The following is a 57671-nucleotide window of genomic DNA, read 5'->3' on the forward strand; positions in this document are numbered from 1 at the left end:
GTCGCGGTTAAACGCGTCATCGATTACAACGTCAAGATTCGCGTCAAGGCGGATCACTCCGACGTTGACCTTACCAACGTCAAAATGGCCATGAACCCCTTCTGCGAAATCGCCGTGGAAGAAGCGGTGCGCTTGAAAGAGAAAGGTGTGGCCACCGAAGTAGTAGCGGTCACCATCGGCCCCAAGGCGTCTCAGGAGCAGCTGCGCACCGCGTTGGCGCTGGGCGCCGACCGCGCCATCCAGATCGAAACCGACGAGCGGGCAGAATCGCTGGCGGTCGCCAAGCTCTTGGCCAAAGTGGTCGAGCAAGAGCAGCCGGGTCTCGTGATCCTGGGCAAACAGGCCATCGACACCGACAACAACCAGACCGGCCAGATGCTCGCCGCGCTCACCAACCTGCCGCAGGGAACCTTCGCCTCGGAAGTGGTCGTGGAAGGCGACCAGGTCCATGTCACGCGTGAAATCGACGGTGGCCTGCAGACAATCGCACTGACTTTACCCGCCATCGTGACCACCGATCTGCGCCTGAACGAGCCCCGCTACGCCAAGCTGCCGGACATCATGAAGGCCAAGAAAAAGCCGCTGGACGTCAAAACCCCCGCCGATTTCGGGGTGGACGTGGCGTCCAAGGTCAGCCTGCTCAAGGTGGAGTCCCCGGCCGAGCGTAAAGGTGGCATCAAAGTCGCCTCCGTGGACGAACTAATCGATAAACTCAAAAACGAAGCCAAGGTGCTTTAAGAGGAGTGGAACGCATGAGCATTCTGGTACTTGCCGACCTCCATGAAGGCCAGCTGGCGGGCGCGACCGCCCACGTTGTCGCTGCTGCACAAGCGATTGGGGGCGATATTGACGTACTGGTCGCCGGTGAAGGCGTCCAGGCGGCAGCGGATGCGGCCGCCAAGCTTGAAGGCGTACGCACGGTGCGCGTTGCGGACAACGCGGTCTACGCCCACCAGCTCGCCGAGCCCCTGGGCGCCTTGCTGGTGGAGCTGGCAGGCGATTACACCCACGTGCTGGCCAGCGCCTCCACGACGGGTAAAAACGTGCTGCCACGTCTGGCGGCGCTGAAAGATGTCAGCCAGCTGTCTGACGTTATCGGGGTGGAAAGCGCGGATACCTTCCAGCGCTCCATCTATGCGGGCAACGCCATTGCCACGGTGAAAAGCGACGACACCCTCAAGGTGCTGACGGTCCGTACCACCGCGTTTGATGCCGTCAGCGACACGGGCAGCGCCACGGTGGAAGCCGTGGACGTGGTGGTCGAGAACACCCAGTCGCGCTTTGTGAAGGAAGAGCTGGCGCAGTCTGACCGCCCCGAACTCGGCGGTGCCAAGGTGGTGATTTCCGGTGGCCGCGGCATGGGCAACGGTGACAATTTCAAGCTGCTCAACGGGATTGCCGACAAGCTGGGCGCGGCGGTAGGTGCCTCGCGCGCCGCGGTGGATGCAGGCTTTGTGCCCAACGATATGCAGGTCGGTCAGACGGGCAAGATCGTCGCGCCGGATCTGTACATCGCGGTGGGGATCTCCGGTGCCATCCAGCACCTGGCGGGCATGAAGGACTCCAAGGTGATCGTGGCGATCAACAAGGACGACGAGGCGCCGATCTTCCAGGTAGCCGACTACGGTCTGGTGGGCGATCTGTTCGAGATTCTGCCCGAGCTTGAGAGCAAGCTGTAAATCGACTTGCCTGATGACACTGTAGGGCAGTGATTTTAAGCCGGCTCGCTTGTGGGCTGGCTTTTTCATGTGTGGGCATTAGATAAACACGCTGTTGTTAGCTAAAGTACGGGCACGATATGAGAAAAAGCCGCTTAGGCGGTTGAAAAGGGTGTTGGCTGGCCGCACCTAATGTAGTGAACGCAACAAAAGCCACTCAAGGAGATGATCAAATGGCACATACACTTCCCGAGCTGCCGTACGCATATGACGCTCTCGAACCGAATATCGATGCGATGACGATGGAAATTCACCATTCACGTCACCATCAGACGTATGTCAACAATCTCAATGCAGCACTTGAAGGCACCGGCCTTGAAGATGTAAGTATTGAAGAGTTGGTTTCCAATCTGGATCGCGTTCCAGAAGCCAAGCGTCAGGCGGTTATCAACAACGGCGGCGGCCATGCCAACCACTCCATGTTCTGGCAGATGATGTCGCCAAACGGCGGTGGCAAGCCTCAGGGCGATGTGGCAAACGCCATCGAAAGCGAACTGGGCGGCTTGGAAGCCTTCCAGGAAGAATTCAAGAAAGCGGCTGTTGGCCGTTTTGGCAGCGGCTGGGCGTGGCTAAGCGTCACACCCGAGAAAAAGCTAGTGGTTGAAAATACCCTCAACCAGGACAGCCCACTGATGCACGGCAATACGCCGCTGCTGGGTCTGGACGTGTGGGAGCACGCTTACTACCTGAAGTATCAGAATAAGCGTCCTGATTACATTTCAGCATTTTTCAACGTTGTAAACTGGGAAGACGTAGAGCGTCGTTACCAGGCAGCTATCGCTTAATCACGCATTATATAAGGCAAGATGCCGCCCTGCGGCGTCTGCATAAAAGCCGCCCCCATTGTGGGGCGGTTTTTTTATTTTCAGGAGTAATGCTGGGTATGAGTTGTCAATAACCTGTGGATGAAAAAATACCACATATGCTTGAATTGATTTTCTCATGGGCTATATATAGTATGCGTGGTGTCTTCAGAGGGGGTAGGGTACTAGATATCCACTACCTCAAAAATGCTGCTATGGAAAGGGGAAAATAGCCATGGAAATTCAAATTTATAGCAAGCCCGCCTGTGTTCAGTGCACCGCTACCTACCGTGCCTTGGATAAGCAAGGTTTAGAGTATACCGTTATTGATATCACCGCCGAATCGGGTGCCCAACAAGAAGTAGAAGCCCTGGGCTACCGTCAGCTTCCAGTTGTGGTGGCAGGCGACGATCACTGGTCAGGTTTTCGTCCAGACCGCATTCAAGCGCTGGCGTAAGACACATTTATGTTGGTGGACGCCGCCGCTGAAACATTAATCACTGGCAGCATTATCTATTTTTCCACCAAATCAGGTAACACTCATCGTTTTGTACAAAAGCTTGGCCTGACTGCCCAACGCCTTCCGCTTGGGCGCGATGAGCCGACGCTGCAAGCCACTACGCCCTATATATTGATTACGCCCACTTATGGGGGCGGTGAAGCAAAGGGCGCAGTGCCAGCACAGGTCATTCGGTTTCTGAACGATGAGCACAATCGACGCCTTATTCGTGGCGTCATTGCTGCTGGTAACACCAATTTTGGTGATGCGTATGGCCTCGCTGGTCGCGTCATTTCAGAAAAGTGTCGTGTGCCACTGCTATATCGATTTGAATTATTTGGCACCGACGATGACGTGGCCAAGGTCCGCAAAGGAGTAGAAGAGTTTTGGAAACGACAAATCTAGTCACGAAAAACTTGGCTGAAGCAAAACGACCTGCTTCGGGGGCGACCGAGACGCGCACGCTGGACTACCATGCACTGAACGCCATGCTTAACCTGTACGGTGCCAATGGTGAGCTACAGCTGGACAAAGACCGCGAAGCAGCACGTCAGTACTTCCTGCAGCACGTCAACCAGAACACGGTTTTCTTCCATTCGCTGGAAGAGAAACTCGACTATCTGGTTGAAGAGAGCTACTACGAAGCAAAAGTGCTGGATCAGTACAGCTTTGCCTTTGTGAAGGCGCTGTTTGAGCAGGCCTACGCTTACAAGTTTCGCTTTCCAAGCTTTCTGGGCGCTTTCAAGTACTACACCAGCTATACGCTGAAAACGTTTGATGGCAAACGCTATCTGGAACGCTACGAAGACCGTGTGTGCATGGTAGCGCTGACCCTGGCGCGCGGTGACGAAGCGCTTGCCAAATCGTTGGTTGATGAAATCATTAGCGGCCGGTTCCAGCCTGCAACACCAACCTTTCTTAACTGCGGCAAGCAGCAGCGCGGTGAGTTGGTTTCGTGCTTCTTGCTACGTATTGAAGACAACATGGAATCGATTGGTCGCTCGATCAACTCAGCGCTCCAGCTTTCCAAGCGTGGCGGTGGCGTTGCCTTCCTGTTGACTAATATTCGTGAGTCCGGCGCGCCTATCAAGCGTATAGAGAACCAGTCATCGGGCATTATCCCGATCATGAAATTGCTGGAAGACGCTTTCTCCTATGCCAACCAGCTGGGTGCTCGTCAGGGCGCAGGTGCGGTGTATCTCAACGCGCACCACCCGGATATTCTGAGCTTCCTGGATACCAAGCGCGAAAATGCGGACGAGAAAATCCGCATCAAGACGCTTTCGCTGGGCGTTACCATTCCGGATATCACGTTTGAGCTTGCCAAGCGTAACGATGATATGTACCTGTTCTCGCCCTACGATGTCGAGCGCGTATATGGCGTGCCGTTTGGCGATATCAGCGTGACCGAGAAGTACCACGAAATGGTTGCGGATGCGCGCATTCGCAAGCAGAAGATCAACGCGCGTGCCTTCTTCCAGACGCTTGCTGAGCTGCAGTTTGAATCGGGCTACCCGTACATCATGTTTGAAGATACGGTCAACCGGGCGAACCCGATTGCCGGACGTATCAACATGAGCAACCTCTGCTCGGAAATTCTGCAGGTCAACACGCCGACAGAATACGACGATGATCTTGGCTACCGTGAGATGGGGCAGGATATTTCCTGTAACCTGGGCTCAATGAATATCGCCAAGGTAATGGATGCGGGCAATATCGGTACCAGCGTCGAGATTGCCATTCGCGGCCTGACTGCGGTTTCCGAGATGAGCAATCTGAGCAGCGTACCTTCTATTGCCGAAGGTAACGCCAAGTCGCGGGCCATTGGCCTAGGGCAGATGAACCTGCACGGTTACCTGGCACGTGAGCATATCTACTACGGCTCTGAGGAAGGGTTGGACTTCACCAACCTCTATTTCTACTGTGTCGCGTTTCATGCGCTTCGCGCCTCCAATCGTCTGGCAATTGAGAACAACAACACCTTTGCGGGCTTTGAAGACTCCAAGTACGCAACGGGTGAATTTTTCGATAAGTACCTTGAGCAAGAGTGGCTGCCGCGTACCGAGAAAGTGCGTGGACTGTTTGAGCGTAGCGGTATTGAACTGCCTACCCAGCAGGATTGGCAGGAACTCAAGGCGTCGGTAATGGAACACGGGCTTTACAACCGTAACCTGCAGGCCGTGCCGCCTACAGGGTCCATTTCCTACATTAACCACTCGACGTCGAGCATCCACCCGGTAGCGGCCAGGATCGAGATTCGTAAAGAAGGCAAACTGGGTCGCGTTTACTACCCGGCGCCGTTTTTGAACGAAGAGAATTTTGACTACTTCCAGGATGCCTACGAAATTGGCCCTGAGAAGATTATCGATACCTACGCCGAGGCGTCCAAACACGTTGACCAGGGCTTGTCATTAACCCTGTTCTTCCCGGATACCGCTACCACGCGTGATATCAATAAGGCGCAAATTTATGCCTGGCGTAAAGGTATTAAAACGCTCTATTACATTCGCCTGCGCCAAAGCGCGCTGGAAGGTACGGAAATTGAAGGTTGCGTTTCCTGCACGCTTTGATTCTTGTGCCTGAGATAACTGCCAACCTCTAAGATCCCGTATTTTATGCGCCGTAGATAATACGGCGCTTTTTGATGAGAATTATGTCATGACCACCACGCAACGCTTATCGCGGGTTAATGCGATTAACTGGAACCGTCTTCAGGATGACAAGGATCTTGAAGTATGGAACCGCTTGACCAGCAACTTCTGGCTGCCGGAAAAGGTGCCGCTGTCCAACGATATCCAATCGTGGAATACGCTCACTCAGCAGGAAAAACAGCTGACTATCCGCGTGTTTACAGGACTGACGCTGCTGGATACCATTCAAAGTAGCGTGGGCGCGCCGGTACTGATGGAAGATGCCCGTACGCCCCATGAAGAAGCGGTATATACCAATATTGCCTTCATGGAGTCGGTGCATGCACGTTCGTACAGCTCGATTTTCTCAACGCTGTGCGCCACGCGCGATGTGGACGATGCGTTTCGCTGGAGTGAAGAAAACCCCACGCTCCAGGCCAAGTCAGAGCTGATTCTGGAGCGCTACCGCTCTGATGATCCGCTGATGCGTAAAGTGGCCAGCGTTTTCCTGGAATCGTTCCTGTTCTACTCGGGCTTCTATCTGCCCATGTATTGGTCAAGCCATGCTAAGCTGACCAACACCGCTGACCTTATTCGTTTGATCATTCGCGATGAAGCGGTACACGGCTATTACATTGGTTATAAATTCCAGCAGGCCCTGGCGGAGGCCACGCCCGAGCGCCAGCAGGAAGTCAAAGATTATGCGTATGAGCTGCTGCTTGAGCTCTACGATAACGAAGTGCGCTACACTGAGTCCTTGTATGACGAAGTGGGCCTGTCTGAAGATGTGAAGAAGTTCCTTCACTACAACGCCAACAAGGCGCTGATGAACCTGGGCTATGAACCGTTGTTCCCAAGCAGCGTTACCGACGTTGATCCGACGATTATGGCGGCGCTATCACCGAGCGCAAATGAAAACCACGACTTCTTCTCCGGCTCTGGTTCGTCGTATGTCATTGGTAAAGCCATTGCCACGGAAGATGATGACTGGGCGTTTTAATAGCGTCACTCGGTCAGCGGTAAACGTTAGGGCAAGCAGTAAGCGTGAAAAGAGGGAAGGATCATGCCAAATGTAACGCCAACAGCCAGCGTGATGAAAATTGTAGCGGCCGTTGTGAGTGACCCCGACGGTCGCCTGCTTCTGGTGCGTAAACAGGATACGGCTTTCTTTATGCAGCCGGGCGGCAAGATCGACCCGGGTGAAACGGCGTTGGCGGCGCTTTGTCGTGAGCTTCAAGAAGAGCTGGGTTTGCATATCACTGAAGACCGGCTACTTCCTTTGGGCGTGCAAATGGCACCGGCGGCAAATGAGCCTGGCGTGACTATTGAAGCGCAGCTTTATGGGCTGGTGATTGATGAGCCGGTAGAAGCGGCAGCTGAAATAGCGGAAGCTATATGGGTAAGCCGTGAGCAGGCGTGGGAGCTTCCTCTGGCTCCGCTAACCAAAGACTATGTAATGCTGAAAATTTAAAGACATTAGCATTAGTCACTAGCTTAGCATTATAACCAAGGGTGCCGAATGGCGCCCTTTTTTATGCCTAAAAAAGCAAAAAGCGCCTTGATGTGAATGATAAATATTGTCATTGACCGTGATAGTGGTAGGCTGGGTACGCAGAATTTAAACGCAAATCGTTCTTATACCTAATTAGTTTCTAGCGCGGCTATATGAAAGCCCGCTAGGCAGTAACGGAGAGTCGACGTGCTGAACAGGCCTTTCTTTGTCTTGCGTGGGTGCTGCTTAGCCTGCGTGCTAGTCAGCGGTACGCTAATGGCAAGCGATGAAACAGCGGGCCAGGCGGCCCAGAGTGTAGAAGCTCAGCAAACCCAAGCGGCCCTACAGCAGCAAATTGACGCAGCCGATGAAGAAACCCGGGAAGCGCTGGAAGAGCTGCGCCGCTTGGAGCGCGAGACTCGCCAGATGAACGCAGGTAACGCAGCCCTGAGTGCACGTCTGGCAGAAGAGGCTGAACGCCAGCAGCGCTTGGGGATGGCGCTCGATACGCTAGAAGAGACGCGCGCTGCATTGCCGCTGATCGAGCAGGACATGACCGCCCAGCTAACTCGCTGGATTGAGCAAGACCTGCCGTTTTTGCGCAATGAGCGCCTGGCACGGGTAGCGCGCACGGATGGACAGGCTGGTGCTGATAGCGTCGAGCGGATCAACAGTTTGCTGGAGACATGGCGAGCTGAGCTTGATTATGGTCGTGTTATCGATCATTGGCGTGGGCGCCTTGAGAGCGCTGAAGGCAGCGTCCGTGAAGTCGACTACCTGCGAGTGGGACGCATCGGTTTTTATTACCTGACGCCGGATGAAAGGGAAGGTGGCGTCTGGGACGTAGCCAGTAATGAATGGCAGCCGCTGGATGAAAGAGCACGGCGTGAAGTGCGTAACGGCCTGCGTATTGCCGCTGATCAGCGCACACCAGATTTGCTGCAGCTGCCGCTTTCGATTACCGCGTCTAATCAACAGGGAGGTCAGCCATGAGCCTGAATCGTTTACAGCGTCTGGGTGGCGCCTGCCTGTTGATGGGTATTTTCACGTTTACTTCCACGGCCTTCGCCCAAGACGATAGCTTGTCATCGCTGCGCGAAGCGCGCCAGGCAGCTGAAGCACGGGATCAGCAGCGCCTGGAAAGTTTTCTGAACGATCAGCAGGCGCTATCGGCAGCCCTTGATGAAGCTCGTGCAGAGCACCAAGCTGCTGAAGAGCAGAGCGAGGCGCTACAAGCACAACAGCAAGCCCAGGCCGAACAGGCAAGCGAGTTGACTGAGCGCCAGAGCGAGCAGGGTCAAGCCCTTACCGAGCTCTTGGCCAACCTTGCAAGGCACAGTACCGAAGTACGCAACGCGCTGGGTGAGCATAGTTGGTTGACTCTGCATGAAGACGCGCTGCCGCCACGCTTGGATAATGCAGAAGTGCTTGAGCGAACCCAGCTGGAAGAGGTGGTGGATAGCTTGGCGGCATTGACAGCTCAAACGGGGCAGGCCGAACGGCTAACGCTTCCCGTGGCGGATGCTAGCGGCAATATCGAACCGCGCGAGGTGATTCGTCTGGGTGACTTTGTCGCCTTTACCGAATCGGCGCTGCTGCGTCAGGGAGAAGGCAGCGATCAGCTGGCCGAGATACCGCGCACGCCCGCTGATATTCAAGGCGTTCTGCATGACTATCATCAGGGCGAAAGCCGCGAGTTTATTATCGATCCTGCCCAAGGGCGCGTTTTACAAGCACTTTCCCAGCGGCCCAGCCTTTGGGAGCGCTTCCAGCAAGGTGGTTATGTCGGCTACGTGATTGTGGCGCTAGGAGCGTTAGGCCTGTTGGTAGCACTGGTTCAATACGCCTACCTCGTGTTAGTAAGCCTGCGCGTGCGACGTCAGCGTCAGTCGCTGGATCACCTGCACACGCATAACCCGCTGGGGCGTGTGCTGCTGCGCTTCAAGGAAATGGACAAACACCAAACGCCGGAAGCGCTGGAAGCCCGCCTGGACGAAGCGGTGCTGGCGGAGCTGCCGCGCATTGAGCGGGGGCAGCCCATCGTGAAACTGCTGGCTGCGATTGCGCCGCTGCTTGGCCTGCTGGGGACGGTAACGGGCATGATTGTTACTTTCCAGGCGATTACCGTTTTCGGTACCGGTGACCCGCAATTGATGGCCGGTGGTATTAGCCAGGCATTGGTCACCACCGTGCTGGGGCTTATTACGGCAGTGCCGCTGCTGTTTGCCCAGACGTTGTTGGCCAGCCGCAGCCGTCACTTGAGTCAGGTGATTGAAGGCGAGGCAAGCGCGACACTCGCAGACCACCTTGAAGCCCAATCTACCGCACATGCCGCATCGGTGAATTGACATGCCCACGCTACCTCTTTGGCTAGAGCCGGTTGAACGGTTGGTTGACGCAGGTGGTGCGGTGCTGGTCGTGCTCGCATTTGTTGCCGTGCTGGTATTTGGCATGGCAATAGAGCGCTGGTGGTACTACCGCATTACCTGGCGGTCCGCCCGTCGGCAGTTAATTCGCCGCTGGGCGGACCGCCGCGACCATCGCAGCTGGAGTGCGCGTACGCTGCGCCATGTGTGGACAGAGGCACTGGTCGCAAGGCTGCGCCGCCCGCTGCCCTGGTTAAAACTGCTGGTGGCGCTATGTCCGTTATTGGGCCTGCTGGGAACCGTCACCGGCATGATTACCGTCTTTGATAGCCTCTCCATGAGTGACACGCATCAGGCGCGTGCCATGGCCGATGGCGTGGCGCGTGCAACGTTGCCCACGTTAACCGGCATGGCCATTGCAGTGGTGGGGCTATTATTTATCAGTCGTTTAGAGCACGTGATTCGTCGCGAAGATCAACGCTTGCACGATCGCTTGGCGCGTGCCTTGGAGGAGAATGATGCGTAGACGCCGTTCGATGGACGCGACTGCCGAGAACAACGAGGTCAACCTGACACCCATGCTGGATGTGGTGTTCATCATGTTGATCTTCTTTATTGTCACGACCAGCTTTATCAAGGAAAGCGGGATCGAAATCGAGCGTCCGGAGTCGAGTGCGGCAAGTCCGCGCCCAGAGGCTCAGGTGCTGGTCGCTATTACCCCGGAAGGCGCTGTATGGGTTGATGGCAAGCCTGTTGATGTGCATCAGGTCGGCCAGGAAGTGGCTGGTATGTTAACCGAGCAGGGGTCGGCCGTTATCCAGGCAGACCGCAACTCCACGACAGGACTTTTGATTGAGGTCATGGACCGCCTGCAGGAGGCCGGTGTAGAGCAGGTAGCCGTGGCGGCGAGTCGGAGTGCCCCATGATACGTCATGCCGTGTCGTTGCTGGTCGGAAGCACGCTGGCGATTGGTCTGTTCTGGCTGCTGGCGTTACTTGTAGCACCGCCCGAAAGGGAGCCTGAAGTGCTGGAGATGCCTATGACGCTGAACATGGTCGAGGCACCCGAAGTCGCCCTTGAACAGGAAGCGGTCGCACCGCCACCTGCACAGGCGGCCCCACAGCAGGCGCCGCCTCCGATGCCTACGCCAGAACCGCCACCGGCCACGGATAGCGCGATTAGCTTGCCCAATGTTGAGTTGCCGGATACACCTGCCGAGCCGGTCGAGATGGATAGCGAGCTGCCTGAACTAACCGAAATAACCCCAGAGCCTCAGCCCGAACCAACGCCCCAGCCAGCATCGACGCCAGAACCGACGCCGGCGCCTTCGCCACAACCGGCACCTGTGCAGACACCAACCGAGGCTCCGGCTGAACGCCAGGCCGCACCGGTTGCCGAGGCGCCGCCATCAGACGAGCCGGTAAGCGTAGGGCAGGTGGCACCCACCAACCGGGTTAACCCCACCTATCCATCCCGTGCTCAGCGCCGAGGCATGGAAGGGTTTGTGGAGGTGGAGTTTATTATTCGCCGTGACGGCAGTGTTGATCGTTCATCTATTCGGGTCATCAATGCCCAGCCACGGCGCGTGTTCGAAGATGCCGCACAGCAGGCTATCGCGCAATGGCAGTTTGCCAGCAGCCAGCAGGTACGGCGTGCCACACAACGCATTGAGTTCCAATTGAGGTAGGGTATGCAGCGTTTAGGAGGGATTTTACTGTTCAGCCTGTGGGCCTCTGTGGCCCAGGCCAATGTGCCGCTGCCCGGTGATATTATTCGCGACCTGACCGCGCTGCAGGAGCAACTGGCGGGTGGCTCGTTTGATGCTGTCGCCGAACGCGGCGCTGTCCAGGCAGAGCGCCTGGCAGGTGGCAATGCTTCTGACCGCTGGGCAAGCGCGCTTTATCATCAGCTGGCGGCAGGTGCGTTGGCGCGCATGGAACAGCCGGAAAAAGCTGCCGGTCACCTGGCTCAGGCACGCCAAACCCGTGGCGTTGGCGCCGAGCAGGCTGCAAGGTGGCTGCGTGAAGAGGCTTCGCTACGCCGCGCCGCAGGCCAGAATGGACAGGCCATCAGGTTGTTAAGTGAGTGGCTTGATAGCGAGCAGGATACCAATACGCTATGGCAGTTAGTCCGCCTGATGGCGCAAGAAGCGCAGTGGGAGGCAGCCGCTAAGCGTCTGGAACAGGCGATCGCACAAACCGAAAACCTGAATGAAAATCAGCAGGCTCTGGCGCTTGCCATACTGCGCCATTCCGGGCAGAACGCCCAGGCGTTGAATTGGCTGGTAGAGGGCTTAAGTTCGGCCAGCAATGCTGAAGATTGGCGCCAGGCTGCGGCGCTTGCCCAGCAGGCGGGGCAGGCAGGCATGGCGGCAGGCTTGTGGGACATGGCCTGGCAGTTGGGCAAGCTTGAAGAACCCGAGGATTTTTGGTTATTGATTGAGCTGCACCGTGCCGGGGGCACGCCCGCAAGAGCTGCCGAGCGTCTAGAGCAGGCCCTTGAGCGTGGCGATATTGAGCGCGATGAGAAAGTGTTAAGGCTGCTGGCTACCTCCTGGCAGCAGGCCCGGCATATCGAAAACGCCCTAAGCGTCTGGAAGGCAGTGGCTGTGCAGACTCAAAACGCGGCAGACTGGCGGCAATATGGTCAGCTCGCCTATGCCTGGGGAAAGGAGGAGCAGGCTGAACAAGCGCTTACCCAGGCCGCCCAGCTCGGAGATGAAGAGGCCAGCCAGTGGCTGGCCAATTTCGAGTAGATGCAGTCATGCCGGAAGGCGCAAAGAGGCTTACGCAGATGCCTTGAGCGTCAGTGCAAAGTCGCTCCAGACAGGCGCATGATCGGAAGGCCGTTCCATGCCGCGCAGGTCATAATCAATTCCGGCGGCCTTTACACACTGGGCAAGTGGCTGCGTTACCAGAATATAGTCAATACGCAGGCCGCGCTTGGGCTCACGGTCAAAGCCCTTGGAGCGGTAGTCAAACCAGCTAAACCACTCGCTGTTATCCGGGTGGCAGAGGCGATAGCTGTCGGTCAGCCCCCAGGCTTTAATGCCGGCAAGCCATTCACGCTCAATCGGCTGGAAGCTTGTTTTACCTTCGCGCAGCCAGCGCTTTCGGCTTGGCTCGCCGATACCGATATCCTGGTCTTCAGGTGAAATGTTAAAATCACCCATTACTGCCAGACGCTCGTCAGGGCGGTGCTGTTCGTCAAGCATCCGCTTCAGCTGGCGATAGAACTGCGCCTTGTGCGGGAATTTGGTCGGGTGCTCAACGTTTTCACCCTGGGGGAAATAGCCGTTCCAGACGGTGACTGGCTCACCGTCATCGGCCAGCAGGCGTACCCCAATCATGCGCCGCTGAGCTTCTTCATCATCGTCAGAGAAGCCGTAAAAAACTTTCTGAGGTTCCTGGCGGCACATCAATGCCACGCCGTAATGACCTTTCTGACCATAGTAATACACGTGGTAACCCATGGCCTGTACCTCGGCCAAAGGGAACTCGCTGTCCTGTACTTTGGTTTCCTGCAGACCGATAACATCTGGCTGCTGGGTATCAATCAAGGCCTGTAGCTGGTGAAGCCGAGCGCGAATGCCGTTGATATTGAATGAAACCAGACGCATTACGATTGGCCCTCAGGCGATGGGTCAGACTCCTTGTTCGGGTGAATAGCGATGTTCTGCCCACTTTGCTGGCGAGCCAGTTTTTTAACCGCCTGCAATTTACGCTGCTGCTGCTTTTTTGCTACAAAGCGGCGTGACGGCGCTACCTGATCGGGGTTATCGTGGCGCCACTTTTTGTAATCCTTGCGTCGCCCCGTGCGGATCGTCACCTTGTCGGCCAGCGAACGTGTCTTTTTCTTACGCGTCATGTCGCGCTCCTTACGTCGATTTAAGCCACATTCTAACAGGCTCTGGCATCGCTTCGACAGCAGGACGCGCTCTTAACGCCAACCCCTGATACAATGCGCACTTCGTGATGCCTAATATTCACAGCAATGGACAGATACATAGCCTATGAGCGAGTCGGAACAGACCACAGCATCGGCCCAGAACCGCAAGCCGAAACGCCGCCGTCGGAAACCGCGTCGTCGTCAGTCGAACTGGGATCTTCGTCAGTTTCAGGTGCCTGCCGTGGCCGGCAAATGGCGCTTTCATGACTTTGATCTGCCGCTACCGCTGATGCGCGCCATTCATGCCCAAGGGTTTGAATACTGCACGCCTATTCAGGCCGAAGCGTTACGCCAGACCCTGCTGGGTGGCGATATCGTCGGTAAGGCACAAACGGGTACTGGTAAAACCGCCGCCTTTTTAATCTCGGTATTGGCCTACTTCATGGAAGAGCCAGCACCTGACGGTCAAAAGCCGGGGGCGCCGCGCGCGCTGATTATTGCGCCTACCCGCGAACTTGCCCTACAGATCGAAAAAGACGCCAAGGCGCTTGCCCGCTTCACGCAGCTGAATGTGGCAAGCGTGGTCGGCGGTATGGACTATCAAAAGCAGCGCGAAAGCCTGGGCAAGAAGATCGATATTCTGGTGGCAACGCCAGGGCGCCTTTTGGACTTTCACCAAAAGCGCGATATCGATTTATCAGAGGTGGAAGTGCTGGTACTGGATGAAGCCGACCGGATGTTGTCGATGGGCTTTATTCCTGATGTGAAGCGGATCATTCGCTACACGCCGAAGAAAGAAGAGCGCCAGACGTTCCTGTTCTCGGCAACCTTTACCGACGATATTCTCAGCCTGGCAAGTCAATGGACGCTGAGCCCGGCACATGTCGAGATCGAAGTCACGGTTGAAAACCAGGCCGATATCGACCAGCGCGTCTACCTCGTGTCTGATGACGACAAACCGCGTTTACTGGTCAATCTGCTGGAGCAGGAAAGCTTTGAGCGCGTAATGGTGTTTGGTAACCGTCGCGACCTGGTGCGCAAGCTCGATGAGCTGCTCAAAAAGGCCGGCATCAGCGCCGCCATGCTCTCCGGTGACGTGCCGCAGAACCAGCGTATCACTACGCTTGAGCGTTTTCGTGAAGGCGAGATCCAGGTGCTGGTAGCAACTGACGTAGCTGGCCGTGGGATTCACATCGAAGATGTCAGTCACGTGATCAACTACACGCTACCGGAAGACCCGGAAGATTACGTTCATCGTATCGGTCGTACCGGCCGAGCAGGCGCGAAAGGTGTTTCAATCAGCTTTGTGGGCGAAGAAGATGCGTTCTCACTGCCGGAAATTGAGCGCTATATCAACGACAAGCTGCCCTGCGAACACCCGCCTGAAGGCATGCTGTAAAGCACATGCTGGATAATGCCCTGAAAAGCGACATACAGGACGCCTACCGTCGCGTGGTGGAGAAGCTTGAGCTGACACCACGTTACGGGCAGCGCCTGATGATTGCCGAAATCGCCCGCACGCTTGGCGATATCGAAAGCGATAGCGAAGGCAAACGCACAAGCGACAGCCACGTGTGCGTGCTTGAGGCGGGTACCGGTACGGGAAAGACGTTAGCCTACCTGATTGCCGCGCTACCCATCGCCAAGGCGCGCGGCAAACGGCTGGTTATCTCGACGGCGACGGTCGCGCTACAGGAGCAGGTGCTCAATCAGGATCTACCTGCCCTGGCCAGCCATAGTGGTATTGCCTTTCGTTACGCCCTGGCTAAAGGGCGCGGGCGCTATGTATGCGTGGCTAAGCTTGACCAGGTACTGGAAGGCGCTGAACCCAACCCGACGCTGTCGCTATTTGAGCAGTCGCTGCAAACTCAAAGCAGCGATTTCAACGTGCTGGCCACCGATATGGCAGAAGCCTATGGGCAAGGCGAGTGGCAAGGCGATCGTGACAACTGGCCGGTGTCGATCGACGATACCCATTGGCGGCGGTTGACGGTGGATCATCGTCAGTGCACCGGCAGACGCTGTGGCCACTTTGGCGCCTGCGCCTTTTTCCGTTCGCGCCGCGAGCTTGAAAATGCCGATATTATCGTGGCCAACCATGATCTAGTGCTGGCGGATCTGGCCTTGGGTGGTGGGGCCATCCTGCCAGATCCGGCAGACTGCATTTTCGTATTTGATGAAGGCCATCACCTGCCTGACAAGGCGCTTTCGCACTTTGCGCACCGGTTTGCCGTACACGGCTGCTTGCGCTGGCTTAAAACCCTCAAAAGCAGTTTGACCGATCTGCATCAGGCGCTGGCCGTGCAGCCTACGATTGCACGATTGCTGGCCAGCCTGCCTGAGGTTATCCAGACCCTAGAGCCGGCCCTAGGGGATGTGTTCAGCGTGGGCCATCAGATCGCCGGGCGGCCAAACGGCCTGGCAGATGAGGAGAACACGCTACAGTCACGCTTCGAGAAGGGCGAGATACCCGATGCGCTGCGCGAGCAGGCCCAGCAGCTGCTGGTCATGTTTGCCACGCTTTCCCGCTGCCTGGAAAGCATCAGCGATATCCTGCGCGAAAGCCTGGATCCGGATAAACAGACCGGGCTTGACCGCGAACAGGCCGAAACCTGGCTGCCGCTGGTGGCGCTGCTGCACGGGCGGGCGCTGGAAGCCCACGCGCTGTGGCAGGCGTTCAGCGAGCAGGACGCCGCCAACGCCCCACCCAGCGCGCGCTGGATAACGCTAAGCCGGGTAGCCGGTGAGCCGGAGGTCGAGTTCTCGGCAAGCCCGGTATCGGCGGCGCATACGTTGGCCAAGCATTTGTGGGGGCGTTGCTATGGCGCGGTGGTGACCTCGGCCACGCTGACCGCGCTGGGCCGCTTCGAGCGAATTCAGGAGCGTGCAGGGCTTGCCAACCGCTATCGCTACCAGGCGCTGCCCAGTCCGTTCGATTACGCCAACGCCGTGCTGCGCGTACCCCGGGAAGCCACGGACCCAAGCGACCGCGACGCCCATGAAAGCGCGATTGCCCGGTTTGTAACCCAGCTGACCGATAAAGAGGCTGCCCTGGTGCTGTTCTCCTCGCGCGCGCAGCTTCGCGCCGTGGAAAAAAGCCTGCCTGAAGCAACCAAAGCACGGGTGCTGGCACAGGACGCGCTACCCAAGCGCGAACTGATCGAGCGCCACCGCGCCGCAGTAGATCGGGGAGAGGGCAGCATCATTTTCGGGCTGGCAAGTTTTGCCGAAGGAATCGATCTGCCCGGCGACTATCTGACGCACGTAGTGATTACCCGGCTGCCGTTCGCGGTGCCCGACGATCCGGTGGGCGCCACACTTGCCGAATGGATCGAAAGCCAGGGCGGGAATTCGTTCATGCGCATCAGCGTACCGGATGCCTCCATCAAACTGGTCCAGGCCTGTGGGCGGTTGATCCGCAAGGAGAGTGATCGGGGGACCATTACGCTGCTGGACAGGCGCGTGATTACTCGGCGCTACGGCCAGGCGCTGCTGGATGCGCTGCCCCCGTTTCGTCGGGAAATTCAGTAGACAACCCCCACGGCAGAACCGCCGTGGGGATTTGAGTTTAGCGGCCGATGCGCTTGGCGAGCACGCTTGCCAGTTTGTCGTTCATGTGTGTGAAGGCGTCTACCGTGGTATCCCAATCGATACACGCATCGGTGATGGAAACGCCGTACTGAAGATCGTTCAGGTCAGCAGGCACCTTCTGGCTGCCCCAGCCAATATTGGATTCAACCATCAGGCCGATAATGGACGTGTTGCCTTCCAGGATCTGGTTGGTCACGTTCTCAAGCACCAGTGGCTGAAGCGCCGGGTCCTTATTGGAGTTGGCGTGGGAGCAGTCGATCATGATGTTGGCGGAGAGATTGGCTTTCTTGAGCTCCTTCTCGGCCAGGGTGACGCTCACGCTGTCGTAGTTGGGCTTGCCATTGCCACCGCGTAGCACTACGTGGCCGTAAGCGTTGCCACGGGTGCGGATGATGGCTACCTGGCCTGCTTGATTGATGCCCAGGAAGTTGTGCGGGTTGGCAACAGACTGCAGCGCGTTGATGGCCACGTCCAGGCTGCCGTCGGTGCCGTTCTTGAAACCGACCGGCGAGGAGAGGCCTGAGGCCATTTCGCGGTGGGTCTGGGACTCGGTAGTCCGTGCGCCGATGGCCGACCAGCTGATACAGTCTTGAATGTACTGCGGTGAAATAGGGTCAAGCGCCTCGGTGGCCAGCGGCAGACCAATTTCTGCCAGGTCGACCAGCAGCTTGCGGGCGATATGCAGACCTTCATCGATCTCGAAAGAGTCGTTGAGATGCGGATCGTTGATAAGCCCCTTCCAGCCTACGGTTGTGCGCGGTTTTTCAAAGTAGACGCGCATCACGATATATAGGCTGTCGCTAACCTGATCGGCCAGGGTGCGTAGGCGACGGGCATAATCCAGAGCGGCTTCTACATCGTGGATAGAGCAGGGGCCCACCACGACTAGTAGACGTGGATCCTTGCCATCCAGAATGTTCTGGATAGTGTTACGCCCTTCGATAACCGTATGCTCGGCGGCGTCGGTCAAGGGGACCGCCTGTTTGAGAGCGTCGGGAGTGGTAAGTACGTCCTGAGCCAGGACATTAAGATTGTGGACCTGCTGTTCTGACATCTTGCTACCTATGCTTGCGCGATGAGCGAAAATTGGCACCTACTATGGCGTGACTTGGCACTAAAAATCAATTATTGAGAAACTTGGGAGCGTTGAATAGTGTCAGCCCCAAGGTTTTGCAAGTACGCTTTGTCAAGTGCAGCTAAGCGCTTGATGCGTCGCGCAGAACGCGTAACACTTAGCGTTCTGAACTTTTTAACGGGGCAACGTGTTCGTAGCTCCAGTCATCAATGTCATTAATTATGCCCAAGGGACGCTATGCTGCTTGCTGTTAAGGCCCGCTTAAAAGGACTAATAGGAATTGGGCTCAACGCCAGTCGATTGAGCTGGGGGAGCGTGTGAATGGGCACTCGTGAAACGGACCAACAGCTTGTCGAACGTGCCCAGAAAGGCGATACGCGCGCTTTTGACCTGCTAGTAAAAAAGTACCAGCATAAAATTATCGGTTTGATTGGCCGCTACGTGCATGACCATTCTGAAGTGCAGGACGTAGCACAGGAAGCATTTATCAAAGCCTATCGCGCACTGGGTAAATTTCGTGCCGAAAGCGCTTTTTATACCTGGATGTATCGTATTGCCATCAATACGGCAAAAAATCATTTGGTATCGCGAGGCCGTCGGCCACCAGGAAGTGATCTGGATATTGTTGATGCTGAAATTCTCGATCAAAGCGGCCGATTAGCCGATGCGGAATCACCAGAAGCTGCCATCGCGCGTGATCAGCTTGAAGCTGCCGTGTTTGAAGCGATTGAAAAACTGCCGGATGACTTGCGGACTGCAATTACGCTGCGCGAACTCGACGGGCTCGCTTATGAAGATATTGCTCAAGTCATGCAGTGCCCGGTGGGTACGGTGCGTTCACGAATTTTCCGTGCACGTGAAGCCGTGGATGAACATATCCGGCCTCTGGTTACCACTGCGCGGAACAGTCGTGACGAGTAATGGTCGATAGCTTGAGTCAACGATTGTGCTATAGCAGTATCTAACGACTGGTCATAAATCATTACCTTTTTGCATTTTTTGTGAACTGTCTGGAAAGTGAAGCGTCATACAACCTGAATGCTTCCGGTAAGTGGAAGCGAGTTGTCAGCCGTGACGCAATGTACAACGCCATAGGATGTACAGCGCGTATTAAAGAGTAATTTGCTCAAGCGTTTGACGCTGCACAAGGTGCGTTGTCATCAGGTCTTAGCCTGTGAAGTATTACAGTGGTCACTGCTTATGTGCGTACTGCGGTAGGACTTCATTTAACACAGTGTGAGGGTGTGAAGTATGAGTCAAAACACACGGGAATCGCTTTCAGCATTAATGGATAGCGAAAGCGATGAGCTGGAATTACGCCGAGTGTTGAAGGCACTACCAAATGACGCTGATGCGGCAGATAGGTGGCGACGTTATCACTTGGCGCGCAGCATGATGCAGCGTGAGCAGGGTGTCGATGTCAGCGTCGATCTGTCCGCTGGCATTATGGCACGCTTACAAAATGAGCCTGCGCCAATCTCCCTTGATAGCCAGGAGAATGCTGCACCACGCACAAATAATATCTCCTTTGCACGAGGTGCAGGGGTCGCAGCAGCGGTATCACTGATGGTGATCACCGGCGTACAGTTTTTTGGCAACAGCGGTTCAACCTCGCAGCCGGGTGGCGATCTTGCCGCGACGACGCAAGATAACGCTTTGTCAGGTCAAGTGCAGCCAGTAAGCCTTGGGGCTCAGCCAGCCTCTTTAGCATCTTCCGGTATGCCCATGTTTGAGCCGACACCTTTCCGTCTTAATGGACAGGCGCAAAGTGGGCTAATGAACGTCAGCGAGTCAGGTTTTTCTTCGGTGGCTATACCGCAAAGCGCTACCATGCAGCAGACCAATACCATTGATGTTGACCAGATAAGGCTTCTTCAATCATATCTTGAGCAGCACTCTCAAGGGGCTGCCTACGGTAATGGCGACAGCTGGATGCCCTTGATGCGCTCGTCTTCCGTCACTGAACCGTTAGGTCAGCGCTAAACGCGGTTGTCCTGTATTAAAACGGTATCTTTAAGTGAAGGAATGAACGGCATGATGGTGACCTGGCGAAACAGGCTAATCGCATGGGGCGCGGTAATGAGCGTAAGCCTGTTGCCTTTAAGCGTATATGCTCAAAACGCTACCCCTAACATATGCTTGGAAGGCGCTTCTTTTGAGGCGCCGCAAATTCCACAGCAATGGTTAGAACTTAGTTTACAGGCCAGCCACTGCTACACCTTTCAAGCCAGGGCAGTCGTTATCAATTCTATTGACGTACGCACGCTGGCGCTTTCCCACCGCATTCAAGAAGGCGTTCGCCAACAGGTAGTGCAACAGCTCGATGGTCCTTCAATCAGCGTTGAACGCCGCTCTAGGGTGGGGCAGTTGGCATGGGAATCAACAGGTGAAGGCGGTGCCTTTCCATCACTGAAAGGTTGGGCTGAGCATGCTTCCCGGTTTTATGATATTGCCTTGGAAGAAGGGGCGCGGGTCGCTGGCCGCGATGCAGTCAAGCTGCGTTTTGAGCCTAAGGATCACCAGCGCTACACTCACGAGTGGTGGCTGGATAACACGACCGGGCTATTGCTTAAGCATGTATTAAGTGATTCTGCAGACCGCATTCTGGAGACATTTCAGGTCACCCAGCTAAATGAGCCTGAGCGCTATACGGGCGAAATCACGGTAGATGTCATACCTAGCCCCCCTGCGCCGGAATGGCATGCCACGTGGCTACCTGAAGGATTTATGCCTCAGCCGGTAGCCTCCTCGGATGGCAAACCCCATCAGCGTCTGTACAGCGACGGTCTGGCAACTATCAGTATATTTGCTGAGCCTCAGGGCAGCGCGCTGATGCCTGAGCAGGGGCTGAAGAGTGGCGTTCATCAAATTGGCGTTTCATCCATCGCTGTTGAAGAACATGTTGAAAACGATCAGCGCTGGCAACTAGTGGGCATTGGCGAGCTTCCGCCCTCAATGTTGCAGCGTATTGTTCACTCGGTTGAGTTTGAATAAACGTTGCCAGTATCCAAAGATACCTAATAATGACTCAATCAACTCAAGACAATAACACGGTTGCGCGTCCTCATTGTGATGCCATTCAACGTATGGGTTATGTGGTGGGATATACCGCTGATGGATTGCTGGTTGATGTATCCATCAAAGAGGCTTGCCGGCAGTGCGCCCAAGGCCGCGGTTGCGGTATGGGTGTGCTGGCTCGAAAATCGCGGCAGCGTGTTGAAGTCAGTTCTTCTTATAATTCTTCCCAATGTCGTGAGCGATACCCGCTGGGTTCTAGCGTCGCCTTGGTGCTGGAGCGCTCGGAAATAACCCTATTGGCAGTTCTGGTTTACGCTTTTCCGCTTCTGCTGGCGCTGCTGTTAGCCGGTGGTGTAACGATGTTGAACGTCTCTCCATGGCTTGCACCGGCCAGCTTTTTTATAACGTTATTACTTGGTTTGATAGGTTTGAGACATTTGCTTAGCGGGCGAACGGAACGCTTTCGCCCTCGGTTGGTCAGTTAATTGCCTTGCAGCTTGCATAAGCTGCATTCCTTCGTTTGATGTCTGCTTTACTAGGAGCTCTAGCATGAAGCGCTTGGTTCTTCCTTCCACACTATGGCTATGTCTAACGGCGTTATTACTCGTCGGGCAAACTGCCTATGCTTATGATTTGCCGGATTTTACTGAGCTGGTTGAAGAGGCGGCCCCAGGGGTTGTCAATATTTCTACCAGCCGTACCATTCAGCGCGGTAATGCCCCTTCTATAGACGGGTTTGGCGGCCAGGAAATACCAGAAATCTTCCGGCATTTTTTTGGTGACAGCTTCCCCATGCCACCTGGTAGAGGACAAGGGCGTAGTGAAGAACGCCAGTCGCTGGGATCCGGTTTCGTGATCAGCAATGACGGCTACATCATGACGAACGCACACGTGGTACAAGACGCTGATGAGATTCTGGTGCGTTTGAACGACCGCCGAGAGCTGCCTGCAGAACTGATTGGCAGCGATACCCAGACGGACGTTGCCCTGTTAAAGATTGATGCCACCGATCTGCCTGTTTTGAATATGGGTAACTCCGACAATCTAAAAGTGGGCGAGTGGGTTGCCGCGATTGGTTCTCCGTTTGGTTTCGACCATTCGGTCACCGCCGGCATTGTGAGTGCGATTAACCGAACGCTTCCGCGTGACGCTTACGTCCCGTTTATTCAAACAGATGTTGCGATTAATCCCGGTAACTCGGGCGGTCCGCTGTTTAACTTGGATGGCGAAGTGGTCGGAATTAACTCTCAAATCTTTACCCGCAGTGGCGGCTTCATGGGGCTGTCGTTTGCGATTCCCATTAATGTGGCCATGGACGTTGCCGACCAGCTACGCGAAGGCGGCCATGTTGACCGCGGCTGGCTTGGCGTCATGATTCAGCCGGTATCACGTGATCTGGCTGAATCTTTTGGTATGGACAACGCCAGTGGTGCACTAATTGCGGATCTAGACCCTGAAGGTCCCGCGGCTCAAGGCGGCTTACGCGCAGGCGATGTGATTATTAGCGTAAATGGAGATGAGGTTGATCGTTCAAGCACACTGCCGCGCCTGATTGGCCGCGTTGCGCCAGGTAGCGATGTCGAACTCACCCTGATGCGCGATGGCGAACAGGTGACCGAAACTGTTGAACTTGGCCACTGGCCCGACTCAGAAGCCGCGAAGCAAGGCGAAGGCAGCAATAACCAAGTGCGTTTGGGCATTTCAGTCGCTGAATTGGATGACGCTACCCGCGAACGCTTGAATATCGACGGCGGTATTGAAGTGCGTCAGGTTGAGCCTGGTAGCGTGGCGGCGCAGGCGGGTCTGCTGGCAGGCGATGTGCTGGTAAGCATTGACCACCGTGGCGTCTCTTCCGCGGATGAGCTTTTGAGTATCGTTGAAGACTTACCCAGCGACCGCGCTATCCCACTACGAATTTACCGCGACGGCCGTTCACTTTTTATTGCTCTGCGCCTCGAATAATCCCTTCTGCACCTATCCAGTCCGGCGGCTCTCGCCGGACTGCTGTTCCTATCCCGCGCATATACAATATCGCCTATCTCTTTAATGAACATAGCTAAAGCGGCTACGGCGTTGAGTCGTGCTAGCATAAAAGCGATATACAGGCTTAACAGGAGCGGCAATTAGCTGCTTGATGTTGGGTGCGTCGTGTTCGATAGCACGCGACAACATTGAACGGTACAATGGTCGAAAATTGCCATTGAGCGCAGCCATGCAAAATCATTTAACGTGCATGGCTGCGTACATACCCCGGAATAAGCCATCTAATGACCACCGAAAAACCTAGCCAGCTCAGCAAGATACGGAACTTCTCAATTATCGCTCACATTGACCACGGGAAATCGACGCTTTCAGATCGTCTGATCCAAACCTGTGGTGGCCTGACCCAGCGTGAGTTGAAAGAGCAAGTGCTCGACTCCATGGACATCGAGCGCGAGCGCGGTATTACCATTAAAGCGCAATCGGTGACGCTCGATTATACGGCGGCCGATGGCGAGGTTTATCAGCTCAATTTCATCGACACCCCCGGGCACGTAGATTTCTCCTACGAAGTATCGCGCTCGCTGTATGCCTGTGAAGGAGCACTGCTGGTCGTGGATGCCGCCCAAGGGGTCGAGGCGCAGTCGGTGGCAAACTGCTATACCGCCATTGAGCAGGGCCTGGAAGTATTGCCCGTACTCAATAAAATCGATTTGCCCCAGGCCGACCCGGACAAGGTAGCGCAAGAGATCGAAGAAATCATCGGTCTTGACGCCACTGACGCCTGCCAGGTGTCAGCCAAAAGCGGTATCGGTATTGATGCTTTGCTTGAGCGTTTAGTGCGTGATATTCCGCCGCCCAAGGGCGACCGGGATGCACCTCTGCAGGCACTGATCATTGACTCCTGGTTTGATAACTATTTGGGCGTTGTCTCGCTGGTGCGCTTGTTTGATGGCACGCTGCGCAAGGGCGAAAAAATCCGCATCAAGTCAACAGGCCGCGACTGGAACACCACCGAAGTGGGCATTTTCACTCCGCTGCGTAAAGAGACCAACATTCTGCGCGCCGGTGAAGTGGGCTTTATTGTCGCCGGTATTAAAGAGATTCACGGCGCGCCGGTGGGTGACACCATCACCCATACCAAAACGCCTGATGTACCGCGTCTGCCGGGTTTCCAGAAGGTGAAACCTCAGGTGTATGCTGGGATGTTCCCGGTCAGCGCCGATGATTACGAAGACTTCCGGGATGCTCTTGAAAAACTCGCGCTTAACGATGCCTCTCTCGAGTATGAGCCGGAAAACTCGGATGCCCTGGGCTTTGGTTTCCGCGTTGGTTTCCTGGGCACGCTGCATATGGAAATCATCCAGGAGCGGCTTGAGCGCGAATACGATATTGATCTCATTACCACCGCACCTACCGTGGTATACGAACTCGCCATGAAAAATGGCGACGTCACCTACGTCTCCAACCCCTCCAAACTACCGGATATGGCGGACGTAGATGAAATGCGTGAGCCCATTGTGCGGGCCAGTATCCTGGTGCCGCAGGAGTTCGTGGGCAACGTGATCACCGAGTGTGAACAGCGCCGCGGCACCCAGAAGGACATGCAGTTCCTGGGTAACCAGATTCAGCTGGCCTATGAGCTGCCGATGTCGGAAGTGGTCATGGACTTCTTCGACCGCCTGAAATCCATCTCTCGCGGCTACGCGTCGCTCGAGTACAATTTCGAGCGTTTCGAAGCGGCCAAGCTGGTGCGTCTGGACGTGCTGATCAACGGCGAAAAGGTAGACGCTCTCGCGGTGATCATTCACCGTGATCACGCCCATAGCCGTGGCCGGTTGCTGGTCGAGAAAATGAAAGAGCTGATTCCGCGCCAGATGTTTGACGTGGCCATTCAGGCGGCCATTGGTGGTCAGGTTGTAGCGCGTTCCACCGTGAAGGCGCTGCGCAAGAACGTGACCGCGAAGTGTTACGGCGGCGACGTAAGCCGTAAGAAGAAACTGCTCGAGAAACAAAAGGCCGGTAAGAAACGGATGAAGCAGGTGGGGCGTGTTGAAATTCCCCAGGATGCCTTCCTTGCTGTGCTCAAGGTTAACGACTAGGGAAGCTATCCTCCATGGATTTTTCATTACTGCTGGTACTGGCCGTTGTCATTTCAGGGGTCATCTATTTAATTGATGCGGTCTGGCTGCGTCGCAAGCGGCGCGCGCGCCTGGCCAAGGCGGAAGCGGCAACGACTGATGGCGTGGATGCGCCCACCCGGGACAAGTTGCTCAAGGAGCCTTGGCCTGTGGATTATGCGCGCTCATTTTTCCCGGTACTGCTGGTGGTGCTGGTGGTGCGCAGCTTTATTGTCGAGCCGTTTCAGATTCCATCTGGCTCAATGCGCCCAACTCTTGAAGTGGGCGACTTCATACTGGTGAACAAGTTTGCCTATGGGCTGCGCCTGCCGGTCGTGCATGATCGTATTCTCGAAGTCGATGACCCGGAGCGCGGCGATGTAATGGTGTTTCGCTTTCCCGATGAGCCCTCGGTCAACTTTATCAAGCGTGTGGTAGGCCTGCCGGGCGATCGTATTCGTTACGAAGACAAGCAGCTTTACATCAATGGTGAGCCGGTCGCCAAGACGCTGCTGGAAGAGGGGCCGGAAACGGCGCCACAAGAGCTATTATTGCAAGAGCAGCTGGGCAGCGCGAACCATGCGATTTACAACAACCCGCGTGCGCCTGGCCCGCAAATGGGGGAAGTGGAAGTCCCTGAAGGTCACTACTTCATGATGGGTGACAACCGCGACCACTCCAACGACAGCCGCTACTGGGGCTTTGTGCCTGAAGAGAATATTGTGGGGCGGGCATTTGCCGTCTGGATGCACTGGGATGGCGGGCTGCCAAGCTTTAACAGCGTGCGGCGAATTAAATGAGTTGCTATAAATTAGTTCTGGTTAGTCATGTCACTTTAGTTAACGTCAATGACGTAGGAGCCCTGTGAGTAATTCCTTAAACGCTTTTTGCCGACGAATCGGCCACACCTTTGGCGACGAGTCGCTTTTGGAGCTGGCCATGACGCACCGAAGCTACGGTGGTCGCAACAATGAGCGCCTGGAATTTCTGGGTGACTCGATTGTTAATTTCGTTATCGCGGAAGCCCTGTTTCAGCGTTTTCCCCAGGCGAGAGAAGGCCAGCTGTCGCGCCTCCGGGCGCGGTTGGTGAAAGGCCAGACGCTAGCTGAGCTTGCCCGAGAAATGACCTTTGGCGAATGTCTGCGCTTAGGGTCTGGAGAAATGAAAAGCGGTGGCCACCGCCGCGAGTCGATTCTGGCGGATGCAGTCGAGGCGATTATCGGTGCGATTTATCTGGACGCTGGTATGGATGTTGTCCGGGAAAAGGTGTTGTCCTGGTATGCCGAACGACTTGAGAGTATTTCGCTGCAAGATACCCAGAAAGACCCCAAAACACGCTTACAAGAGTTTTTGCAGTCGCGCCAGGCGGCGCTACCGCGTTATGAAGTGGTCTCTGTAAAGGGCGAGGCGCATGCCCAGACCTTTACCGTGGAGTGCTACATTGATCTACTAAGCGAGCATACCACCGGTAAAGGCCCTAGCCGCCGCCATGCTGAGCAGCAGGCGGCCGAAGAAGCGCTTTCGTACCTTGAGAAAAAACCAGGAGACAAATCATGAGCCAATCCTGCGGCTTTGTGGCCATCGTTGGACGGCCAAACGTAGGCAAGTCAACCCTCATGAATCGAATTCTGGGGCAGAAAATCTCAATTACTTCACGGCGCCCGCAAACAACGCGCCACCAGGTAATGGGCATTAAGACGGTCGATGACACGCAGTTTATCTACGTGGATACGCCCGGCATGCACATCATGTCGAAAGACCGCAACAAAGCGATCAACCGCTTTATGAACCAGGCGGCGACCCAGGCCCTGCGTGATGTTGACTGTGTGGTGTTTATTATTGACCGCACCCGCTGGACTGACGAAGACCAGGCGGTACTTAAGCGTCTTGAGCACGTCAAAGCGCCGGTGATTCTTGCGGTCAACAAGGTTGATCGCTTGCAGGACAAGGGGGATCTACTGCCCTGGCTTGCTGACGTGGGCGCGCGGCGTGAATTTGCAGCCGTTGTACCTATTTCAGCCAAGCACGGCACTCAGGTTGATACGCTGGAAGAGGAAGTCGCCAAGTACCTGCCGGAAAGCGTCCACTTCTTCCCCGAAGACCAGATTACCGACAAGAGCCTGCGCTTCATGGCCGCGGAGCTGGTGCGTGAAAAAGTCATGCGTCAGCTGGGTGACGAGCTGCCGTACCAAATGACGGTAGAAATTGAAGAGTTCCGCGAAACCGAACGGGTCACCCATATCAGCGCCCTGATTCTGGTGGAACGCCAGGGGCAGAAGGTGATCCTGATCGGTGAAAACGGTGACCGGATCAAGAGTATTGGTCGCGAAGCGCGTCTGGATATGGAGCGTGCGCTGGGCACCAAGGTAATGCTTAACCTGTGGGTTAAGGTGAAACGCGGCTGGTCGGATGACGAGCGCGCATTGAAAAGCTTGGGTTACGATCTCGATTGAGCACCGCCATGTCAGCGGAGCCAGCATTCCTACTACACCGCAAGCCTTACCGTGAAACCAGCGCGTTAGTGGATCTGTTAACGCTCAATAATGGCCGTATACGCGCCGTTGCCCATGGCGGGCAGCGGCCGGGGTCCAAGTCGCGCCAACGTCTGCAGCCATTTACACCGTTGTTTGTCAGCTGGCGCGGTGATCGTGAGTTGAAGCGGCTTACCCTGATGGAGTCGCGTGGGCAAACGGCGCTTTTAGCGGGTGAAGGGTTATTGTGCGGTCTTTACGCCAATGAAATCGCCACGCGGCTACTGCCGCTGGAGCTCCCTGCGGCGGATGTTTTCGCCTTTTATACCGCTCTTCTGGAGGCATTGCCTAAGCCTGCCGAGCGCGCCTTAGGCCTGCGTCGTTACGAGTGGGCGCTGCTTGAGTCGCTTGAAGCCACCCCGCGTTTTTGCACGCCCGAGGGTCACATGCTTGATCCACAGACTCGCTACCGGTTCGATTCTCAAAGCCGCGCTTTTTTACCTTCAGGCCAAGGGCTTGAGGGGCGTACGCTGCGTTATATTGAACAGGGTGATTGGGACCATGTGGGTTTGGCGAACGCGCTGAAATCCGTTATGCGGGCTGCGCTTGCGCCGCATTTAGGCTCTACTGCTTTGCGTTCCCGGGAACTCATGCTGGCCATGGCCCATCGGCGTCAGCCATAGTTTACGTTTACGACTTTTTGGATTGGAGACCGCTATGCATCCTCCTCGTATTTTACTTGGCGTTAATATTGACCACATTGCTACCCTGCGCCAAGCCCGTGGCACCCGTTACCCAGACCCCGTGCAGGCGGCGCTGGTTGCCGAAGAAGCGGGCGCTGACGGTATTACCGTACATCTGCGCGAAGACCGTCGCCATATTCAGCCCCGGGATGTGCGGCTGCTCGCAGAAGTGCTCAATACGCGTATGAATCTTGAAATGGCGGTGACCGAGGAAATGCTGGCGCTGGCCGAAGAAATCCGTCCAGCTCACGTTTGCCTGGTACCTGAAAAGCGCGAGGAGTTGACCACCGAAGGGGGGCTGGACGTCGTAAGCGGCTTTGCAGATATTGCCAAGGCATGTGAACGGCTCAAGAACGCTGGGTGTGACGTATCGCTGTTTATTGATCCTGATGAAACGCAAATTGAGGCTGCCGAGCGTGCGGGTGCCCCGACCATTGAGCTTCATACGGGGGCTTATGCTGAAGCAAAACCGGGCAGCCCGGCTGCCAACACCGAGTACGAACGCCTGACGGCGGCTGCCACGCAGGCAGTGTCGCTTGGGTTGGTGGTTAACGCAGGTCACGGGCTTCACTACCATAATGTGGAAGCCATTGCGGCACTGCCTGGTGTCAACGAATTGAACATTGGCCATGCGATTATTGCGCGTGCGCTGTTTGTGGGTCTTAAAGAAGCCGTGCAAGAGATGAAACGCCTGATTATTGCCGGTCAGGAAGCCGGGTTAATGGCCGCACTGGATGCTCACGATCATGAACACGATCACGAGGATGGCCATGTCCACCACAACTGCTGCGGTCACTAGGCAGTGATTGTAGGAATCGGTTCGGATATCGCCCGGGTTGCACGTTTTGTTCAAGCGGTTGAACGCCATGGCCCTCGCTTTGCCAAACGTATTCTGGGTGCCGATGAGTATGCCGTATGGCAGCTAAAGGGCGAGCCTACGGCCTACCTGGCAAAGCGCTTTGCAGCCAAAGAAGCCTTTGTCAAAGCGCTGGGGCTTGGTCTTCGGGGGGGAATGCAGTGGGGCGATATTCAGGTGCTCAATGATGCGCTGGGCAAACCCTATCTGAAGCTAAGCCAGGAAGCCGAGCGGCTCATGCAGGCATCCGGCGCCACTGCCAGCCATATCACGTTAAGCGATGAAGCTGAGTACGCCGTAGCCTTTGTCGTTATAGAGCGCTGAGCGCTTAGGGCGCTTGGTTGCCAAGACCATCAAGCAGCCTTGAGCGCTCGGCACGCAGACGCTGCATGGCCCTATAAAGTTCTTTAAGCAGGCCGTCGGCATGGTTCAAGCCGCTGGTGCGTAGCCGGGTTTCTAGTGCTTCCACCAGCAAGGCAAGTTCAGGGGCGCCACAGTAGCGACTGGCGCCATTCAGCCCATGTACCTCGTCAATCAGGGCCTCTAGGTTCTGTTCATCAAAAGCCGAGACTATTTTCTGCTCCGTTTCATCCAGGCTATCAATCAAGCGTAGAAGCTGCCGGTACGCCAGGCTTTCCTTGCCTCCGGCAAGCCGTGTGCCCAAGACTAGGTCAGTGGTGGGCAGTGCTTCAGTGATAGGCAGTGCGTTTGAAGGCTTTTGAGCCTGAAGGGCTGTGCGGGGTCCGGGTGAAGCTACCACGCCTAAAAAGCGCTGCAGCAGTTGTTGAAGCTGGTCTTCATCGATTGGTTTTATGAGTACGTCATCAAGCCCAGCGGCCAGCCATTGCTGGCGTTCATTGCTTAATGCATGAGCGGTAACGGCAATAATCGGGCAGCGTGACCATTGGTTATTGATACGCCGAAGCGCCTGAGCCGTTTCAACGCCATCCATACTTGGCATGCGAATATCCATTAGCACGATATCTGCTGTATGGTTCATCGCAAACGTCAGCGCCTCCTGGCCACTGCCTGCCAGGGTAACGTGAAGCTGCTCTGTTTCAAGCATGGCCTTGAGCAGTTCACGGTTCGAGGCATTGTCATCCACGATCAGGATATTGATGGCACCAGCAATAGCCGGTTTGGAGGAGGGCGCATCTATGGAAACAGGCTCTTTTTGCACTGGCTGAAACAAATGGCGCAATGCCGTGGCTAGCTGAACACGGGTGAAGGGTTTACACAGCATTTCACCGCCATAAGGCAGTTTCCATGGGGGTAAATCATAGCTGGTCGTATTGGCTAGTATCAGGGCGGGGCAGCCAGCCTGTTCAATCAGCTGCTGCCAATAGGCGCATTGCTCTTCTGTAAACTCCTCTTCCTCCAGGCCTAGCACCAGCAGGTCTTCCTGGCCATTGGCAGTAAAGGCCATGGGAATGGCGCCCCAGCGCTCTAATAGATACTCCAGTGCATGCCGGGTAGGGAGGTGTTGTTCGTATAAACGGACCAAGGGGGTTTCCAGGGTAAGCTCGGGGGCGCGCTCTCCGCTCTGATTTGCCAGAAGTGGCAGGGTGAAAGAGAACGTCGAGCCTTGGCCAAGCTCACTTTCAACGCCAATTTCCCCGCCCATGCGCTCAATCAACTGACGACAGATGGTCAGCCCAAGGCCACTACCGCCAAATTGGCGCGAATGGCTAGGTTCGGCTTGGGCAAAGGCGCTGAATAGCTGCTTTTGCTGTTCTTCGCTCAAGCCAATACCTGTGTCGCTGACGCTAATACGTAGCACTACATGCTGGCCTTCCTGAGTGTCCAGCATCACGCGGACAATAACTTCCCCCGCGGGGGTAAATTTCAGTGCATTGCCTACCAGGTTGCTCAGAACCTGATGAATGCGCAGCGGGTCGCCGGTCAGCGGTGTAGGGACGTCATCGTAAACCATGGCGACCAGGTGCAGGCGTTTGCGCTGAGCCTCGGGTGCGTGCAGGCCGACCACTTCATCCAGCAGCGATACAATATCAATATCCGCCTCTTCAAGAGTAAGGCGGTTCGCCTCCAGCTTTGAAAAATCGAGGACATCATTGACCAGCATTAACAGGTTATCGCAGGCGCGATGGACGTGCTCTAGCCACTCCTGCTGACGAGTATTCAGCGTTGAACGGCCCAGAAGACGACAAAAACCGATAATGCCGTTAAGCGGCGTGCGAATCTCATGGCTCATATTGGCCAAAAATTCCGACTTGACAGCATTGGCGCGCAGGGCACTGCGGTGAGCCAGGTCCAGCTTGATATTTTGCTCCTCAATGGTTTCCATTGATTCCTGCAATTCGCTGGTTGCCTGCTCAATCTGGTTTTGCATATCGCGCTGGGCCTGTTGAAAATGCTCGGCTAGGCTGTTGACATGCACCGCCAGCTGACGAAGCTCGGTCGGCTTGGCTGGCGTCAAATGAAGCCGATAGTCGCCACGGGACAGTCGGTACAGAGCCTGGTTGGCATCCTCAATCGGCCGGGTGATATAGCGACTTACGGCAAACGCCACGAGAAAGAGCAGCAGCCCCAGCAGCATGCCGCCAAGGCTCAGGCTGGCAAGAAGTTTATAACGTTCAAGCGTAAGCTGGCGGGTGTCTACCTCAGCCTCCAGCCAGCCCGTGCCGGAAACGCTTGGGGTTTCGATCAGAACACTGTTGAGTGGTACCAGCAACCGCCACAAGTTGTCTTCTTCTTCTACATGCGATGAAAGGGGCGGCGTCAGGCGTTGGGAGGGCGCGCCAGCGCGCCCCAGTACCAGCAAGCGGTTGCCCTGTTCGTCGAAAAGGCTCACCGCGTTAAGCCCGTGGTGATCAAGTAGCTCGCGGGCGAGTCTTTCCAAGCGCTGCGGGTTGGCATCGGCCATGGCAATCTGAAGGCTCGGCGCCAACAGTTGGCCCGCATCCTCAAGACGCTCCTTAAGGGCGTCTCGCTCGGCGGACGCGCTTTGAACCATCAGTAAGATGGCCATCATGGTGTAAACCAAAAGCGGAAAACCGAGTAGCGCGAATAGCAAACGCGTGTTTAAAGACATGAAAGAAGCTCGCTGATTCAATGTGGTTGCCTGTCCAGCGTAAGGCAGCACCGATATAATGCAGCATAACGGTAATGATAAGGAACGTGCGATGAATTATCCCATGCTAGAGGATGTGGTTGGTAATACGCCACTGGTGCGCTTGAAGCGGATTACGGCCGGGCGTAACAACACATTGCTTGCCAAGCTTGAAGGCAATAACCCTGCCGGTTCAGTAAAAGATCGCCCTGCACTGTCCATGCTCAACGAAGCCGAAGCGCGTGGCGATATCAAGCCAGGCGATACGCTGATTGAAGCAACATCGGGAAATACAGGCATTGCGCTCGCCATGGCAGCGGCGATCAAAGGCTACAAAATGGTGTTGGTGATGCCGGAAAATGCCTCTGAAGAGCGGAAGCAGGCAATGGTGGCTTACGGCGCCACGTTGATTTCAGCCAGTAAGGCCGGTGGCATGGAAGAGGCACGTGATATTGCCGATGCCATGATTGCTAAGGGCGAAGGCAAGCCGCTGAATCAGTTTTCCAACCCGGACAACCCCTTGGCACACTACCGTACTACTGGTCCTGAAGTATGGCGGCAAACCAATGGGGAAGTGACTCATTTTGTAAGCTCCATGGGTACCACGGGCACCATCATGGGTGTCTCGCGTTACCTCAAGGAGCAGAACGCCGCGATTCAGATCGTCGGTCTGCAGCCTTCCGATGGCGCCAGCATTCCGGGGATCCGCCGCTGGCCCCAAGAGTACCTGCCGGCTATTTTTGAAGCCCCGCGTGTGGATGTCATACTGGATATTGGCCAGCAAGAGGCGGAAGACAACATGCGCCGTCTGGCCCGCGAAGAAGGTATTCTTGCCGGGGTATCGTCGGGTGGCAGCCTGGCGGGCGCACTGCGTATTGCTGAGCAAGTCGAAAACGCGGTGATCGTGTTTATTGTCTGTGACCGAGGTGATCGCTACCTCTCAATGGGCCTGTTTGGCCCGGAGCTATAAATGGCCATGCTGGGTAAGCGGCGTCCTTCGCGCGCTGCATCAGGCAAATCGGGACTGACGCGCAAGCCAGCCGCTAAACCGGCATCCGCTGCAGAACATAGCGGTACGCTGGTGATTGAACGATTGGCCCACGACGGCCGGGGCGTTTCCCATGACGCGGCAGGCAAGACGGTGTTTATTGATCGGGCGCTGCCCGGTGAGCGCGCTGAGGTCGCCGTACACATTAACCGCAAGCGGTTTGATGAAGCTCATGTAAAAACGCTGCTACACCGCTCGGAACAGCGTGTTGAGCCTCCTTGCGGTTATTTTGGTCAATGTGGTGGCTGTCAGTTACAGCATATGAATATTGAAGCCCAGCGTGCCCACAAGCTAGAAGTGCTGCGTGAGCTGTTTGCCCGCCAGGGCATTCACCTGGATACCATCGGTTTGCTGGCAGGTAGCACCGAACACTACCGGCGCCGTGCACGGTTGGGCGTCAAGGTTGATGGGCAGGGTAGTGTACTGCTGGGTTTTCGCGCCGCCCATAGCCATCGCCTGGTAGATATTGAGCAGTGCCATGTACTGGTCACCCCGTTACAAAAACTTTTGCCTTTTTTACGGGAGTTTATAACCACTCTTGAGGCACCGAAGCTTGTCGGTCATATTGAACTATTGGCCAACGATTCTGAAAGCATGCTGCTGGTGCGCCAGCTTAAAGAGCATGCCGGGGATGCCAGGCGCTGGCAGACGTTTGCTGAGCAGCAGTCGATCTCACTGGGTGCCTGGGCGGGGCGTGAAACCACCGAGCTTAACTGGTACAGCGCCGTACCGGCTTTGCAGGAAACGCTATGCATAGAGGGGCAGGCGCCGCTCGTGCTTACTTTTGCGCCCGGCGACTTCCTGCAGGTTAACGCTGAAGTCAACCAGCTGATGGTGGCCAGGGTTGTCGAATGGCTTTCGCCCGAACCTGACCAGCACATTCTGGATCTGTTTGCCGGGATGGGGAATTTCAGTCTGCCGCTGGCAGGCAAAGGGGCCAAAGTGCATGCCGTTGAAGGTAGCTCAACAATGGTCTCGCGGATCAAGACTAACGCTGCGCGTAATCAGGTGGAGGTCAACGCTCAGCAGGCCGATTTGAGCGATAGCGATACGGTCAAGGCGTTGTTGAAGGCGCAGACCCCGTTTGATGCGCTGGTGCTTGACCCGCCTAGAAACGGTGCCGAAATTGTCTGCCAGGCGCTTGGCCGCTACCCAGTGCCCCGGCTTGCCTATGTGTCCTGTGATCCCGCAACGCTTGCCCGTGATGCGGCGCATCTTGTGAATGCTGGGTATCGTATCAAGCAAGTGGCGGTTGCCGATATGTTCCTGCACACTGCACATATGGAAACGCTGATGCTGTTTGAGTACGAGGGCTAGCCTGCCCATCGCATCAAGCCACGGAGTTAGCCGTAACGGGCTAATTCCTTGAACGGATGAATTATAGTCATGGTGAAAGTGCGTGAAGACCAACCGCTGACGGACGGCGGCGAGGTAGACATACAACAATGGTTAACGCGCCTGCAGGAAGATGTGCGCTTACGCGAGCCCGAGCGTCTAATCGAAGCTTGTGAGCTGGCTAGACAGCTGGAGCGAGAGGCACCTCGAACGCATCGTGTGTGGCTATCGCCGGGAGCAAGCTTTCGTATGGGGCTTGAAATGGCGGACATTCTGGCCGAGCTAAAGCTTGACCAGCCCACCCTGGAAGCAGCAGTACTCTACCGTGCTGTACGCGAAGGGCTGTTAAGCCTTGAGGCCGTAAGCAAACGCTTTGGTAGCGAAGTGGCCAACTTGATTGACGGCGTCTTGCAGATGGCTGCCATCAGCTACCCTCTGGCCCCCAATCATGGCATGGCTCAGCACAATCAGCAGGAAAACCTGCGTAAGATGCTGGTCAATATGGTGGGCGACGTTCGCGTTGCACTGATCAAGATTGCCGAACGCACCTGTGCACTGCGTCAGGTCAAAGACGCCCCGCTTGAAAAATGCCTTCAGGTCGCCCGGGAAGTGGCCGATATTTATGCGCCGCTTGCCCACCGCCTGGGTATTGGTCAAATCAAGTGGGAACTAGAGGACCTGTCGTTTCGCTACCTCCATGAAGACGAGTACAAGGCGATTGCCAAGCTACTCGCCGAGAAACGCCTCGACCGCGAGCGCTATATCCATGATGTGGTGGAAACGCTCAAAGCGTTGATGGAAGCCCAGCATATTACCCATCATGATGTGAGCGGCCGGGCCAAGCATATCTACTCGATCTGGCGCAAGATGAAGCGCAAGGGGATCGATTTCTCTGAAGTTCACGACGTCCGCGCGGTGCGTATTCTGGTACCCGAAGTGACGGACTGCTATACCGTTTTAGGTATTGTGCATTCCCGCTGGCACCACGTGCCGGACGAATTTGACGACTACATCGCCAATCCCAAGAAGAATGGTTATCAGTCGCTGCATACCGCCGTGGTCGGGCCGGAGAACAAGGTGCTCGAGATCCAGATCCGCACCTTTGCCATGCACGACGATGCGGAGCTTGGTGTGTGCGCACACTGGCGCTACAAGGGCCACGACACCAACGCCAAGAGCCGTAGCTACGAAGAGAAGATTGCCTGGCTGCGTCAGGTGCTTGAGTGGCAGGACGAAGTGGGTGGCTTTGGCGACCTGCGCGAAGGCCTTTCAAGCGACGTGGCGCCGGATCGCAACTACGTGTTTACCCCGGATGGCCACGTGATCGACCTGCCGCGTGTCGCCACCCCGATTGATTTTGCCTACCGGGTGCATACCGAAATCGGGCATCTCTGCCGGGGTGCCAAGATCAACGGACGCATCGTGCCGTTGACCTATCAGCTTAAAACCGGCCAGCAAGTTGAAATTCTGACGGCCACCAAAGGTGGGCCAAGCCGTGACTGGTTGAACCCAAGCCTTGGCTATGTGCGCACGTCACGCGCGCGCGCCAAGATCCAGGCATGGTTCAAGCACCAGGCGCGGGATCAAAACCTGGAAGAGGGGCGCTCGCTTTTTGAACGCGAAATGCGCCGTCTTGATGTCGATGGACTGGATCTCCCCAAGCTGGCGGCGGCGGTCAATTACCAGAACGCCGATGATATGTACGCCGCCATCGGCGCGGGCGATCTGCGTATTGGTCAGGTGCTTCACCAGGCGCAGCAGCTGTTTGGGGAAACCGATGACCAGGAGCAGTTGGACCGGCTGCTTGCCAAACCTCGGCGACTACCCAGCAAAACGCCTAAAAGTGATATTACCGTTTTGGGCGTGGGCAACCTTAAAACCAGCATGGCCAATTGCTGTCGGCCAGTGCCGGGCGAGCCGATTGTGGGTTTTATTACCCAGGGGCGCGGCGTGACCGTACACCGCCAGGATTGCAGCAATATTCTTCAGCTGCGCATGGAAGAACCCCAACGCATTATTGAAGTGGAGTGGGGCGAGCGAGCGTATACACGCTACCCGGTGACCATCGAAATTCAGGCCTGGGACCGCTCGGGGCTGCTGCGTGATGTAACGGGGCTTCTAGGTAATGAAAAGGTAAACGTTCTCGCGGTAAATACCCTCACTGATACCGATGAAGGTATTGCCCGTTTACGCATCACTCTGGAGGTGGACGGCCTTGAATCGCTGGGACGGCTCTTCTCGCGTATTCAGCAGCTGCCGAACGTGACCGAAGTGCGCCGCCTGCGAAACGCAGACCCCGAAAAAGATACGGGCCGGGGGGGTGGATAATGCGCTATGAGTTGGATGATCTGCTGACCCTGATGCAGGTCTTGCGCGACCCGGAACAAGGCTGCCCGTGGGATATCCAGCAGGGCTGGGACAGTATCGTGCCACATACCTTGGAAGAGGCCTATGAGGTCGCCGATGCCATTGAGCGGCGCGCTTTTGACGAACTGCCCGGAGAGCTTGGCGACCTGCTGTTTCAAGTGGTGTATTACGCCCAGTTTGGCGCAGAAGAGCAGCGGTTCGATTTTCACGATATCGTGCATACGCTGACGGCCAAGATGCTGCGCCGCCATCCCCATGTGTTTCCAGAGGGCACGCTTGGCTCGCGCAGGCCACCAGGGGTTAGCGCTGAAGAACTACAAACCCAGCAGGTTAACCGCCGTTGGGAGTCACTGAAGGCGGAAGAGCGCGCCGAGCGTGCTGCTGATGCACCTTCCGTGCTGGATGACGTGCCCCGTACGCTGCCCGCATTGAGCCGTGCCGCCAAGCTCTCCAAACGTGCCGCCCGGGTTGGCTTTGACTGGCCCGATGCTGAGGGTGTTGTAGATAAAATTCGTGAAGAGCTTGCCGAGGTAGAGCAGGCCCTGGCCGCCGGTGATACGCGACATGCCCAGGAAGAGGTGGGCGACCTGCTGTTTGCAGTGACCAACCTGGCCCGTAAGCTGAAAGCCGACCCGGAGCAATGCCTGCGCGGCACCAACGACAAGTTTGAACGCCGCTTTCGTTATGTCGAGCACGCGCTAAATACTGCGCATCGCCCGCTGGGAAAGGCCTCACTGGAGGAAATGGAGACCCACTGGCAGGCGGCCAAAGACCAAGAATAATATTTCTCATATTAACCTAATAAAGATGCGAACCCGCTAGGAGGCCATGCCGATGAGTCACGACCTACACGAATCGCTGCGCGATAATGTACGTATTTTGGGTGATAGCCTGGGCCGCACGATTGCGGACGACTTGGGTCAGGCATTTGTCGATAAGATTGAGACAATTCGTGCGCACGCCAAGCGGGGGCGCCAAGGGGATTCACTGCAACAGCGTGAACTGATCGAGTATTTGCGCAAACTACCTGAGCGGGATCTGTTGCCCGTTACCCGTGCCTTCAACCAGTTCTTGAACCTTGCCAATATTGCCGAGCAGCATTACCGAGCGCGTTTTCGCCGAGTGGAGGATTATAAGCCCGGCTCTCAGCCGGCGCTGGGTGAGCTTTTGGAACGCGCCCAACAGACGGGCAGTTCGCCGCGCAAGCTGGTCGAAACCCTGGCAAAAATGCGTGTCGAGCTGGTACTGACGGCGCACCCCACGGAAGTTATTCGCCGCACGCTGATTCAAAAATACGATGCCATTGACGAATGCCTGACCGCTATTGAAGGCTCCAGCGACTACCCGGAGCGGGGCATACGTGCCCAGGGCCGGTTAGAAGAGCTGATTAGCCAGGCCTGGCACACCGATGAAATTCGCCATGAACGGCCAACGCCGGTAGATGAAGCCAAGTGGGGCTTCGCGGTGATTGAAAACTCGCTCTGGCAGGCGGTACCCGACTTCCATCGCGACCTGGATAACCTGTTGCTGGAAACCGCTGGTGAACGTCTGCCGCTGGATGCCGCGCCTATTCGCTATGCCTCATGGATGGGCGGTGACCGCGACGGTAATCCCAACGTCACGGCAAAAGTGACCCGGGAAGTGCTGCTGTTAGGGCGCTGGATGGCGGCTGACCTTTACCTGCGTGATCTTGAGCAGCTCAAGACCGAGCTTTCCATGTGGAAGGCCAACAGCGCATTGAAAGCCGAAGTGGGCGATGTGGCCGAACCCTACCGTGAGCTGCTTAAACGGCTGTTGTTCAAGATGGAAGCGACCCGCGACTGGGCCAAGGCCGCGCTGGATGGCCGCAATTATGATGGCGGGCCCATTATTGAAACTCGCGACCAGCTCTACGCGCCGCTGTTGGCCTGCTACCGCTCCTTGTGCGATGTGGGGCTGGATACCATTGCCAATGGCTCGTTGCTGGATACGTTGCGCCGTGTGGCGGTGTTTGGCGTTTCCCTGACCAAGCTGGACCTGCGCCAGGAAGCCAGCCGCCACGCCCAGGTGATCGAAGAGCTGACCGACGCGTTGGGCATCGGACACTACCAAGAGTGGGATGAAACCAAGCGTCAGGAGTTTCTGCTTGAAGAGCTTGCCTCAAAACGCCCGCTGATCCCACGCCACTGGGAGTGCTCCGCCGAGTCCCGTGAGGTGCTGGATACCTTCAAGGTGATTGCCCAAGAACATACTGAGGCGCTAGGCACCTATATCATCTCCATGGCGGGCGAACCTTCGGATGTGTTGACCGTGGCGCTGCTCATGAAAGAGGTGGGCGGGCAGGCCACACTGCCCATTGCTCCGCTATTTGAAACGCTTAATGATCTTGATCACGCCGGCAGCGTCATTGAACAGCTGCTGTCACTGCCGGGGTACCGCGCGCTGATTCACGATCGCCAGGAGGTCATGATCGGCTACTCGGACTCCGCCAAGGATGCGGGCCAGCTCGCCGCCGCCTGGGCGCAGTACCGGGCCCAGGAGGCGCTGGTTGACGTATGCGAGCGCCATGGCGTGGATCTGACCCTGTTCCACGGTCGTGGCGGTACGGTTGGCCGTGGTGGCGGCCCCGCTCACGCCGCGATTCTTTCCCAGCCGCCGGGTTCGGTAAACGGAAGCCTCAGGGTAACCGAGCAGGGCGAGATGATTCGCTTCAAGTTCGGCCAGCCGGATATCGCACTGCGCTCCATGGAGATCTACGCCTGTGCGGTGCTTGAAGCCACACTTTTGCCGCCCCCGGCGCCTGAGCCCCGGTGGCGCGAAGAGATGGACAACCTTGCCAGCATTGCCCATGCAGGTTATGTCGGCGTGGTGCGTGAAAACCCGGACTTCGTACCCTATTTCCGCGCGGTAACCCCGGAGGGCGCGCTTGGCCGCCTGCCGCTGGGCTCAAGGCCCGCCAAGCGGCGCCAGGATGGCGGGGTCGAGACGCTGCGTGCCATTCCCTGGATTTTTGCCTGGACACAGATCCGCCTGATGCTTCCCGCCTGGCTAGGCAGCGGTGAAGCCTTTGCCCGCCGCCTGGAAGAGCCCGGCGGTCTGGAAGTTCTTCAGGAAATGCGCAATCGCTGGCCGTTTTTCGGCACTTATCTGGACATGCTGGAGATGCTGCTTGCCAAAGCCGATACTGCGATTGCCGCTTACTATGAGCACCGCCTGGTGGATGAGCCTTCGTTAAAGGCGCTGGGCAAGGAACTGCGCGAGCGCTTCGCGCGGTTGGAAAGCGCACTTTTGGATATTCTCCAGCAGGAAGAGCTTCTTGAGAATACACCTCTGATTCGCCAGGCCATTGATGTACGCAACCCCTACATTGATCCGCTGCACGGCCTACAGGCCGAGCTTTTACAGCGTAACCGCGACGCTGACGGGGCGATTAGCGCCGACCTTTCCCGGGCGTTAATGGTGACAATGGCGGGCATTGCCGCCGGGCTACGCAATACAGGCTAAATGCCTGGCCATTGAAGTTATGGTACTGCCAGCCACTGCTGGCAGTATCCATTCACGCGTAAGGAGCTGGCTAATGCACCCAGATGCCCAAGCAGTACTGAACTTCTGGTTTGAAGAACTAACGCCTGCCCAGTGGTTCAAGAAAGACCCCGAGATGGACCGTACCATTGTGTCACGGTTTGGAACACTGCATGCCCAGGTTGCCCGGTGTGAGTGCTACCATTGGCGGGATACCCCAAGGGGCCGCTTGGCTGAAGTCATTGTGCTCGATCAATTTTCGCGCAACATGTACCGTGGTGAAGCGCGCGCTTTTGCCTGGGATGCGCTGGCGCTTGGGTTGGCCCAGGAGGCGCTTGCTGCAAAAGCAGATGCAACGCTAAGCCCTGAGGAGCGCAACTTCTTGTATATGCCCTATATGCACAGTGAATCCAAAGCGATTCATGCCTTGGCGCTTGAACTGTTTGATCAGCCAGGGTTGGAAGACAACCTGACGTTTGAAATTCGCCATAAGGCGATTATCGACCGTTTTGGCCGCTATCCGCATCGCAATGCGCTGCTGGGGCGAACATCAACCGACGAAGAAGTCTCCTTTTTAAAACAGCCGGGCTCCTCTTTTTAACGGCACCTTTAACCACTTTTAGCCTTACGGCGAGTTATGTCATTACGAAAATCGACCCGAATCAATAAATACATCAGTGAAAGCGGCCTGTGCTCGCGCCGGGAGGCCGACCGGTTTGTGGAACAGGGCAATGTGTGGATCAACGGCCGCCGGGCAACTACAGGCGACCAGGTCGTTGCGGGTGATCGGGTAAAGGTAAACGGCCAGGAAATTGAGCCTCAGGAAGAAGAAGATTTGATCCTGATTGCACTCAATAAGCCCGTGGGCATCGTGAGCACCACGGAATCCAGCGAAAAAGACAATATCGTTGAGTTCGTAAAGCACGGCGCGCGCATCTTTCCCATCGGCCGACTGGACAAAGACTCTCAGGGGCTGATTTTTTTAACCAATAACGGTGACCTGGTTAACAAGATCCTGCGCGCCAACAACAATCACGAAAAAGAATACCAGGTGACGGTGAATAAGCCGATCACCGATGAGTTCGTCGAGGGAATGCAGAAGGGCGTACCGATCCTGGGTCAAGTGACCAAGAAGTGCAAAGTGGAAAAGGTATCCACCTTTGTATTTACGATTACTCTGGTACAAGGCCTGAACCGCCAGATTCGCCGCATGTGCGAGTACTTTGGTTACGAGGTTACCCAACTGATTCGTACCCGGATCATGAACGTAGCGCTTAAAGGGCTGGCGTTGGGTGACTGGCGTGATTTGACGCCCAAAGAGATCGACACCATTGTCGCGCTGACCGAGAGCTCAGAGGCAGCTCCAGCACCGCAAAAGCCCGCCAGGCAGAAAGCCAAGCCGCGTGTGCAAAGTGACCAGAATGCACGTAAGGGCTCCTCGGGCGGGAATGCGAAAACCAGTGGCTCGGGCAAGGCAGCTTCTGGTAAACCGCGTGCAGGTAGCAAAGGTAAACCGACCGCTGTCGGTAAGGCATCCCCCAAGGCGAAAACCGCAACAACTGGGAAGCCCGCCAGTCAGAGCAAACGCGGCAGCAAGCAAGCAGGGAAAGGGCGGCCAGGGCCGGGCAAGCCGTCTGCCCGTGGCAATGCTTCCAGGCCCAAATCAAAGCGCTAAGTGAATCATATTGTATAATCAGAATGTTGCGATAAGGTAAAATTGCCTCAACGACCTTGCCCAATCGGTAAGATGCCAACTAAGGTGTTGATACTTGTCTATCAATGGAGGATCTTCAGATGGCGCAAAGTGAGCTTCAGGATGCCACTATCTATACCCAGGATGGGAGCACGTTAGGTACCGTTTCAGATGCAAGTGCTGAAACAAAAGTCGAGTTAAAAAAAGCAGACGGTAGCTGTATCTGGCTTGAAAGGCATGACCTGAAAGAGGTTGATGGTCAGTGGCAAATTGCCGATAACTATACGGTTTACTCAGCGGATCAAATGAACGGCGGAAAGACGGAAAGCGATATCGATGAGATGGTTGATGACACCTTTCCAGCAAGCGACCCGCCCTCGTTTACCTTGGGTGATGAGGGCAAGGGCCGTTAAGCCAGTCGTACGTTAAGCCAGAAGTAAAATAGATGTGCTATATGCTGAATATTGCCTCAAGGCGATATTCAGCATTTTTTATGGTTTAAATAGCATTAACCATCAGGGGGTGAGAAGAAAGTTGGCAATCAGCTCCTTGCCGCCTTCTGTGGCGAAGGATTCCGGATGAAACTGAATGCCATGAATCGGGTAGTCGCGATGCTTGACTCCCATTAGCTCAAACTCGCCTGATGCGCCCCACTGGGTGCGCTGTTCAAACGCATCGACATTTAGAGTGCCTACGGCGGCGGTAACCTGCAGGCAGTCGGGCAATGAGTCGGCGTGAGCAATCAGCGAGTGGTAGCGCATGACCTCAAGCTGGTCGGGCACGCCCATGAATACTGACTGTTGGTCATGGGTAACCGGACTGATCTTGCCATGCATGGGTAACGGCGCTTTTACCACCTTGCCACCAAACACATGCACAATGCCCTGCATGCCTAAGCAAACGCCCAGTAGGGGTGTGGTTTTACCCAGCTCTTTAATCACCTCGGCACATACGCCAAAGTAACGCGGATCATCCGGTGAACCAGGGCCAGGGGAGATAATGATGCGGTCCGGTGCCATCGCGACAATATCGGCAAATTCAATCTGGTCGTTGCGCTCCACGATAATGTCAAAGTCGCTAAGCGAGCCACGGTTTTTTTCCGTGGTGAGAATCTCGCCAATAAACTGATACAGGTTGTAGGTAAATGAATCGTAGTTATCGATGATCAACACTTTCATGCTGGGTTCTCCGATTCCATAAAGGGGGCCAAGGCTTTGCGCGTGCCGGCAAATTTACGCCGAATCTCTTCATACTCATCGTCAGCGTTACTATCAAACACGTTGCCGCCGCAGGTTTGTACATAAGCCCGCTCGCCGTTCACAAACACGGTACGGATAGGAATGGCAAAGGTGCAGTCGCCGTTAAACGAGAACTGGCCCACCGCACCGCCGTAAGGGCCTCGGCCGTCGGTTTCCAGATCATCGATAATTTTCATGGCTTCAATCTTGGGTGCGCCGGTGAGCGTTCCAGCAGGGAAATTGCTGGCCAGGGCGCTAAACATGTCTTCGCCCTCGGCAATAATGCCCACAATTTCGCTGGAAATATGCTGAACGTGGCTAAAGCGCTTGATATCCATGAGGCTGCGCACCTTTACCGTGCCAAACTGGGCAACCCGTCCAATATCATTGCGGTGTAGATCGACGATCATGTTGTGCTCGGCAATCTCTTTAGGATCATTCAATAGCGCCCTGGCCAATTGGGTGTCTTCTTGAGCATCACGGCCACGTGTGGTGGTGCCGGCCAGAGGAAATGTTTCCATTTCTCCCTGGCGCAGGCGGAAAAGAAGCTCAGGGCTTGCGCCGATCAGCTTTTGTTCGCCAAACTTCATGTAGTACATCTGGGGTGAAGGGTTAATGGTTCGAAGCTGGTCGTACAGAGCGACCGTATCGCCCTCAACACGAAAGCGCTTTTTAAAGCCCACCTCACACTGAAACACTTTTCCGTCAATAATATCCTGCTTAACCTTCGCGACCGCCGCGGCGTGCTCTGCCTGGCTCATGGTGTCGCCAAGGGCAGTGATTTTCAGCTCACCGTTTGGCTCGTTGTCGGCGTCGATCAGCGATTGCAGAAACTCAAAGCGGCTGTGGTCGTAATAGAAGTAGGTCACCTCGCCGGTCATCTTGTCGAGAATCAAGCCGTCCTTGTAGAGCCCGAATCGAAACGTATCGAAGTCGGCACTGGCTTTTAGCGAAAGCGTGGGTTCGAAATACTGCATGGCATCGTAGCCCAGATAGCCGCTTAGCCCGCCGGCATATTTCCGCGAGATAATATTCTGGGGTATCAGGCTACGCAGCAGCTCATAAGGGTTGTCGCTTGGGTAATGCTCGACGCTACCTTTACGGTCTTCAATACTTAGCGTTTGGCCGTTGGCGTAAATCGTGTATTCAGGGTCAAAGCCAATGATGGAGTGACGGGCGATATGGCTATCTTCGCCAAGCGACTCCAGCATATAGCAGGTGTCGAACTGCCTCTCTATTTTCTTGAACAGCGCAAAAAAATCGCAGTCTGCAGCCAGCGTGACATAGTGGGGCTTACGCGGCAGAGTAAAAGGACGCGGACCGGTAGCGGATTGGGTCGTTGTCTGGTTCATCATGATTCAGCGCTCCAGTGTCGAGGGTGAAGTACCGAGCGCACGTGAACCGCGGGAGACGGTAGCAATTCCCACGCCTAGGATTTCCGCAATCCTGCGGTGAGGTACGCCGTCACGCAGCAAGTTAAAAATTTGCAGTCGCTTGCTAATTTCCTGATATTCCGCAGGTGTCAGCAGGCGGTTAAGCGTCTCATGCATAGCGTCCGGGCTATCCATTGCCAATAGGTAATCAATTAACTCAGCCTGATAGGTATCAGGCGAAGAGAGAGCATTTAATGACGAGTAATCGGTAGACATGAACATGGACCGTTAACGTAATGGTGTACTAGCGTACTAGTACAGTATATTGAATGATGGAAAAGTCAAGCACTTGAAGATGTTGAGATTAAAACGAAGTGGATTATTCGAAAGCGGTAATAGACTACTATACGGCTATCTGGATCTAAGGAGCGGGGCATGACGGCCTATTTTATTCAAGCATTTGTCTACCTTTTGGCGGCAGTCATCGCGGTGCCACTGGCCAAACGCTTTGGGCTGGGGTCAGTGTTGGGCTATCTCGTGGCAGGTGTTGCCATCGGTCCGGTATTTGGCCTGGTAGGGCAGGAGACCAATACCATTCAGCACTTTGCTGAATTTGGTGTGGTAATGATGCTCTTTTTGGTAGGCATGGAGCTTGATCCTAAAAGTCTATGGGCCATGCGGGTACGGCTGGTGGGGCTTGGTGGCCTGCAGGTGGTCGTTACCGCCGTCGCCGGTTCCCTTATCGCCTTCTGGCTGGGTCTGGTCTGGCAGACGGCGCTAGCAGTAGGGCTGATATTTGCGCTTTCCTCTACAGCGATTGTGCTGCAAACCCTCAACGAGAAGGGGCTCGCCAAGACCGAAGGTGGTCGCAGCGCCTTTTCCGTTCTGTTATTTCAGGATATCGCCGTTATTCCCATGCTGGCGCTGATTCCGCTGCTGGCGCTACCTGAGTTAATGGGGGCTGGCGGCGTAGATGACCACAGCAGCTTCAATCTGGTGGCGCACCTGTCCGGCTGGGTCCATGCCCTGGTGGTGATCGGTGCCGTGGCGGCCGTTATTGCCGGTGGCTATTACCTTGGGCCGCCGCTTTTTCGTTATGTGGTCGGGGCCGGGCTGCGGGAAATATTTACCGCTACCGCGCTTATGATCGTGATCGGCATTGCCGCATTGATGAGCCTGGTGAATCTGTCACCTGCATTAGGAGCGTTTTTAGCTGGCGTGGTACTTGCCAATAGCGAGTTCAAGCATGAGCTGGAAGCCAATATCGAGCCATTTAAAGGGCTTTTGTTAGGGCTTTTCTTTATTACCGTGGGCGCCGGAATTAATTTTGAAGTATTGGCGGCTGAGTGGGTCACCGTCGTTGCCTTGGGTATAACGGTCATCGCGGTTAAAGCCATCGTATTGTTGGTGCTTGCCTGGCTGTTTAAGATCCGTGGGAGTAACTTCTGGCTGTTTGCGCTGAGCCTGGCTCAAGCCGGGGAATTTGGGTTTGTGTTGCTAACCTACAGTGTACAAAGCAGCGTCATCCCATCCGATACTGCGCAAATTCTCTCCCTGGTGGTGGCGCTTTCGATGTTTTTAACGCCGCTTTTATTTATCGCTTATGACCGCCTGGTGTTGCCACGTTATCGTAGCGATAAAGAGAATGACCGCGACGCCGATGACATTGAAGAACAGGCGCCGGTTATCGTGGCCGGGGTCGGGCGATTTGGGCAAATTGTCTGCCGCCTGCTACGGGCGAATAACATCCCAATGGTGGTGCTGGACCTGGAAAATGAACAGATCGAAAACTCTCGGCGCATCAATATCAAAAGCTATTTTGGCGATGCCAGCCGCTCAGACTTTCTAGAGCAGGCAGGTATCGAGAATGCCCGGCTGCTGGTAGTTGCCATTGATGATCGTGAGCGCGCAGTACAAATGATCCGACATGTAAAACATTACTACCCCAATGTGTGGATACTGGCCCGCGCCTTTGACCGTGGCCATGGTTATCAGCTGCGCGACGCCGGAGCCGATGATGTGGTCAGCGAGACCTACCATTCAGCACTGGAACTTGGCGGCCACGCACTGACTGCCATGGGCGTGCATCCCATGCGCGCAAAACAGATGACCTGGTCGTTTGTTCAAAACGAAGAAGCCCACGAAGATGAGCTGTTTGAGGCCTGGAAAGAGATCGAAGGCGGTATCAGCTTTAGCCCGCGCTATGGCGAGCTGTTTATGAAGCTCGAGGAGTCGTTGAATATTGCCATGAGCCAGGAGTGGCACGAACCCAGGCGTGAGGATGTGCCGGTGTGGACGCCGCCTGAAGAAGGCCAGCGGTAAGCTTTGAAGAGGCTAAATTAAAACGGCAGATGCAGCGATGCGCTTACATGGTTGAGGTGACTTAACGTTGGCGCATCGACGCGTTCGTACTCCAGCCGGGTGATCAGGCGGTTGATGGTGACAGTGGCACCAAAGCCTTGCAGCCAGGCAGTGCCGCCTTCATCAGCGCCTTGCGGTTGGTCGGTATCGCCACGCCATTCAGTAAGGCCTGATTTGGCGTACACGCTAAAGGCGCCCAAGCGAATCCCGGCGATGATGGCGCCACCCAGACTCAAGGTATCCATGATTAAAGGTGACATACTGGAGGCAATGGGGACTTCTTCGCTTTCGCGGTAAGCGATTTCAGCACCGATATCAAGACGAGGAAGCTGCCAGGGGCTAAAACCCGCCGTGAGGCGAAACCCCGACGTGTAGGTATCAAGACTGCTTAAATCGCTGCCTTCGAGTATGACGCCGTTATCCAATTGCATCATTTCGCCATCAGGCGCGGCATAAGAGACAGTCGGCCCCGTGTCGTTGGCAGTGGCTACCACATTAAGTAGAGAAGAGCCGATAACACTGAACAGTATAACGCCAGCCAAGCGTTTCATGGGTATTCCTCATCCTTGGCCTTAATTATTATCCCCACTAGCTTAGCAACAGGCGCGTATTTCTACCAAGTTAATTGCACCTGATTTGAGATTAAGTACGAGGTTTTTCCCCATTTCCAGAAAACGATCACCGAATACCCACCTTGGGGAGAGTATGGGAGCCTGGGTGGTTTGCTCCTTACCCCGCTGACGCTCGCGCCATTCAAGGGCGATGTCGCTCCAATCCACGTCATGTTCCAGGGTAAAGCCGCTCTCATCCAATAGCGCTTTCAAAGCAAAATGGTCGTTCAGATGGGAATGCTCAGACGTGGCCGCCCAGGGGACCGGGTAACGCAGTGTGCCTGGGTTAGGCCCACTCACTACTTCATGCATGACCAGTTTCCCGCCGGGGCGCAATACCCGGTGGCTCTCGCTCAGCACTCTGGATACGTCGGGCATATTCAAAAGGCTATGTTGAAAGAGCAGCGCATCGAAAGTGTTATTAGCAAACGGCATAGTGCAAGCATCACCGGTTATCCAATAAAGCGGCGAACCCGATGACGCGGTCAGTGCGCTTATTGCCTTATTAAGCGTGCTAAAGCGATGAGTAATATCCAGGCCGGTCATCTGAAAGCCCATTGCCGCGCCCTGGCGCATCAGCCCCCCAAGGCCTGCGCCAATATCCAGCACGCGCGGGTGAGTCGCCGGTTCAAGTAAGCCAAGTAACCGTTTAGAAGCGCTCAACCCGCCAATATGTAGCTGATCCAGTGGGGCAAGCTGGTGCAGCGTAGGGCCCGCCGGGTAGTGGCTTTGAATCTGCGCCAGCACCTCGGCATCGCGAAGCCCTTGTTGGTAATGCGCCGCCAGTTGCGCCGAGGTCATGAAGAAGACTCTTGGCCCAGACCCAGCTCCTGAATCGAGATTTCACGCATCTTGAACTTCTGAATTTTACCGGTCACGGTCATGGGGAATTCATCAACGAATTTGAAATAGCGAGGGATCTTGAAATGAGTGATCTTGCCCTTGCAAAATTCCCGCAGATCCTCGCCGGTGATCTCTCCCGCCGTGCTGCTCAGTTTTACCCAGGCCACCAGCTCTTCGCCATATTTCTTGTCCGGCACGCCGGTTACCTGAACATCGGAAATTGCCGGATGGGTATACAGGAACTCTTCGATTTCTTTGGGGTAGACGTTCTCGCCTCCACGAATCACCATATCCTTGATGCGCCCAACGATCTGCACGTAGCCTTCGTCATCCATAGTGGCCAGGTCGCCGGTATGCATCCAGCCTGCGTTATCAATGGCATCCAATGTCGCCTGCTCATTGTTCCAGTATTTGAGCATCACGCTGTACCCTCGGGTGCACAGCTCCCCAATCTCGCCACGGGGCAGAATGCCGCCGTTGCCGGGGTCGACAATCTTGGTTTCCAGGTGCGGCTGAGTGCGGCCTACAGTAGAAACCCGTTTTTCAATGCTGTCATTTGCGCCGGTTTGGGTGGAAACCGGGCTGGTTTCGGTCATGCCGTAGGCGATCTGCACGCCCTTCATGTTCATCTTGTTAATGACCTGCTTCATGATCTCGGCCGGACAAATGGAGCCTGCCATGATGCCGGTACGCAGCGTGGAGAGGTCGGTTGCGGCAAAATCGGGGTGATCCAGCTCGGCGATAAACATGGTAGGTACACCATAAAGCGCCGTGGCTTTCTGTTCGTGCACCGCCTTGAGCACCTTGCCGGGGTCGAAGCCTTCATCGGGGTAAATCATCACCGCCCCATGGGTCATGCAACCCAGGTTGCCCATCACCATGCCAAAGCAGTGGTAAAGCGGTACCGGAATGACCAGACGATCCTGGCTGGTAAACCCCATACTCTCGGCGACAAAAAAACCGTTATTGAGAATATTATGGTGAGAAAGCGTGGCGCCCTTGGGAAAGCCGGTGGTACCCGAGGTGTATTGAATATTGATCGCGTCATCAAACTGTAGCGTGGCCTGAAGGTCGTTGACATCGGTTTGGCTAACCTTGCTTGCCTCCTGCATAAGATCGCTCCAGCGCCACATGCCGCTGTGTTTGTCCGCGCTTAAGTTGATCACACACTCAAGCTGAGGCAGTTTTTGCGATTTAAGCTGGCCTTCGGTGCTAGTTTGAAGCTCCGGCGCCAATTCATAAAGCATGCCGCGGTAGTCTGAACTCTTGAATTTATCCGCGCAGACCAGAAAACGCGCCCCGGATTGGTTGAGCGCGTACTCGAGCTCATGGGTGCGGTAGGCCGGGTTGATATTCACTAAAATGGCACCGATTTTGGCCGTTGCGAACTGGGTCAATGTCCATTCTGCGCAGTTAGGCGCCCACATGCCGACCCGATCGCCATGCTGTACGCCTATGGCCAGCAGGGCACGTGCGCAGCGGTTCACCTCTTCATGGAGCTCGCGGTAGTTCCAGTGAATATTTTGATGCAGCACAATCAACGCATCGTTATCAGGATACTGGGCGGCAATCTGGTCAAATTTATCGCCAATGGTCATGCCGAGAAGCGGTTTATCCGCCGTGCTGCTGGTATAGCTGGGCAGGGGTTGGGTAGATACGGTTTGAGTAGATAGTGCTTGGGTAGATAGGTCGGGTGCCTGTAGCGCCATGATGTCTCTCCGAATGTTTTTATTGTCTGATCGAATGGACTGCATTTAGAAATTTATTGTGGGCAGTTGCCTCTGGCCAGGGCCACTTTCGAGCCGGGTTTGCGGCCTAACTGACTCGTCATCCAATAGCCGGTTTCCAGCACAGCCTCAAGGTTGATGCCTGTTTCAATACCCAGCCCTTCAAGAAGATAGAGTACGTCTTCGGTGGCCACATTACCCGAGGCGCCCTTGGCATAAGGGCAGCCACCCAAGCCTGCGGTTGCCGCATCAATCACGCTAACGCCTTCTTCCATCACCGCGTAAAGATTGGCGATCGCCATGCCATAGGTATCGTGAAAGTGCGCGGCCAGTTGATCAACGGGCACCTGTTGACCAACCGCATCAATCATCCGCTTGGCGGCCAGCGGCGTGCCCACCCCAATCGTGTCGCCCAGCGATATTTCATAGCAGCCCATGTCATGCAGGGCACGGGCAACCTGGGCTACGCTCTGGGGGGCAATATCGCCTTCATAGGGGCAGCCCAGCACGCAGGAAACGTAGCCGCGTACGCGCACGCCGGCATCCAAGGCGCGGTTCAGCACAGGCTCAAAGCGCTTGAGGGATTCGGCAATCGAGCAATTGATGTTCTTTTGCGAGAAAGAGTCCGAGGCGGCACCAAACACCGCGACCTCTTCAACGCCTGCGGCCAGGGCGTTTTCAAACCCTTGAAGATTGGGCGTCAGTGCTGAATACACCACGCCGGGCTCGCGACTGATACCGCGCATGACCTCAACGGCATCCCCCATTTGCGGTACCCATTTGGGCGAGACGAAGCTTGCCGCCTCGATATAGCGGATACCTGCATTGGCAAGCCGATGAATCAGCTCGATCTTGGTTTCGGTAGGTACCATAGCCCCCGGTTCGTTCTGCAAGCCGTCTCTGGGGGCCATTTCAAACAGGCGTACGCGCTGGGGGAGGTTAGAGTGGCGCAGTGGCATGGTTAGGCTCCTTATTCGCTGGGGGCAAAGTCGAGCAGCACATCACCCTGGCTGACAGTGTCGCCTGCCTTGAAGTGAAAGTTTTCCACCTGGCCATTGGCTGGGGCGGACATGGTGTGCTCCATTTTCATGGCCTCCATCACCATTAGCGGCATGCCTTTTTCAACGCTTGCCCCGGCTTCAACCAGCAGCGCCACCACGGTGCCATGCATCGGCGCGGTAAAGCTCGCCTGAACTTCATGCTGGCCATGGTCAACGGCGTCCATACGTTGCCAAACCAGGCGTGTTTCGCCATCAGGATCGACCAGAATTAATACATTGCCGTCTCGCTGGACCTGCAAGCGGCGACGATGCCCATCAAGCGTGATAGCCACCGCATCACCGGTTAAGGACGTCAGGCTGGCACTAAAGGTTTGCCCATTAACGGTTAAGCGCCAACTCTGCTCACCGGGGTTACGCTGGCCTTCCACGACCACCAGGGGGCTCTCATTCTCGGATGACTGAGAAGACTTGGGGTCACTCAAGGCGATACGCACCGTATGGGGTGCATTAAGGCGAAAGCCGTCGTGGCGATCCCAGGGGGAGGCGCTTTCCCTCTCTTGAGTAAGCTGGTGCAGGCCCACCAGCGCGGCACTGGCGTAATCTTCCGGCGCGTAGTTGTGCGAGGCAAACAGCGTTGCCTCATGGCGCTCGATAAATCGCGTATCCAACTCCAGATTCTTGAAGGCGGGGTGTGTCGCCAGGCGCTGCAAAAAGGCCCGGTTGGTGATCACACCCTGTACATCCAGCGCGGCGAGCGCCCGGTTAAGGGTGGCCAGCGCCGCGTTACGATCCACGCCGTGCACAATCAGCTTGGCGAGCATGGGGTCGTAATGCATGGACACCGTATCACCGCTCTCGACGCCGCTATCCAGGCGTACCTGATCACTCTGCAAACCTGCTCCCGCTAAATCCAGCGTAAAGCGAGTGAGCTGCCCGGTGGCGGGCAGAAAATCCTGATCCGGGTCTTCAGCATAAATCCGAGCCTCAAAGCTGTGCCCGGTAATGGTCAGCTCGTCCTGAGTGCAGGGCAGTGGCTCACCCATGGCCACGCGTAGCTGCCATTCGACCAGGTCCTGCCCGGTAATCATTTCGGTCACCGGGTGCTCGACCTGCAGGCGAGTGTTCATCTCCATAAAGTAGAACGAACCATCGGCATCGAGAAGAAACTCGACAGTACCCGCGCCTACATAGCCGATCTCTTGGGCGGCACGCACGGCCGCATTACCCATGGCCTGGCGCAGTTCAAGCGTCATGCCGGGGGCGGGGGCCTCTTCGAGAACCTTTTGATGGCGGCGCTGAACGCTACAGTCGCGCTCGAACAGATAAACCCCGTTGCCGTGGGCATCACAAAATACCTGTACTTCCACATGGCGGGGCTGGACCAGATATTTTTCAATCAACATACGGTCATCGCCGAACGCCGCCCTGGATTCACGTCGGCAGCCTTCGAGTGCGGCTTGAAAGGCTGCGCTTTTCTCGACGACGCGCATGCCTTTGCCACCACCACCGGCGCTGGCTTTCAGCATGACCGGGTAGCCAATCTTGTCGGCCTCCTCAAAAAGCAGGGCATCATCCTGATTATCGCCATGGTAGCCCGGCACTAGCGGCACATCCGCATTGGCCATGCGTGCCTTGGCCGCAGATTTATCACCCATGGCAGCAATGGCCGAGGCGGGCGGGCCGACAAAGATGATGCCCGCCTGCTCCAAGGCACTAACGAAGCTGCCATTCTCGGAGAGAAAGCCGTAGCCTGGGTGGATAGCGCCACTGCCGGTGCGTTTGGCGGCCTCAATGACCGCGTCGATATTCAAATAACTTTCTCGCGCGGCGGCGGGGCCTAAGCGGATGGCCTCATCGGCTTCGCGTACGTGGTGGGCGTTGACATCGGCATCAGAATAAACCGCAACGGTTTTAAGCCCCATCCGGCGGGCGGTGCGCATTACTCGGCAGGCAATCTCGCCGCGGTTAGCCACCAGTAGAGTGTCGAACTTGTTCATTTCAGAAGTCATAAACGGGGCTCCGCGGCACTATTGTTGTTGGGTATCGGAACGTTGATTCCAGGCAGGGCGACGTTTTTCAAAAAAACTTGCCAACCCTTCCTGACCTTCCTGACTCACCCGCAGCTTGGCAATCACCTGACAGGTTTGTTCCCGCGTGGCGTCACTATCTGGCGACTGGCTAACGGTCGCCAATAGTGCTTTGGTGGCCCGCTGCGCCTGGGGAGAGCCTGCCAGCAGAGTATCGAGCATTGCCTTCACCGCGCTATCGAGTGAGTCGTGCTCCACGACCTGATGAGCCAGACCCAGCTCAAGCGCCGTTGGGGCATTCATCACTTCAGCGCTTAGCGCATAGCGGCGCATCTGGCGTACGCCCAGTGCGCGTTGTACGTAAGGGCTGATGACGGCAGGCGAAAGCCCGATCTTGACTTCCGAGAGGCAGAATTTGGCCTGCTGGGAGGCAATGACAATATCGCAGCAAGCGGCAAGCCCCACCGCGCCGCCAAACGCCGCGCCTTGCACCCGGCACAGTGTGGGACAGGGCAGCGTATCCAGGCAGTGCATCAGTTGGGCAAGCTTGCGCGAATCGGCAAGATTGTCTTTCAGATCGTAATCGACCATGCGCTTCATCCAGTTCAAATCCGCACCGGCCGAGAAGCTTTTGCCTTCAGAACTCAATACGACGACCCGTACATCGCCCGCTTCAGCAAGTAGATGCAGCTTTGTTAAATGCTCGTTTAGCTCAGCGATCAAACTATCGTCAAAGGCGTTATGAACCTCTGGACGGTTTAGCGTGAGCCGCGCAACGCCGTTCTCAATCGTCAGTGTCGAATAAGTCATGGTGTGCCCTCTACATCCGGAACACGCCAAAGCGCGTCTCTTCAATCTCGGCATTCATCGCCGCGGCTAACGAAAGGCCGAGCACATCGCGAGTTTGCAGCGGGTCAATCACGCCGTCGTCCCACAGCCGAGCGCTGGCGTAGTAAGGGTGGCCCTGATGCTCGTACTGTTCCCGAGTAGGTTGCTTGAAGGCCTCTTCTTCCTCTTTGCTCCATTCGCGACCTTCGCGCTCATACTGTTCGCGCTTAACCTGAGCGAGGACGCCTGCGGCCTGCTCTCCGCCCATCACGGAAATACGCGCGTTGGGCCACATGAATAAGAGGTTAGGATCATAAGCCCGCCCGCACATGCCGTAGTTGCCGGCCCCGAAGCTTCCGCCGATCAACACGGTGAACTTGGGCACCTTGGCGCACGCCACGGCGGTGACCAACTTGGCACCATGCTTGGCAATGCCTTCGTGCTCGTACTTGGAGCCCACCATAAAGCCGGTAATGTTCTGCAGGAAAACCAGTGGAATTTTGCGCTGCGCACATAGCTCAATAAAGTGGGCGCCTTTTACCGCGCTTTCTGAAAACAGCACGCCATTATTGGCCACGATGCCTACCGGATGGCCATGAATATGCGCAAAGCCGGTGATCAGGGTATCGCCGTAGTAGCGCTTGAATTCGTCAAAGTTGGAGGCATCGACAATCCGGCCGATCACTTCGCGAACATCAAAGGGCTTTTTAAGATCGGTGCCCACAATGCCGTAAAGCTCAGATGGGTCGAGCTTGGGCGGCTCTGGTGCCTGCATAGCAAGCCTCCCACGCTTTTGCCAGTTCAGGCGTGAAACGCAGGCACGTGCCAGCTGCAGGGCATGCAGGTCGTTTTCGGCGTAGTGATCAGCCACGCCGCTTACCTTGGCATGCACATCGGCGCCGCCTAGCGCTTCTGCGCTAATGCTCTCGCCGGTAGCGGCTTTCACCAGCGGCGGGCCACCCAGAAAGATCGTGCCTTGCTCTTTAACGATGATCGATTCGTCGGCCATGGCCGGCACATAGGCGCCGCCTGCGGTGCACGAGCCCATCACCACGGCAATTTGCGGGATGCCCTCGGCAGACATCGTGGCCTGGTTATAGAAGATACGCCCGAAGTGGTCGCGGTCGGGGAACACCTCATCCTGGCGGGGAAGAAAGGCGCCACCTGAATCCACCAAGTAAATGCACGGCAAACGATGCTTGCGGGCGATATCCTGAGCGCGAATATGCTTTTTAACGGTGAGCGGAAAGTAGGTGCCGCCCTTGACCGTGGCATCGTTGGCTACAATCACGCACTCAACGCCGGTTACCCGGCCAATACCGGTAATCACGCCCGCCGCCGGTACCTCGGTTTCATATACCTGGTGGGCGGCAAGAGCCGAAAATTCCAGAAAGGGCGAGCCTTCGTCAATCAAGTGGTCGATCCGGTCGCGGGCAAACAGCTTGCCCCGGCTTTCATGGCGCTCGCGGGCCTTGATGCCGCCGCCCTGGGCGATTGTGGCATTTAGCTCACGCAGCTTGCTCACTTCACGAAGCATCGCGTCCGCGTTGGCCTGGAACAGATCGCTTCTAGGATTAACCTGGCTGTTAATCATGCTCATGGCGCGCCCCTACTTGCTTTCGGTGAAGAGTTCACGGCCAATCAGCATTCGCCGAATCTCGCTGGTGCCTGCACCAATTTCATACAGCTTGGCATCGCGCAGCAGCCGCCCGGTGGGGTATTCGTTGATATACCCATTACCGCCAAGTAGCTGAATGGAATCCAGCGCCACCTGCGTGGCTTTTTCAGCACAGTAAAGGATGACGCCCGCGGCATCCTTGCGTGATGTCTGGTCGCGGTCGCAGGCGGCGGCAACGGCATAAAGGTAGGCGCGGCAGGCATTGAGCGTGGTGTACATATCCGCGACTTTGCCCTGCACCAGCTGGAACTCACCAATTGACTGATTGAACTGTTTGCGTTCATGGATATAAGGCATCACGACATCCATGGCAGCCTGCATGATGCCCACTGGCCCCGCGGCCAGTACGGTTCGCTCGTAATCCAGGCCGCTCATCAGTACACGCACCCCTTTGCCTTCCTCGCCCAGTACGTTCTCAGCAGGCACTTCGCAATCCTGAAATACCAGCTCACAGGTGTTGGAGCCCCGCATGCCCAGCTTGTCGAGCTTCTGCGCCGTAGAGAACCCCGGAATGCCTTTTTCGATTAAAAAAGTGGTAATGCCTTTGGAACCCGCTTCCGGGTCGGTCTTAGCATAGACCACCAACACATCCGCATCCGGGCCGTTGGTAATCCACATTTTGTTGCCGTTAAGGATGTATTTGTCGCCCGCTTTCTTGGCGCGCAGCTGCATGGAGACCACGTCCGAGCCCGCACCGGGTTCTGACATGGCAAGCGCGCCCACGTGCTCGCCGCTGATTAACTTGGGCAGGTATTTGGCTTTCTGCTCGGGTGAAGCGTTGCGCTTGATCTGGTTCACGCACAGGTTGGAGTGCGCGCCATAAGACAGCGCCACAGACGCGCTGGCCCGGGAGATTTCTTCCATGGCGATGCAGTGGGCAAGATAACCCATACCGCTGCCGCCATCCTCTTCAGAAACGGTAATCCCCAGCAGTCCCATATCACCAAACTTGCGCCAGAGGTCGTTAGGGAACTCGTTGTTTCGATCGATTTCTGCGGCACGCGGGGCAATTTCGCTGGCGGCAAAGGCGTTGACCTGCTCGCGCAGCATGTTCATTTCGTCATCCAGGCCGAAATTGAGTTCTGAGTAGAGAGAAAACATGATCAATCACCTGTTTATTGAGACATTGTTAGAGAGGTAATGAGAGCGTTAGTTAAATAGTTAGTAAGACAGTTAATGGGATAGTTACTGGGACAGTTAATGAAATAGCTAATGCGCGTCTGAAATATTAAGAGGCAGACGAAGGGGTCTTGGCGCGCTCTTCGTCACTCTGTTTTTCGTGTAGCTCTTCAAGCGCTTGGCGGCAGCGGATCTCGGCGCTTTCCAGCTCCAGCTGCACCATGGTGATATCTTTCATTTGCTGTTCAAGGGCCGCCTGGCGCTCAGTAATTTTGCTCAGCATGAGATGTAGCTGCTTTTCGCTGCCGCTTCTGGTTTCATCCCAAAGCTCGAAGAGTTCGCGAATTTCTGCCAGAGACAGGCCCAGCCGCTTGCCGCGCAGGGTGAGCTTTAGCCGTACACGATCCTTGCTGCTGTAGATGCGCGTTTGGCCCCGGCGAGCCGGGTGCAGCAGCTCCTGATCTTCATAAAAACGGATGCTGCGCGTGGTCACGTCAAACTCGCTGGCCAGTTCGCTGATCGAGTAGGTTTTGCTCATTAGCCTGATTCTCTTGAAAGGGACTGTTCCATGGAACACAGCTCATGAGGCTAAAACAAGTTG

53 protein-coding genes are annotated in these 57671 nt (G+C 55.9%); 37 read left to right on the top strand and 16 right to left on the bottom strand.

Annotated features, from left to right (window positions below; genetic code table 11):
* From ELY25_RS12260 to ELY25_RS12325, 14 genes are all read left to right on the top strand, one after another.
* Positions 1-738, top strand: a 738-nt coding sequence (locus tag ELY25_RS12260; protein WP_148111504.1) for an electron transfer flavoprotein subunit beta/FixA family protein, incomplete at its 5' end; no start/stop codon positions are given.
* Positions 739-752: 14 nt separating this feature from the next.
* The gene (locus ELY25_RS12265) at positions 753-1679 is read left to right on the top strand and encodes an electron transfer flavoprotein subunit alpha/FixB family protein (RefSeq protein WP_126951064.1); all 927 of its coding nucleotides are present in this window, start codon (positions 753-755) and stop codon (positions 1677-1679) included.
* A gap of 212 nt (positions 1680-1891) precedes the next feature.
* Positions 1892-2503, top strand: a complete 612-nt coding sequence (locus ELY25_RS12270; protein ID WP_126951567.1) for a superoxide dismutase — start codon at positions 1892-1894, stop codon at positions 2501-2503.
* A gap of 253 nt (positions 2504-2756) precedes the next feature.
* A complete protein-coding gene (nrdH, locus tag ELY25_RS12275; protein WP_126951568.1) occupies positions 2757-2978 on the top strand; it encodes a glutaredoxin-like protein NrdH in 222 nt (73 codons plus the stop codon).
* A gap of 9 nt (positions 2979-2987) precedes the next feature.
* Positions 2988-3425 carry a class Ib ribonucleoside-diphosphate reductase assembly flavoprotein NrdI gene (gene nrdI / locus ELY25_RS12280; protein ID WP_126951569.1) on the top strand — a complete coding sequence of 146 codons (438 nt, stop codon included), beginning with the start codon at positions 2988-2990 and terminating at the stop codon, positions 3423-3425.
* Complete coding sequence (gene nrdE, locus ELY25_RS12285) at positions 3407-5590, top strand: class 1b ribonucleoside-diphosphate reductase subunit alpha (RefSeq protein ID WP_260579438.1); 2184 nt, start codon at positions 3407-3409, stop codon at positions 5588-5590. The genes nrdI and nrdE overlap by 19 nt, the downstream gene beginning before the upstream one ends.
* An 88-nt stretch (positions 5591-5678) precedes the next feature.
* Entirely contained in the window at positions 5679-6650 is a 972-nt protein-coding gene (gene nrdF / locus ELY25_RS12290) for a class 1b ribonucleoside-diphosphate reductase subunit beta (protein WP_126951570.1), read from the top strand.
* A gap of 63 nt (positions 6651-6713) precedes the next feature.
* On the top strand, positions 6714-7121 hold the full coding sequence (locus ELY25_RS12295; protein WP_126951571.1) for an NUDIX hydrolase: 408 nt from the start codon (positions 6714-6716) through the stop codon (positions 7119-7121).
* A gap of 228 nt (positions 7122-7349) precedes the next feature.
* Positions 7350-8135, top strand: coding sequence for a DUF3450 family protein (locus tag ELY25_RS12300; RefSeq protein WP_126951572.1), 786 nt, complete (start codon positions 7350-7352; stop codon positions 8133-8135).
* Positions 8132-9490 carry a MotA/TolQ/ExbB proton channel family protein gene (locus tag ELY25_RS12305; RefSeq protein ID WP_126951573.1) on the top strand — a complete coding sequence of 453 codons (1359 nt, stop codon included), beginning with the start codon at positions 8132-8134 and terminating at the stop codon, positions 9488-9490. Before ELY25_RS12300 ends, ELY25_RS12305 begins: the two co-directional genes overlap by 4 nt.
* Before the next feature lies 1 nt (position 9491).
* Complete coding sequence (locus tag ELY25_RS12310; protein WP_126951574.1) at positions 9492-10034, top strand: MotA/TolQ/ExbB proton channel family protein; 543 nt, start codon at positions 9492-9494, stop codon at positions 10032-10034.
* A complete protein-coding gene (locus tag ELY25_RS12315; RefSeq protein ID WP_126951575.1) occupies positions 10027-10434 on the top strand; it encodes an ExbD/TolR family protein in 408 nt (135 codons plus the stop codon). The genes ELY25_RS12310 and ELY25_RS12315 overlap by 8 nt, the downstream gene beginning before the upstream one ends.
* Complete coding sequence (locus tag ELY25_RS12320) at positions 10431-11195, top strand: TonB family protein (protein ID WP_126951576.1); 765 nt, start codon at positions 10431-10433, stop codon at positions 11193-11195. Before ELY25_RS12315 ends, ELY25_RS12320 begins: the two co-directional genes overlap by 4 nt.
* A gap of 3 nt (positions 11196-11198) precedes the next feature.
* Positions 11199-12263, top strand: a complete 1065-nt coding sequence (locus tag ELY25_RS12325; protein WP_126951577.1) for a CREC-EF hand family protein — start codon at positions 11199-11201, stop codon at positions 12261-12263.
* Between the two features lie 30 nt (positions 12264-12293).
* Here the strand turns inward: ELY25_RS12325 and xthA are convergent, their stop codons facing one another.
* Positions 12294-13127, bottom strand: coding sequence for an exodeoxyribonuclease III (xthA, locus tag ELY25_RS12330; RefSeq protein ID WP_126951578.1), 834 nt, complete (start codon positions 13125-13127; stop codon positions 12294-12296).
* A complete protein-coding gene (locus ELY25_RS12335; RefSeq protein WP_126951579.1) occupies positions 13127-13375 on the bottom strand; it encodes a hypothetical protein in 249 nt (82 codons plus the stop codon). The genes xthA and ELY25_RS12335 overlap by 1 nt, the downstream gene beginning before the upstream one ends.
* A 145-nt stretch (positions 13376-13520) precedes the next feature.
* On the opposite strand from ELY25_RS12335, the gene rhlB reads away from it, so the two are divergent.
* Positions 13521-14795: an ATP-dependent RNA helicase RhlB gene (rhlB, locus tag ELY25_RS12340; protein WP_126951580.1), complete on the top strand. Its 1275-nt coding sequence runs from the start codon at positions 13521-13523 to the stop codon at positions 14793-14795.
* A gap of 5 nt (positions 14796-14800) precedes the next feature.
* Complete coding sequence (gene dinG, locus ELY25_RS12345) at positions 14801-16927, top strand: ATP-dependent DNA helicase DinG (RefSeq protein WP_126951581.1); 2127 nt, start codon at positions 14801-14803, stop codon at positions 16925-16927.
* Positions 16928-16964: 37 nt separating this feature from the next.
* Here dinG and ELY25_RS12350 read toward each other — a convergent pair whose 3' ends face one another.
* Positions 16965-18041: a 3-deoxy-7-phosphoheptulonate synthase gene (locus ELY25_RS12350; RefSeq protein ID WP_126951582.1), complete on the bottom strand. Its 1077-nt coding sequence runs from the start codon at positions 18039-18041 to the stop codon at positions 16965-16967.
* Between the two features lie 342 nt (positions 18042-18383).
* On the opposite strand from ELY25_RS12350, the gene rpoE reads away from it, so the two are divergent.
* The 12 genes from rpoE (at position 18384) to acpS (ending at position 29574) form a co-directional block, all read left to right on the top strand.
* Positions 18384-18983 (top strand): RNA polymerase sigma factor RpoE, encoded by a 600-nt coding sequence (gene rpoE / locus ELY25_RS12355; RefSeq protein WP_126951583.1) that lies wholly within the window; start codon positions 18384-18386, stop codon positions 18981-18983.
* A 330-nt stretch (positions 18984-19313) separates the two neighbouring features.
* Positions 19314-20045, top strand: coding sequence for a sigma-E factor negative regulatory protein (locus ELY25_RS12360; protein ID WP_126951584.1), 732 nt, complete (start codon positions 19314-19316; stop codon positions 20043-20045).
* 96 nt (positions 20046-20141) lie between these two features.
* Positions 20142-21056: a MucB/RseB C-terminal domain-containing protein gene (locus ELY25_RS12365; protein ID WP_236995730.1), complete on the top strand. Its 915-nt coding sequence runs from the start codon at positions 20142-20144 to the stop codon at positions 21054-21056.
* 29 nt (positions 21057-21085) lie between these two features.
* Positions 21086-21565, top strand: a complete 480-nt coding sequence (locus ELY25_RS12370) for a SoxR reducing system RseC family protein (RefSeq protein WP_126951586.1) — start codon at positions 21086-21088, stop codon at positions 21563-21565.
* A 64-nt stretch (positions 21566-21629) separates the two neighbouring features.
* Positions 21630-23042, top strand: coding sequence for a DegQ family serine endoprotease (locus ELY25_RS12375; RefSeq protein WP_126951587.1), 1413 nt, complete (start codon positions 21630-21632; stop codon positions 23040-23042).
* Between the two features lie 305 nt (positions 23043-23347).
* Positions 23348-25162, top strand: a complete 1815-nt coding sequence (gene lepA / locus ELY25_RS12380; protein WP_126951588.1) for a translation elongation factor 4 — start codon at positions 23348-23350, stop codon at positions 25160-25162.
* Between the two features lie 14 nt (positions 25163-25176).
* Positions 25177-25980, top strand: coding sequence for a signal peptidase I (gene lepB / locus ELY25_RS12385; RefSeq protein WP_126951589.1), 804 nt, complete (start codon positions 25177-25179; stop codon positions 25978-25980).
* A 64-nt stretch (positions 25981-26044) separates the two neighbouring features.
* The gene (rnc, locus tag ELY25_RS12390) at positions 26045-26737 is read left to right on the top strand and encodes a ribonuclease III (protein ID WP_126951590.1); all 693 of its coding nucleotides are present in this window, start codon (positions 26045-26047) and stop codon (positions 26735-26737) included.
* Positions 26734-27633, top strand: a complete 900-nt coding sequence (era, locus tag ELY25_RS12395) for a GTPase Era (RefSeq protein ID WP_126951591.1) — start codon at positions 26734-26736, stop codon at positions 27631-27633. Before rnc ends, era begins: the two co-directional genes overlap by 4 nt.
* A gap of 8 nt (positions 27634-27641) precedes the next feature.
* Entirely contained in the window at positions 27642-28334 is a 693-nt protein-coding gene (gene recO / locus ELY25_RS12400) for a DNA repair protein RecO (protein WP_126951592.1), read from the top strand.
* A gap of 34 nt (positions 28335-28368) precedes the next feature.
* Positions 28369-29193, top strand: coding sequence for a pyridoxine 5'-phosphate synthase (gene pdxJ / locus ELY25_RS12405; RefSeq protein ID WP_126951593.1), 825 nt, complete (start codon positions 28369-28371; stop codon positions 29191-29193).
* Positions 29194-29196: 3 nt separating this feature from the next.
* The gene (acpS, locus tag ELY25_RS12410; protein ID WP_126951594.1) at positions 29197-29574 is read left to right on the top strand and encodes a holo-ACP synthase; all 378 of its coding nucleotides are present in this window, start codon (positions 29197-29199) and stop codon (positions 29572-29574) included.
* 4 nt (positions 29575-29578) lie between these two features.
* Here acpS and ELY25_RS12415 read toward each other — a convergent pair whose 3' ends face one another.
* On the bottom strand, positions 29579-32302 hold the full coding sequence (locus tag ELY25_RS12415) for an ATP-binding protein (protein ID WP_126951595.1): 2724 nt from the start codon (positions 32300-32302) through the stop codon (positions 29579-29581).
* 91 nt (positions 32303-32393) lie between these two features.
* On the opposite strand from ELY25_RS12415, the gene cysM reads away from it, so the two are divergent.
* The 8 genes from cysM (at position 32394) to ELY25_RS12455 (ending at position 42677) form a co-directional block, all read left to right on the top strand.
* On the top strand, positions 32394-33290 hold the full coding sequence (gene cysM / locus ELY25_RS12420; RefSeq protein ID WP_126951596.1) for a cysteine synthase CysM: 897 nt from the start codon (positions 32394-32396) through the stop codon (positions 33288-33290).
* On the top strand, positions 33291-34685 hold the full coding sequence (rlmD, locus tag ELY25_RS12425) for a 23S rRNA (uracil(1939)-C(5))-methyltransferase RlmD (RefSeq protein WP_126951597.1): 1395 nt from the start codon (positions 33291-33293) through the stop codon (positions 34683-34685).
* Between the two features lie 69 nt (positions 34686-34754).
* Positions 34755-37031, top strand: a complete 2277-nt coding sequence (gene relA, locus ELY25_RS12430; protein ID WP_126951598.1) for a GTP diphosphokinase — start codon at positions 34755-34757, stop codon at positions 37029-37031.
* On the top strand, positions 37031-37852 hold the full coding sequence (mazG, locus tag ELY25_RS12435) for a nucleoside triphosphate pyrophosphohydrolase (protein ID WP_126951599.1): 822 nt from the start codon (positions 37031-37033) through the stop codon (positions 37850-37852). Before relA ends, mazG begins: the two co-directional genes overlap by 1 nt.
* 52 nt (positions 37853-37904) lie before the next feature.
* Complete coding sequence (gene ppc, locus ELY25_RS12440) at positions 37905-40553, top strand: phosphoenolpyruvate carboxylase (protein WP_126951600.1); 2649 nt, start codon at positions 37905-37907, stop codon at positions 40551-40553.
* Between the two features lie 73 nt (positions 40554-40626).
* Complete coding sequence (locus ELY25_RS12445) at positions 40627-41172, top strand: DUF924 family protein (RefSeq protein WP_126951601.1); 546 nt, start codon at positions 40627-40629, stop codon at positions 41170-41172.
* Positions 41173-41208: 36 nt separating this feature from the next.
* Complete coding sequence (rluF, locus tag ELY25_RS12450; RefSeq protein ID WP_126951602.1) at positions 41209-42246, top strand: 23S rRNA pseudouridine(2604) synthase RluF; 1038 nt, start codon at positions 41209-41211, stop codon at positions 42244-42246.
* A gap of 119 nt (positions 42247-42365) precedes the next feature.
* On the top strand, positions 42366-42677 hold the full coding sequence (locus ELY25_RS12455) for a hypothetical protein (RefSeq protein ID WP_126951603.1): 312 nt from the start codon (positions 42366-42368) through the stop codon (positions 42675-42677).
* Between the two features lie 102 nt (positions 42678-42779).
* Here ELY25_RS12455 and ELY25_RS12460 read toward each other — a convergent pair whose 3' ends face one another.
* From ELY25_RS12460 to ELY25_RS12470, 3 genes are read right to left on the bottom strand one after another with little or no spacing between them, the layout of a single operon-like run.
* Positions 42780-43442, bottom strand: a complete 663-nt coding sequence (locus tag ELY25_RS12460; protein ID WP_126951604.1) for an anthranilate synthase component II — start codon at positions 43440-43442, stop codon at positions 42780-42782.
* A complete protein-coding gene (locus ELY25_RS12465; protein ID WP_422822381.1) occupies positions 43439-44857 on the bottom strand; it encodes an anthranilate synthase component I family protein in 1419 nt (472 codons plus the stop codon). The genes ELY25_RS12460 and ELY25_RS12465 overlap by 4 nt, the downstream gene beginning before the upstream one ends.
* 3 nt (positions 44858-44860) lie before the next feature.
* Entirely contained in the window at positions 44861-45151 is a 291-nt protein-coding gene (locus ELY25_RS12470) for a Trp family transcriptional regulator (RefSeq protein WP_126951605.1), read from the bottom strand.
* Between the two features lie 159 nt (positions 45152-45310).
* Between ELY25_RS12470 and ELY25_RS12475 the strand changes: the two genes are divergently transcribed.
* Positions 45311-47197 carry a monovalent cation:proton antiporter-2 (CPA2) family protein gene (locus ELY25_RS12475; protein WP_126951606.1) on the top strand — a complete coding sequence of 629 codons (1887 nt, stop codon included), beginning with the start codon at positions 45311-45313 and terminating at the stop codon, positions 47195-47197.
* A 17-nt stretch (positions 47198-47214) separates the two neighbouring features.
* Here the strand turns inward: ELY25_RS12475 and ELY25_RS12480 are convergent, their stop codons facing one another.
* The 9 genes from ELY25_RS12480 to ELY25_RS12520 all read right to left on the bottom strand — a co-directional run bounded on the left by ELY25_RS12480 (position 47215) and on the right by ELY25_RS12520 (position 57608).
* Positions 47215-47787 carry a hypothetical protein gene (locus ELY25_RS12480; RefSeq protein ID WP_185856253.1) on the bottom strand — a complete coding sequence of 191 codons (573 nt, stop codon included), beginning with the start codon at positions 47785-47787 and terminating at the stop codon, positions 47215-47217.
* Between the two features lie 42 nt (positions 47788-47829).
* Positions 47830-48648 (bottom strand): class I SAM-dependent methyltransferase, encoded by an 819-nt coding sequence (locus tag ELY25_RS12485; RefSeq protein WP_126951607.1) that lies wholly within the window; start codon positions 48646-48648, stop codon positions 47830-47832.
* Positions 48645-50288, bottom strand: a complete 1644-nt coding sequence (locus ELY25_RS12490; protein ID WP_236995741.1) for an AMP-binding protein — start codon at positions 50286-50288, stop codon at positions 48645-48647. Before ELY25_RS12490 ends, ELY25_RS12485 begins: the two co-directional genes overlap by 4 nt.
* Before the next feature lie 164 nt (positions 50289-50452).
* Entirely contained in the window at positions 50453-51376 is a 924-nt protein-coding gene (locus ELY25_RS12495; protein WP_126951608.1) for a hydroxymethylglutaryl-CoA lyase, read from the bottom strand.
* 11 nt (positions 51377-51387) lie between these two features.
* Entirely contained in the window at positions 51388-53427 is a 2040-nt protein-coding gene (locus ELY25_RS12500; protein WP_126951609.1) for an acetyl/propionyl/methylcrotonyl-CoA carboxylase subunit alpha, read from the bottom strand.
* A gap of 18 nt (positions 53428-53445) precedes the next feature.
* A complete protein-coding gene (locus ELY25_RS12505) occupies positions 53446-54255 on the bottom strand; it encodes an enoyl-CoA hydratase/isomerase family protein (protein WP_126951610.1) in 810 nt (269 codons plus the stop codon).
* A 10-nt stretch (positions 54256-54265) separates the two neighbouring features.
* Positions 54266-55873 carry a carboxyl transferase domain-containing protein gene (locus ELY25_RS12510; RefSeq protein WP_126951611.1) on the bottom strand — a complete coding sequence of 536 codons (1608 nt, stop codon included), beginning with the start codon at positions 55871-55873 and terminating at the stop codon, positions 54266-54268.
* A 9-nt stretch (positions 55874-55882) separates the two neighbouring features.
* A complete protein-coding gene (locus ELY25_RS12515) occupies positions 55883-57052 on the bottom strand; it encodes an isovaleryl-CoA dehydrogenase (protein WP_126951612.1) in 1170 nt (389 codons plus the stop codon).
* A 127-nt stretch (positions 57053-57179) separates the two neighbouring features.
* Positions 57180-57608: a MerR family transcriptional regulator gene (locus tag ELY25_RS12520; protein ID WP_126951613.1), complete on the bottom strand. Its 429-nt coding sequence runs from the start codon at positions 57606-57608 to the stop codon at positions 57180-57182.
* Positions 57609-57671 lie beyond the last annotated feature (63 nt).

The organism is Vreelandella populi, assembly GCF_003989825.1.
GTDB lineage: Bacteria > Pseudomonadota > Gammaproteobacteria > Pseudomonadales > Halomonadaceae > Vreelandella > Vreelandella populi.

Coding starts and splice junctions, on each gene's coding strand:
- nrdI (WP_126951569.1), top strand. CDS start 2,988: ATGTTGGTGGACGCCGCCGCTGAAACATTAATCACTGGCAGCATTATC.
- ELY25_RS12350 (WP_126951582.1), bottom strand. CDS start 18,041: ATGTCAGAACAGCAGGTCCACAATCTTAATGTCCTGGCTCAGGACGTA.
- rluF (WP_126951602.1), top strand. CDS start 41,209: ATGTCATTACGAAAATCGACCCGAATCAATAAATACATCAGTGAAAGC.
- ELY25_RS12305 (WP_126951573.1), top strand. CDS start 8,132: ATGAGCCTGAATCGTTTACAGCGTCTGGGTGGCGCCTGCCTGTTGATG.
- ELY25_RS12510 (WP_126951611.1), bottom strand. CDS start 55,873: ATGAGCATGATTAACAGCCAGGTTAATCCTAGAAGCGATCTGTTCCAG.
- pdxJ (WP_126951593.1), top strand. CDS start 28,369: ATGCATCCTCCTCGTATTTTACTTGGCGTTAATATTGACCACATTGCT.
- nrdF (WP_126951570.1), top strand. CDS start 5,679: ATGACCACCACGCAACGCTTATCGCGGGTTAATGCGATTAACTGGAAC.
- ELY25_RS12465 (WP_422822381.1), bottom strand. CDS start 44,857: ATGATGAACCAGACAACGACCCAATCCGCTACCGGTCCGCGTCCTTTT.
- lepB (WP_126951589.1), top strand. CDS start 25,177: ATGGATTTTTCATTACTGCTGGTACTGGCCGTTGTCATTTCAGGGGTC.
- ELY25_RS12315 (WP_126951575.1), top strand. CDS start 10,027: ATGCGTAGACGCCGTTCGATGGACGCGACTGCCGAGAACAACGAGGTC.
- ELY25_RS12370 (WP_126951586.1), top strand. CDS start 21,086: ATGACTCAATCAACTCAAGACAATAACACGGTTGCGCGTCCTCATTGT.
- ELY25_RS12515 (WP_126951612.1), bottom strand. CDS start 57,052: ATGTTTTCTCTCTACTCAGAACTCAATTTCGGCCTGGATGACGAAATG.
- ELY25_RS12335 (WP_126951579.1), bottom strand. CDS start 13,375: ATGACGCGTAAGAAAAAGACACGTTCGCTGGCCGACAAGGTGACGATC.
- dinG (WP_126951581.1), top strand. CDS start 14,801: ATGCTGGATAATGCCCTGAAAAGCGACATACAGGACGCCTACCGTCGC.
- ELY25_RS12475 (WP_126951606.1), top strand. CDS start 45,311: ATGACGGCCTATTTTATTCAAGCATTTGTCTACCTTTTGGCGGCAGTC.
- ELY25_RS12505 (WP_126951610.1), bottom strand. CDS start 54,255: ATGACTTATTCGACACTGACGATTGAGAACGGCGTTGCGCGGCTCACG.
- ELY25_RS12490 (WP_236995741.1), bottom strand. CDS start 50,288: ATGACCATTGGCGATAAATTTGACCAGATTGCCGCCCAGTATCCTGAT.
- xthA (WP_126951578.1), bottom strand. CDS start 13,127: ATGCGTCTGGTTTCATTCAATATCAACGGCATTCGCGCTCGGCTTCAC.
- ELY25_RS12460 (WP_126951604.1), bottom strand. CDS start 43,442: ATGAAAGTGTTGATCATCGATAACTACGATTCATTTACCTACAACCTG.
- ELY25_RS12265 (WP_126951064.1), top strand. CDS start 753: ATGAGCATTCTGGTACTTGCCGACCTCCATGAAGGCCAGCTGGCGGGC.
- ELY25_RS12455 (WP_126951603.1), top strand. CDS start 42,366: ATGGCGCAAAGTGAGCTTCAGGATGCCACTATCTATACCCAGGATGGG.
- ELY25_RS12325 (WP_126951577.1), top strand. CDS start 11,199: ATGCAGCGTTTAGGAGGGATTTTACTGTTCAGCCTGTGGGCCTCTGTG.
- ELY25_RS12360 (WP_126951584.1), top strand. CDS start 19,314: ATGAGTCAAAACACACGGGAATCGCTTTCAGCATTAATGGATAGCGAA.
- relA (WP_126951598.1), top strand. CDS start 34,755: ATGGTGAAAGTGCGTGAAGACCAACCGCTGACGGACGGCGGCGAGGTA.
- era (WP_126951591.1), top strand. CDS start 26,734: ATGAGCCAATCCTGCGGCTTTGTGGCCATCGTTGGACGGCCAAACGTA.
- recO (WP_126951592.1), top strand. CDS start 27,642: ATGTCAGCGGAGCCAGCATTCCTACTACACCGCAAGCCTTACCGTGAA.
- rpoE (WP_126951583.1), top strand. CDS start 18,384: ATGGGCACTCGTGAAACGGACCAACAGCTTGTCGAACGTGCCCAGAAA.
- ELY25_RS12500 (WP_126951609.1), bottom strand. CDS start 53,427: ATGACTTCTGAAATGAACAAGTTCGACACTCTACTGGTGGCTAACCGC.
- ELY25_RS12320 (WP_126951576.1), top strand. CDS start 10,431: ATGATACGTCATGCCGTGTCGTTGCTGGTCGGAAGCACGCTGGCGATT.
- mazG (WP_126951599.1), top strand. CDS start 37,031: ATGCGCTATGAGTTGGATGATCTGCTGACCCTGATGCAGGTCTTGCGC.
- ELY25_RS12485 (WP_126951607.1), bottom strand. CDS start 48,648: ATGACCTCGGCGCAACTGGCGGCGCATTACCAACAAGGGCTTCGCGAT.
- cysM (WP_126951596.1), top strand. CDS start 32,394: ATGAATTATCCCATGCTAGAGGATGTGGTTGGTAATACGCCACTGGTG.
- lepA (WP_126951588.1), top strand. CDS start 23,348: ATGACCACCGAAAAACCTAGCCAGCTCAGCAAGATACGGAACTTCTCA.
- rlmD (WP_126951597.1), top strand. CDS start 33,291: ATGGCCATGCTGGGTAAGCGGCGTCCTTCGCGCGCTGCATCAGGCAAA.
- ELY25_RS12495 (WP_126951608.1), bottom strand. CDS start 51,376: ATGCCACTGCGCCACTCTAACCTCCCCCAGCGCGTACGCCTGTTTGAA.
- rhlB (WP_126951580.1), top strand. CDS start 13,521: ATGAGCGAGTCGGAACAGACCACAGCATCGGCCCAGAACCGCAAGCCG.
- ELY25_RS12295 (WP_126951571.1), top strand. CDS start 6,714: ATGCCAAATGTAACGCCAACAGCCAGCGTGATGAAAATTGTAGCGGCC.
- ppc (WP_126951600.1), top strand. CDS start 37,905: ATGAGTCACGACCTACACGAATCGCTGCGCGATAATGTACGTATTTTG.
- ELY25_RS12375 (WP_126951587.1), top strand. CDS start 21,630: ATGAAGCGCTTGGTTCTTCCTTCCACACTATGGCTATGTCTAACGGCG.
- ELY25_RS12415 (WP_126951595.1), bottom strand. CDS start 32,302: ATGTCTTTAAACACGCGTTTGCTATTCGCGCTACTCGGTTTTCCGCTT.
- ELY25_RS12270 (WP_126951567.1), top strand. CDS start 1,892: ATGGCACATACACTTCCCGAGCTGCCGTACGCATATGACGCTCTCGAA.
- ELY25_RS12365 (WP_236995730.1), top strand. CDS start 20,142: ATGAGCGTAAGCCTGTTGCCTTTAAGCGTATATGCTCAAAACGCTACC.
- ELY25_RS12445 (WP_126951601.1), top strand. CDS start 40,627: ATGCACCCAGATGCCCAAGCAGTACTGAACTTCTGGTTTGAAGAACTA.
- ELY25_RS12480 (WP_185856253.1), bottom strand. CDS start 47,787: ATGAAACGCTTGGCTGGCGTTATACTGTTCAGTGTTATCGGCTCTTCT.
- ELY25_RS12470 (WP_126951605.1), bottom strand. CDS start 45,151: ATGTCTACCGATTACTCGTCATTAAATGCTCTCTCTTCGCCTGATACC.
- ELY25_RS12310 (WP_126951574.1), top strand. CDS start 9,492: ATGCCCACGCTACCTCTTTGGCTAGAGCCGGTTGAACGGTTGGTTGAC.
- nrdH (WP_126951568.1), top strand. CDS start 2,757: ATGGAAATTCAAATTTATAGCAAGCCCGCCTGTGTTCAGTGCACCGCT.
- ELY25_RS12520 (WP_126951613.1), bottom strand. CDS start 57,608: ATGAGCAAAACCTACTCGATCAGCGAACTGGCCAGCGAGTTTGACGTG.